Annotated in this window: 49 protein-coding genes, 1 tRNA gene and 1 riboswitch (2 of these 51 running past the window's edge); of the genes, 28 read left to right on the top strand and 22 right to left on the bottom strand. The window is 66.5% G+C overall.

The features are described from left to right. The 6 genes from ACTOWJ_RS10510 to ACTOWJ_RS10485 all read right to left on the bottom strand — a co-directional run. Positions 1–561: the start of a DUF885 domain-containing protein gene (locus ACTOWJ_RS10510; RefSeq protein WP_441334555.1), read on the bottom strand. The gene continues 1,329 nt to the left of window position 1, outside the view; 561 of the gene's 1,890 nt are visible here — the first part of the coding sequence; it begins with the start codon at positions 559–561; the stop codon falls past the left edge of the window. 151 nt (positions 562–712) lie between these two features. Then, positions 713–1,939, bottom strand: a complete 1,227-nt coding sequence (locus tag ACTOWJ_RS10505; RefSeq protein WP_441334554.1) for an ABC transporter permease — start codon at positions 1,937–1,939, stop codon at positions 713–715. A 7-nt stretch (positions 1,940–1,946) separates the two neighbouring features. Beyond that, a complete protein-coding gene (locus ACTOWJ_RS10500) occupies positions 1,947–3,278 on the bottom strand; it encodes an ABC transporter permease (protein WP_441334553.1) in 1,332 nt (443 codons plus the stop codon). A 10-nt stretch (positions 3,279–3,288) separates the two neighbouring features. After that, the gene (locus ACTOWJ_RS10495) at positions 3,289–4,026 is read right to left on the bottom strand and encodes an ABC transporter ATP-binding protein (RefSeq protein ID WP_441334552.1); all 738 of its coding nucleotides are present in this window, start codon (positions 4,024–4,026) and stop codon (positions 3,289–3,291) included. 193 nt (positions 4,027–4,219) lie between these two features. Beyond that, positions 4,220–4,435 carry a hypothetical protein gene (locus ACTOWJ_RS10490; RefSeq protein ID WP_441334551.1) on the bottom strand — a complete coding sequence of 72 codons (216 nt, stop codon included), beginning with the start codon at positions 4,433–4,435 and terminating at the stop codon, positions 4,220–4,222. A gap of 1 nt (position 4,436) precedes the next feature. Further along, the gene (locus ACTOWJ_RS10485) at positions 4,437–5,720 is read right to left on the bottom strand and encodes an efflux RND transporter periplasmic adaptor subunit (protein ID WP_441334550.1); all 1,284 of its coding nucleotides are present in this window, start codon (positions 5,718–5,720) and stop codon (positions 4,437–4,439) included. A 188-nt stretch (positions 5,721–5,908) separates the two neighbouring features. Between ACTOWJ_RS10485 and glmS the strand changes: the two genes are divergently transcribed. Next, complete coding sequence (gene glmS / locus ACTOWJ_RS10480) at positions 5,909–7,741, top strand: glutamine--fructose-6-phosphate transaminase (isomerizing) (RefSeq protein ID WP_441334549.1); 1,833 nt, start codon at positions 5,909–5,911, stop codon at positions 7,739–7,741. A 253-nt stretch (positions 7,742–7,994) separates the two neighbouring features. After that, positions 7,995–8,867 carry an MBL fold metallo-hydrolase gene (locus ACTOWJ_RS10475; RefSeq protein ID WP_441334548.1) on the top strand — a complete coding sequence of 291 codons (873 nt, stop codon included), beginning with the start codon at positions 7,995–7,997 and terminating at the stop codon, positions 8,865–8,867. A gap of 323 nt (positions 8,868–9,190) precedes the next feature. On the opposite strand, the gene ACTOWJ_RS10470 is transcribed toward ACTOWJ_RS10475, so the two are convergent. The 9 genes from ACTOWJ_RS10470 to ACTOWJ_RS10430 all read right to left on the bottom strand — a co-directional run bounded on the left by ACTOWJ_RS10470 (position 9,191) and on the right by ACTOWJ_RS10430 (position 16,835). Then, complete coding sequence (locus ACTOWJ_RS10470; RefSeq protein WP_441334547.1) at positions 9,191–9,790, bottom strand: OmpA family protein; 600 nt, start codon at positions 9,788–9,790, stop codon at positions 9,191–9,193. A 23-nt stretch (positions 9,791–9,813) separates the two neighbouring features. Further along, positions 9,814–10,353, bottom strand: a complete 540-nt coding sequence (locus ACTOWJ_RS10465; protein WP_441334546.1) for a hypothetical protein — start codon at positions 10,351–10,353, stop codon at positions 9,814–9,816. A gap of 119 nt (positions 10,354–10,472) precedes the next feature. After that, positions 10,473–11,459 carry a class I SAM-dependent methyltransferase gene (locus ACTOWJ_RS10460; RefSeq protein ID WP_441334545.1) on the bottom strand — a complete coding sequence of 329 codons (987 nt, stop codon included), beginning with the start codon at positions 11,457–11,459 and terminating at the stop codon, positions 10,473–10,475. Between the two features lie 55 nt (positions 11,460–11,514). Further along, positions 11,515–11,985, bottom strand: a complete 471-nt coding sequence (locus ACTOWJ_RS10455) for a GNAT family N-acetyltransferase (protein WP_441334544.1) — start codon at positions 11,983–11,985, stop codon at positions 11,515–11,517. An 86-nt stretch (positions 11,986–12,071) separates the two neighbouring features. Next, positions 12,072–13,271 (bottom strand): hypothetical protein, encoded by a 1,200-nt coding sequence (locus ACTOWJ_RS10450; RefSeq protein WP_441334543.1) that lies wholly within the window; start codon positions 13,269–13,271, stop codon positions 12,072–12,074. Then, complete coding sequence (locus tag ACTOWJ_RS10445) at positions 13,250–13,981, bottom strand: hypothetical protein (protein WP_441334542.1); 732 nt, start codon at positions 13,979–13,981, stop codon at positions 13,250–13,252. The genes ACTOWJ_RS10450 and ACTOWJ_RS10445 overlap by 22 nt, the downstream gene beginning before the upstream one ends. A gap of 108 nt (positions 13,982–14,089) precedes the next feature. After that, complete coding sequence (locus tag ACTOWJ_RS10440; RefSeq protein WP_441334541.1) at positions 14,090–14,293, bottom strand: hypothetical protein; 204 nt, start codon at positions 14,291–14,293, stop codon at positions 14,090–14,092. 359 nt (positions 14,294–14,652) lie between these two features. Then, positions 14,653–15,507, bottom strand: a complete 855-nt coding sequence (locus ACTOWJ_RS10435) for a TauD/TfdA dioxygenase family protein (RefSeq protein WP_441334540.1) — start codon at positions 15,505–15,507, stop codon at positions 14,653–14,655. A 116-nt stretch (positions 15,508–15,623) separates the two neighbouring features. Then, the gene (locus ACTOWJ_RS10430) at positions 15,624–16,835 is read right to left on the bottom strand and encodes an MFS transporter (RefSeq protein ID WP_441334539.1); all 1,212 of its coding nucleotides are present in this window, start codon (positions 16,833–16,835) and stop codon (positions 15,624–15,626) included. A 365-nt stretch (positions 16,836–17,200) separates the two neighbouring features. On the opposite strand from ACTOWJ_RS10430, the gene ACTOWJ_RS10425 reads away from it, so the two are divergent. The 13 genes from ACTOWJ_RS10425 (at position 17,201) to ACTOWJ_RS10365 (ending at position 40,553) form a co-directional block, all read left to right on the top strand. Continuing rightward, on the top strand, positions 17,201–19,702 hold the full coding sequence (locus ACTOWJ_RS10425; RefSeq protein WP_441334538.1) for a penicillin acylase family protein: 2,502 nt from the start codon (positions 17,201–17,203) through the stop codon (positions 19,700–19,702). 110 nt (positions 19,703–19,812) lie between these two features. Then, positions 19,813–21,990 (top strand): TonB-dependent siderophore receptor, encoded by a 2,178-nt coding sequence (locus tag ACTOWJ_RS10420; RefSeq protein WP_441334537.1) that lies wholly within the window; start codon positions 19,813–19,815, stop codon positions 21,988–21,990. Between the two features lie 16 nt (positions 21,991–22,006). Next, positions 22,007–23,161 carry a PepSY-associated TM helix domain-containing protein gene (locus tag ACTOWJ_RS10415; RefSeq protein WP_441334536.1) on the top strand — a complete coding sequence of 385 codons (1,155 nt, stop codon included), beginning with the start codon at positions 22,007–22,009 and terminating at the stop codon, positions 23,159–23,161. Positions 23,162–23,333: 172 nt separating this feature from the next. Next, positions 23,334–24,734: a S41 family peptidase gene (locus ACTOWJ_RS10410; protein WP_441334535.1), complete on the top strand. Its 1,401-nt coding sequence runs from the start codon at positions 23,334–23,336 to the stop codon at positions 24,732–24,734. A 514-nt stretch (positions 24,735–25,248) separates the two neighbouring features. Beyond that, the gene (locus ACTOWJ_RS10405; RefSeq protein WP_441334534.1) at positions 25,249–27,657 is read left to right on the top strand and encodes a hypothetical protein; all 2,409 of its coding nucleotides are present in this window, start codon (positions 25,249–25,251) and stop codon (positions 27,655–27,657) included. A gap of 3 nt (positions 27,658–27,660) precedes the next feature. Further along, complete coding sequence (locus tag ACTOWJ_RS10400) at positions 27,661–29,493, top strand: hypothetical protein (RefSeq protein ID WP_441334533.1); 1,833 nt, start codon at positions 27,661–27,663, stop codon at positions 29,491–29,493. Further along, positions 29,490–30,188, top strand: coding sequence for a hypothetical protein (locus ACTOWJ_RS10395; protein ID WP_441334532.1), 699 nt, complete (start codon positions 29,490–29,492; stop codon positions 30,186–30,188). Before ACTOWJ_RS10400 ends, ACTOWJ_RS10395 begins: the two co-directional genes overlap by 4 nt. Positions 30,189–30,374: 186 nt before the next feature. Then, the gene (locus ACTOWJ_RS10390) at positions 30,375–30,575 is read left to right on the top strand and encodes a hypothetical protein (RefSeq protein WP_441334531.1); all 201 of its coding nucleotides are present in this window, start codon (positions 30,375–30,377) and stop codon (positions 30,573–30,575) included. A gap of 77 nt (positions 30,576–30,652) precedes the next feature. Further along, on the top strand, positions 30,653–32,809 hold the full coding sequence (locus tag ACTOWJ_RS10385; protein WP_441334530.1) for a hypothetical protein: 2,157 nt from the start codon (positions 30,653–30,655) through the stop codon (positions 32,807–32,809). 100 nt (positions 32,810–32,909) lie between these two features. Then, positions 32,910–35,189, top strand: coding sequence for a hypothetical protein (locus tag ACTOWJ_RS10380; RefSeq protein WP_441334529.1), 2,280 nt, complete (start codon positions 32,910–32,912; stop codon positions 35,187–35,189). 225 nt (positions 35,190–35,414) lie between these two features. Then, on the top strand, positions 35,415–38,579 hold the full coding sequence (locus ACTOWJ_RS10375; protein ID WP_441334528.1) for a hypothetical protein: 3,165 nt from the start codon (positions 35,415–35,417) through the stop codon (positions 38,577–38,579). 67 nt (positions 38,580–38,646) lie between these two features. Continuing rightward, positions 38,647–39,573, top strand: coding sequence for a hypothetical protein (locus ACTOWJ_RS10370; RefSeq protein WP_441334527.1), 927 nt, complete (start codon positions 38,647–38,649; stop codon positions 39,571–39,573). A 53-nt stretch (positions 39,574–39,626) separates the two neighbouring features. Next, complete coding sequence (locus ACTOWJ_RS10365) at positions 39,627–40,553, top strand: hypothetical protein (protein WP_441334526.1); 927 nt, start codon at positions 39,627–39,629, stop codon at positions 40,551–40,553. A gap of 211 nt (positions 40,554–40,764) precedes the next feature. Here the strand turns inward: ACTOWJ_RS10365 and btuB are convergent, their stop codons facing one another. From btuB to ACTOWJ_RS10350, 3 genes are all read right to left on the bottom strand, one after another. Beyond that, positions 40,765–42,645: a TonB-dependent vitamin B12 receptor gene (gene btuB / locus ACTOWJ_RS10360; protein WP_441334525.1), complete on the bottom strand. Its 1,881-nt coding sequence runs from the start codon at positions 42,643–42,645 to the stop codon at positions 40,765–40,767. 134 nt (positions 42,646–42,779) lie between these two features. Continuing rightward, positions 42,780–43,029: riboswitch (cobalamin riboswitch) on the bottom strand. 165 nt (positions 43,030–43,194) lie between these two features. After that, positions 43,195–43,635: a TfoX/Sxy family protein gene (locus tag ACTOWJ_RS10355; RefSeq protein ID WP_441334524.1), complete on the bottom strand. Its 441-nt coding sequence runs from the start codon at positions 43,633–43,635 to the stop codon at positions 43,195–43,197. Next, complete coding sequence (locus ACTOWJ_RS10350) at positions 43,632–44,114, bottom strand: GAF domain-containing protein (RefSeq protein WP_441334523.1); 483 nt, start codon at positions 44,112–44,114, stop codon at positions 43,632–43,634. Before ACTOWJ_RS10350 ends, ACTOWJ_RS10355 begins: the two co-directional genes overlap by 4 nt. Before the next feature lie 130 nt (positions 44,115–44,244). Here ACTOWJ_RS10350 and bioD point away from each other — a divergent pair, with 130 nt between their 5' ends. Then, positions 44,245–44,934: a dethiobiotin synthase gene (gene bioD, locus ACTOWJ_RS10345; RefSeq protein WP_441334522.1), complete on the top strand. Its 690-nt coding sequence runs from the start codon at positions 44,245–44,247 to the stop codon at positions 44,932–44,934. Positions 44,935–45,233: 299 nt separating this feature from the next. Here bioD and ACTOWJ_RS10340 read toward each other — a convergent pair whose 3' ends face one another. From ACTOWJ_RS10340 to ACTOWJ_RS10330, 3 genes are all read right to left on the bottom strand, one after another. Next, positions 45,234–45,644 carry a phasin family protein gene (locus ACTOWJ_RS10340; RefSeq protein ID WP_441334521.1) on the bottom strand — a complete coding sequence of 137 codons (411 nt, stop codon included), beginning with the start codon at positions 45,642–45,644 and terminating at the stop codon, positions 45,234–45,236. 346 nt (positions 45,645–45,990) lie between these two features. Further along, complete coding sequence (queD, locus tag ACTOWJ_RS10335) at positions 45,991–46,353, bottom strand: 6-carboxytetrahydropterin synthase QueD (RefSeq protein WP_441334520.1); 363 nt, start codon at positions 46,351–46,353, stop codon at positions 45,991–45,993. Between the two features lie 168 nt (positions 46,354–46,521). Then, positions 46,522–46,598: transfer RNA gene (locus tag ACTOWJ_RS10330), tRNA-Met, on the bottom strand. 124 nt (positions 46,599–46,722) lie between these two features. Between ACTOWJ_RS10330 and ACTOWJ_RS10325 the strand changes: the two genes are divergently transcribed. From ACTOWJ_RS10325 to bfr, 3 genes are all read left to right on the top strand, one after another. Then, positions 46,723–47,343, top strand: a complete 621-nt coding sequence (locus ACTOWJ_RS10325; RefSeq protein ID WP_441334519.1) for an RNA pyrophosphohydrolase — start codon at positions 46,723–46,725, stop codon at positions 47,341–47,343. A 123-nt stretch (positions 47,344–47,466) separates the two neighbouring features. Next, positions 47,467–47,670, top strand: coding sequence for a (2Fe-2S)-binding protein (locus ACTOWJ_RS10320; protein ID WP_441334741.1), 204 nt, complete (start codon positions 47,467–47,469; stop codon positions 47,668–47,670). A 227-nt stretch (positions 47,671–47,897) separates the two neighbouring features. Beyond that, complete coding sequence (bfr, locus tag ACTOWJ_RS10315) at positions 47,898–48,368, top strand: bacterioferritin (protein WP_441334518.1); 471 nt, start codon at positions 47,898–47,900, stop codon at positions 48,366–48,368. 388 nt (positions 48,369–48,756) lie between these two features. Here bfr and ACTOWJ_RS10310 read toward each other — a convergent pair whose 3' ends face one another. Next, positions 48,757–49,347: a DUF4126 domain-containing protein gene (locus tag ACTOWJ_RS10310; RefSeq protein WP_441334517.1), complete on the bottom strand. Its 591-nt coding sequence runs from the start codon at positions 49,345–49,347 to the stop codon at positions 48,757–48,759. A 69-nt stretch (positions 49,348–49,416) separates the two neighbouring features. Between ACTOWJ_RS10310 and ACTOWJ_RS10305 the strand changes: the two genes are divergently transcribed. The 9 genes from ACTOWJ_RS10305 to ACTOWJ_RS10265 form a co-directional block, all read left to right on the top strand. Further along, positions 49,417–50,151, top strand: coding sequence for a DUF6776 family protein (locus ACTOWJ_RS10305; protein WP_441334516.1), 735 nt, complete (start codon positions 49,417–49,419; stop codon positions 50,149–50,151). A 3-nt stretch (positions 50,152–50,154) separates the two neighbouring features. Further along, complete coding sequence (locus ACTOWJ_RS10300) at positions 50,155–50,583, top strand: bactofilin family protein (protein ID WP_441334515.1); 429 nt, start codon at positions 50,155–50,157, stop codon at positions 50,581–50,583. A 31-nt stretch (positions 50,584–50,614) separates the two neighbouring features. Further along, entirely contained in the window at positions 50,615–51,442 is an 828-nt protein-coding gene (locus tag ACTOWJ_RS10295; RefSeq protein WP_441334514.1) for a DUF6776 family protein, read from the top strand. Between the two features lie 223 nt (positions 51,443–51,665). Next, complete coding sequence (erpA, locus tag ACTOWJ_RS10290) at positions 51,666–52,040, top strand: iron-sulfur cluster insertion protein ErpA (protein WP_441334740.1); 375 nt, start codon at positions 51,666–51,668, stop codon at positions 52,038–52,040. A 74-nt stretch (positions 52,041–52,114) separates the two neighbouring features. Continuing rightward, positions 52,115–53,002 (top strand): NAD(+) diphosphatase, encoded by an 888-nt coding sequence (gene nudC / locus ACTOWJ_RS10285; RefSeq protein ID WP_441334739.1) that lies wholly within the window; start codon positions 52,115–52,117, stop codon positions 53,000–53,002. Between the two features lie 372 nt (positions 53,003–53,374). Beyond that, positions 53,375–54,301: a regulatory signaling modulator protein AmpE gene (gene ampE, locus ACTOWJ_RS10280; RefSeq protein ID WP_441334513.1), complete on the top strand. Its 927-nt coding sequence runs from the start codon at positions 53,375–53,377 to the stop codon at positions 54,299–54,301. Positions 54,302–54,695: 394 nt separating this feature from the next. Next, positions 54,696–55,472 carry an RNA polymerase sigma factor gene (locus ACTOWJ_RS10275; RefSeq protein WP_441334512.1) on the top strand — a complete coding sequence of 259 codons (777 nt, stop codon included), beginning with the start codon at positions 54,696–54,698 and terminating at the stop codon, positions 55,470–55,472. A 71-nt stretch (positions 55,473–55,543) separates the two neighbouring features. Then, positions 55,544–56,479, top strand: a complete 936-nt coding sequence (locus tag ACTOWJ_RS10270) for a FecR family protein (RefSeq protein WP_441334511.1) — start codon at positions 55,544–55,546, stop codon at positions 56,477–56,479. A 95-nt stretch (positions 56,480–56,574) separates the two neighbouring features. Continuing rightward, a protein-coding gene (locus tag ACTOWJ_RS10265; protein WP_441334510.1) for a TonB-dependent receptor domain-containing protein crosses the window boundary here: on the top strand, positions 56,575–57,671 show its start. 1,750 nt of this gene lie beyond the right edge of the window; 1,097 of the gene's 2,847 nt are visible here — the first part of the coding sequence; the start codon lies at positions 56,575–56,577; the stop codon falls past the right edge of the window.

The raw sequence follows: 57,671 nt of genomic DNA, 5'->3' as shown, positions 1-57,671 counted from the left end.
CTTGAGGTAGTCCTCGTACTGCCGGGTGTCGTTGAACGGAAACGCCTTGACCAGGATGGTCAGGATCAGGTGGGTGCCGTTGAACTGATCCAGCGGCATCTCGTGGGTCTTGAGCGCGTAAGCCTGCAGATCGTTTTCGAGCCAGCGGATCATCAGTCGGTGGTTGAGCAGGTCGGCTTCGGGAAAGCCGCGCGTGTCCACCGCCTTGAACCGCGCCAGCATCGCGCGCGTGGTCTGGTCGTGACGCTTGGCCCCGGCCAGCGAGAAATCGCTCCAGGCGTCGTTGTAGCGGTAGTCGCCGAAGAAGCTGGCCTGTTCGGGCAGCTCGCGCATCAGGCCTTCCCACTGTTCGTCGATCAGGGCGTTGAAGGCTTTCAAGCGCTCGGCCACGTCGGCCGGCACCGCCGGCTTGGCCGCGACCGGCGCCATCGCGGCCTGTTCGACGGCTTGCTGTTCGAGGGCATGGGCCGGCGGCAATAACGCGGCGCCGGACAGCGCGGCGGCGAGCGCGGCGACGCGCAATGCGGAACGGTTGGGGCGATGCGGGGACGCAAGAGTCATGCTGGGCTCCGGTAGGCGGATGGCGATAAGACGGGGCGCGCAGGCCCTGGTCCCGTCCGGTTCGCGGACGGGACTTGAGTCGATAGATACGGCAAGCGGCGCATCGGTGGCGGTCTTTGCGCGTTCGATTCCGAGCGCCGCCAGCGCACGATCAGGCCGAACGCGTGGCCAACGCCGGCGGCACCATCGCCGCGCGCCGGGCCGGGCCGTACACCGCGAACTGGCCGAGCAGCCACAGGCACAGCGCGCCCAGCGGCAGGTACAGGGCCGGCAATCGCGGCAGTTCGTAGTACTTCATCAGCGCCAGATTGATCGCGAACGCCAGCGCCATGCCCAGCACGATCCCGATGCCGGTCAGCAGGAAGTTCTCGGTCTGGAAGTAGCGCAGGATCTGCGTGCGGGTCGCGCCGAGCGCGCGGCGCACGCCGATCTGCTTGGTCCGCTGCTGCACCCAGAAGCTGGCCAGGCCGACGATGCCCAGCGCGGTGACGATCAGCAAAGCCAAGCACACCGCCCCGAGCAGCCACACCATCGAGCGGTCGGTACGGTGGAACTGGTCGGCCATGTCGGACAGCAGCGCGTTCTTCTCGCTGAGGATGCGCGTAGGCCCGTTCGCCGACAGCGCCTTGGCGGCGGCTTCCAGCGTCTGACGGCGTTGTCCCGGATCGGTGCGCAGCAGATAGACGCCGTTGTCGTAGTTCATGATCAGCGGCATGATCAACGAGAAATCGGCGGCGGCCGGGCCGGTGAACTCGTTGGGCCGCAGCAGGTGTTCGACCACGCCGACGACGCGCACGGGCGCATCGCCCCAGACGTAGATCGCCTTGCCGAGCGGATCCTGGCCGGGGAACAGCTTCTGCGCGAGTGCGCGGGTGACGATGGCCGAGGGTACCGAATAACTCACGCCGGGCTGGCGTACCTTGGTGTAATCGGCCATTTCGTCTTCGTTGAAATTGCGGCCGGCGATCAGTTTCACCCCCAGGGTCTGGAGGAAGTGGGTATCGCCGAGGTAGACGGTGGCATTGGTGGTGGGAATGCTCTGGTTGGGAATCAAGCCGATGCCGTTGTTCCAGGACGAATCGTCGTAGCGCACTTGATTGCTGATGGTGGCCGCCTTCACCCCCGGCAGCGCACGCAGTTTGGCAAGGTCGCTGCGAGTCAGCGCATCGACGTCGCCCTCCTCGTTGATGCCGCGGATCGCCACGCGCAGCAGTTCGTTTTCGACCATGCCGCTGTCGCGCTCCAGGCGCTCGATGCGGTTCTGGATCAGGAACAGCGCATTGCAGATGATCGCGCAGGTCAGCGCGACCTCGAACACGATCAGCGCCGCCGCGGTCTTGTGCCGGCGCAGAGTGGTCAGAATCGGTCGGATGTCCATGCGGGCCTCACTGACTCTTGAGCTGGATGGCGGGCGTGACCTGGCAGGCGCGCCAGGCCGGCAGCAGCCCGGCGAGCACGCTGGCGACGATGGCCAGGGCGAAGGTGGTCAACAACATGGTCGAATCCAGGCGCGCGAGCGCGGCATAACTTACCTGCTGCTGATGCACCGCCCACAATCCGAGCTGGGCCAGCAACAGGCCCAGCGCGCCGCCGGCCAGGCCGATCGTGCCGGCTTCGACCAGGCATTGAGCGAAGATCGCGCGGCGGGTGGCGCCGAGCGCGCGTCGCACACCGATCTCGCCCGAGCGCCGCAGGAACTTGGCCAGCAGCAAGCCCACCGTATTGAGCAGGCACACCGCCAGGAAGCCGAACGCCAGCCACATTTGCAGACGCACGTCGGAGGGCACCACGCGCTTGTAGTCCAGCCACTGCATCACGTTCTCCAGCTTGGGCGGCGAGGGCCGGGCGTAGCGGCCGGAGGCGCGCTGCTGGGAAACATAGTTTTCCAGGTACCGCCGGTAGTCGGCGGCCTTCTGCGGTGTGTCCAGTTCGACCCAGTACTGCAGCCAGGCGCACGATGCGTTGATGCTGTGATTGCCTTCCTTCTCGTCGCTGGTGCTGTTGCCCCAGCAATCGATGCTGCCCTGCGGGCTGATGTCGACGTCGCGCGAGGTAAGGAAGGGCACGAACAGTTGTTCCGCTACGCCGAAGCCGTGTTGCATGGTCAGGTCGTAGAAGTTCGGCTGGGGATTCCAGTGGTCGATCACGCCGATCACGCGGAACTCCGCGCCGTCCAGCCACAGCGACTTGCCCACGCTGTTTCCGCCGCCGAACAGGCGATCGTTGAGATCGGTGCCGATCACCGCCACGCGTGCGCGGCGCTCGTCGTCCTCGCGCGTCCACGGCGTGCCGTATTTGAACGGCACCTTGAACATCGCAAAGAAATCGGCGCTGGTCAGGCGCGAGTCCTGGCTGAAGGGCGCCATGTTGCCCCGGCGCGGCTCCACCGCGACGTTGCCGTTGCTCATCATCGCCTGGCGGTCGCCGCGCGCTTCGCGCAACAGCGTTTCCGCGTCGTAGCGGGTCATGTCGTCGTACGGTTCGGCGCCGGGGACATAGCCACTCATCGACCGCGGATCCATGCGTGGATGGAAGATGTTCTGGCTGTGGCCCGGCAGCGGATCGCCGGAGAGTACGTAGAACACGGTCAGGGTGGTCATCGCCGCGCCGATGCCGAGCGCGATGGCCAGCACCATCAGCGCGGTCAGTACCTTGTTGCGCTTGAAGCTGCGCACGGCGAGCTGGAAGTAGTAGGCGAACTGGCTGTTGCCGGACATGGCGGCGGCCTCAGGCGAGGGTGACGTCGGCGCCGGCGCCGGCATCGGCGGCCAGCGGCGCGCGGATCAGGCTCGGCTCGGCTCGCAGATCGGTGGCCATGCCGTCGACGATGTGCACGTTGCGCTGCGCGCGCGCGGCCAGTTCCGGATCGTGGGTGACCATGATGATGGTGGTGCCCTGCGAGTTGATCTCTTCGAGCAGTTCCATCACCCCGCGCGCCATCTGCGAGTCCAGGTTGCCGGTCGGTTCGTCGGCCAGCAGCAGACGGGGCGAGCCGGCCAGCGCGCGCGCGATCGCCGCGCGTTGCTGCTGGCCGCCGGACAGCTCGGTGGGGTAATGGCGCATGCGCGAACCCAGGCCGACCTGGGTCAGCGCCTGTTCGATGCGCTGCTTGCGCTCGGCGGCGGGCATGCGGCGGTAGCGCAGCGGCACGTCGCAGTTGTCGAACAGGTTCAGATCGGGAATCAGGTTGAAGCTTTGGAAGATGAAACCGATCTTCTGGTTGCGCAGGCGCGAGCGGGCATCGTCGGACAGGCCGCGCACGTCCTCGCCGTCGAGCTTGTACTCGCCGCCGGTGAAGGTTTCCAGCAGGCCGGCGATGTTGAGGAAGGTGGTCTTGCCCGAACCCGACGGCCCGGTCACCGCGACGAACTCGCCGTCGCGGACGTGCAGGTCCAGCGAACGCAGGGCGTGGGTTTCGACGAGTTCGGTGCGGTAGACCTTGGTGACCTGGCGCATGTCGAGCATGGGGAGTTCCTTGCTTGGTTCGGTATTGGATTCGAAATCGAGAGGGTTCGAACCGCCGCTGTGCTTTTGCCGTCATCCCCGCGAAGGCGGGGATCCAGAGACTTCAGAATAATGCCTGGGTGAATCGCTGGATCCCCGCCTTCGCGAGGATGACGAGCAACGGCGAGTGTGGGCCGGCGAACATGCGGCCCACTCAGCGAACCGCGAACATCGGCAGCGCGCAGGCGGTCAGGTAACGGCCCGAGCGGGAATGGCGGCGGGTCGCTTCGGTGTTGGCGCTGCGCGCGTCGCCGGCATCGCGGACCTGATCGAAATCGATCAGCTGATGCAGGCGCAGCGGCACCGCGTCGGTCAGTTGCTGGGCGTTCCAATGCGGGGCGAAGTCGTGGTTGTGGTTGGCGGCGTTCATATCATTCTCCGGAGATGCGGATGGTTTCGGCGTTGGCGAACTGGTCGGCGCCGGAGACGACGATGCGTTCTCCCGGTTGCAGACCTTCGAGGATTTCCACTTGGCCCAGGCTGCTGGCGCCGGTGCGGATGACGCGGCGCGTGGCGATGCCGCCGACGACCACGTAGGCGCGGTGGCCGCCGTCCTGTTCCAGGAACGGGCCGCGTTCGACCATGAGCGTGTTGCGGCGGGTGTCGAGCAGGATGCGCGCGCTCAGACGCTGGCTTTGGCGCAGACCCGGCGGTTGCTTGTCCTTGAAGCGCAGGCGGCTGACCACTTCGCCGCCCACCACTTCCGGCGACACCGCCGAGATCTGCGCGGCATAGCCGGTGCCGTCGTTGCCGGCCACCTGCGCCGGCATGCCGATGGCCAAGTCGCGGGCGAAGCTTTCCGGCACCTTGATCTCCAGCTCGAACACGCCCAGGTCGACCACGCTGAGCACTGGATCGTTGATCGCGACGTTGGCGCGCTGCGCGACCTGGACCTGACCGACCTGGCCGTCGAACGGCGCGCGCAAGGTCAACGCTTCGACCTGGCGCTGCGCTTCGTTGGCGATCGCGCGCTGACGATCGGCCAACAGGCGCTTGTTGCGCGCGTCCAGATTCGCGCTGCGGCCTTGGCGACCGATGTCTTCGCGCGCGTGACTCAGGCCGATGTCGGCTTTCTTCAGATCGTCCTGTGCCTTGGTCACGTCGACCTTGGCCACCGCGCCGCCTTCGAAGGCGCGCTGGTAACGCTCCAGATCGCGCTGCGCGGCAACGCGGTCGATCCGCGCCTGATCGAGTTCCTTCTGCGCGGTCGAGCGCGCCAACTCGCCGTCGAGTTCGGCTCGGCTGGCCTCGGCTTCCAGACTGGCCAGGGTGGCCTGTTCCTGGGCCAGCTTGCTGCGCAGCTCCGGGCTGTCGATTTCGGCCAGTACCTGGCCCTTGCGCACCACGTCGCCGGCGACGACCTTCAGGTCGACCGAACCGCCGGCGATGGCGTACAGAACCGGACTGTTGGCGGCGATCACGCGGCCGTCGGCGGCGACGTCGCGGACCAGATCGCCGCGTTTGACCTGTGCGATGCGCAAACGCTCGGCCGATACCGAGCTCGCGCTCGACGCCCAGCTCGACAGCAACCAGGCGCCGGCGCCCAGGGCGAGCGCGCCGGCGCTGGCGCCGATCAGCCACTGGCGGCGACGGCGGCTGCGCACGCCGGATTCGGCGACGCGATGGTCTTGGGCGGAGGTGTCGCGGATGCTCATCGGCGCAAGCTCGGTCGTAAGGTCTCTGCCCTATACCCAAGCACAACCCGTGCCAACTTTAACTTATTGAATTTAAAGGGCGAACGCCGCCGTCCGGGTGTCCGTCCGGACGGACACCGCGTCCGACCGGACATCGCCTTCATAGCGCGCGGATACAATGGCGCCACTTATCGAGGAGCTTCCTCAGCATGTGTGGAATCGTTGGTGCGATCGCCGATCGCGATGTGGTACCGGTCCTCATCGATGGACTCAAACGCCTGGAATACCGCGGCTACGACTCGGCGGGCATCGCCGTGTTCGACGGCGCCGACCTGCGCCGTGTGCGCCGCACCGGCCGGGTCAGCGAAATGGAGAACGCGGCCCAGGCCGAGAATTTCCATGCGCAGATCGGCATCGGCCACACCCGTTGGGCGACCCACGGCGGCGTCACCGAAGCCAATGCCCACCCGCACATCAGCTTCGGCGAGTTGGCGGTGGTGCATAACGGCATCATCGAAAATCACGAACAGCAACGCGAGCGCCTGCGCGCGGCCGGTTATGCGTTCGAATCGCAGACCGACACCGAGGTGATTGCGCACTTGGTGCATTACCACCAGAAGCAGGGTCTGGATCTGCTGGCGGCGGTGCAGGCGGCGGTGCGCGAACTGACCGGCGCCTACGCGATCGCGGTGGTGAGCAAGCACGAACCCGGCCGTCTGATCGCCGCGCGCATGGGCTGCCCGCTGCTGATCGGCCTGGGCGAAGGCGAGAATTTCGTCGCCAGCGACGTCTCGGCGATTCTGCAGGCCACGCGCCGGGTGATCTTTCTGGAAGAAGGCGATACCGCGCAGATCACCCGCGAGAACGTACGAGTGTTCGACGCGAATGGACATTTGCTTGAGCGCGAAGTGCACGTGTCCGACGTGTCGCTGGCCTCGCTGGAACTGGGCCCGTATCGCCACTTCATGCAGAAGGAAATCCATGAGCAGCCGCGCGCGATCGCCGACACCATCGAGGCGGTGATCGACAGCGGCGGTTTTTCGGCCGAGCTGTTCGGCGCCGGCGCAGCCGAGGTGTTCGCCGACCTGGAAGGCGTGCAGATCCTGGCCTGCGGCACCAGTTACTACGCCGGCCTGACCGCGCGTTATTGGATCGAAGCCATCGCCGGCCTGCCGTGTCAGGTCGAGATCGCCAGCGAATATCGCTATCGCGCGGCGGTGGCGAACCCGAAGCAGTTGATCGTGACGATTTCGCAATCCGGCGAAACCCTCGACACGATGGAGGCGCTGAAGTACGCCAAGTTGCTGGGCCACGACAAGACCTTGTCGATCTGCAACGTGCCCGAGAGTGCGATTCCGCGCGCGAGCAAGCTGGTGTACTACACCCGCGCCGGCGCCGAGATCGGCGTGGCGTCGACCAAGGCCTTCACCACCCAACTGGTGGCGTTGTTCACCTTGACCGCGACCTTGGCCAAGCTGCGCGGAAATCTGTCGGCCGAACAGGAAGCCGAGTACATCGACGCGCTGCGGCATCTGCCGGGCAGCGTGCAGCACGCGCTGAACCTGGAGCCGCAGGTCAGCGCCTGGGCCGAGCGGTTCGCGCCCAAGCAGCACGCGCTGTTCCTCGGCCGCGGCGTGCATTATCCGATCGCGCTGGAAGGCGCGCTCAAGCTCAAGGAAATCTCCTACATCCACGCCGAGGCGTATCCGGCGGGCGAGCTAAAGCACGGTCCGCTGGCCCTGGTCGATGCCGATATGCCGGTGGTGGTGATCGCGCCGAACGACAAGCTGCTGGAGAAAGTGAAGTCGAACATCCAGGAAGTGCGCGCGCGTGGCGGCGAGATGTTCGTGTTCGCCGACCTGGACAGCCACTTCGGCGAATCCGAGGCGGTGCACGTGATCCGCACGCCGCGCCACGTCGGCGTGCTGTCGCCGGTGGTGCATGCGATTCCGGTGCAGTTGCTGGCGTATCACGCCGCATTGGCGCGCGGTACCGATGTCGATAAGCCGCGTAATCTGGCCAAGGCCGTGACGGTGGAATAAGACCGTCGATCCGGCGCCGCGGGCCGATCGGTTCGCGGCGCTACCGCAGCAACAGCAAAGGGGTTTCGGCGAAAAACCGGAGCCATTTTTTGTTTCGCTTCGCGCACAGGCTAAGTGGCATCCGCGAATTCATCTTAATGGCCCTGTCGCGAGCGTTCGCCTCTGCCTATGTTCGACGCACTCGGTCGCGCGGCGTCTTGGAACGCGACGCGCGTGGTGATTGCTTGGGGTGAGCCTTATGAGGTCGAGAACAATGCTGCGCAGTCTTCGGTTTGCCAAGCTGCTGGCCGCGGCGGCGTTCGGCCTGTGCCTGGCGGTGGCCGGCCCTGTCGCGAAGGCGCGTCCCGTGTACCGCACGACGATGATTGCGCCGGGACTTTACAGCTTCGGCGCGGGTATGGCGTTCAACGCCTTCATGATCACGGACGACGGTGTGATCGTGATGGACAGCTTCGACAAGGCGTTCGCCGAGGCGTCGCTGCAAGCCGTGCGCAGTTTGACCGACAAACCCATCAAGTACGTCGTCTATTCGCACAATCATTACGATCACATCGGTGGTGCGCAGGTATTCAAGGCCGAAGGCGCGACGATCCTGAGCCATGAGGCAACCGCCGACTGGCTGAAACGCCATCCCAGCCCGGAGGTGGTCATGCCCGACCGAACGTGGTCGGGACCGAAGTCGGAGCTGCGGCTTGGCAAGAGCCGGATAAACCTTCTCTATTTCGGCCCCAATCACGGCGAGGGCATGACCGTGTTCGAGTTTCCGAACGAGCGCGTCATCTACACCGTCGATCTGGTCGTTCCGGATCGGGTGGGTTTCGCCTACATGCCCGATTTCTCGCCGCGAGAGTGGGAGAGAACGCTGGCCGAGTTGGACACGCTCGATTTCGAGCGAGTGATGTATGCGCACAATGCGCCGGTCGGACCCAGGTCGAGCGTCGCGAATCAGCTGAGATACCTGAAAGACCTGCGCGCGGCGGTCGTCGCCGAGCTCGCGAAAGGAACGCCGTTCATGCGCATTCCCTACACCATCAAGCTTCCCCAGTACGAAAAATGGGATGGGTATGAAGAATGGTTGCCGATGAATGCTTGGCGGGTTCTGCTGGAGATCGCGATGGGCGTGTAGCACCAAGCGTATCGGGACGGGACCGAGTCAAGTCCGCTGGCGTTGATGGGCGCGCGGATGCCGGCGCAGACGCGGCGGCGATGGGGAACTGGGGAGCCGCGCCTGACGAACACCGCCCGCGGCCTACTTGGTGGCTTCCATGAACCGCGAGTGATGCCGGTCGTAACGATAGCGCGCCCGCGCGTTGTAGCTGATCCGAGGCGGTGCAAGTGATTCGCACGCCGCGCCACGTCGGCGTGCTGTGACCAATACGCTGTCCAACGACAACATCCCGCTGGCGGCATCAACGACACGGCCGGCCTCGAACACAGATGCGCCGGCAGCTATCCCTGCGGAAGGATGGCTTCCACACGCCGGTTCCTGGCGCGGCCCTGCGGATCGTCGCTACCGTCGGGCCGTTGGTTGGGAGCGACAGGATCGGCTTCGCCGTAACCGACGGCGTGCAGACGTTCGGCCGGTACGCCGGCCGCGATCATCCATACCTTCACCGCGTCCGCGCGCCGTTTGGACAAGTCCAGGTTGTAGGCATCGTCGCCTTTCGCGTCCGTGTAGCCTTTCAGCGCCACGGCGCCGTGGGTTTTGCCGATCAGCTCGGCCAGCGTGCGCAGATTGCCTTGCGCGGTCGGCAGGAGGTCGGCCTTGTCGAATTCGAACAACGTGTCGGCGGGTAAGGCGACATAGATTTCGTGGCCGCGGATTTCTCCGCCGAGCGCGTTGATCAGGCCCTGCAGTTCCGAAACCTGGCCGGTGAGGCCGCTGACTTCGCCGCGCAATGCCGATCCTCCCGATGGCGTCGGAGCCTCGGGCGCTGTGGCGGCAACGGGCGGCACGGTTGCCGAGGCCGGCGCCTGCATGGCCGATTCCTGCATGGCAGCGTCCTGCGCCGCGGGTTGCTCGCGCGCGCAGCCCAGCGCGAGCAGCACGCCGGCCAGGCCGACGATCCGCTTCATCGCTGCACGGCCACGCCATCGAACGGGCCGACCTCGGGAATGTTGATCGAGACGGTGGCGGAACCGGCCGGGGGCGCGGGGAACTTCAACCACACCACCGCCTGCGATCCGCGAGAGATTTCCAGACGCAACACCCTGCCGGTCGATGCGACGGGAGACGCCATGGGCTTGCCCGTGTCGTCCTTGAGCACGCTGTAGCGCTGCGATGTCGTGTCGTCGACGACGCTGACGTCTTCGACCTTCTGATTGGCGAAGAACAGGGTTTGGTCCGCGGCCGGTTTCACGAGGAACTGGACAGTGAGCAGGTTGCCGGTGACCGCGGCCTTGGTCAGATCCCATTGAGAGCCCTGGGGGCCGGGCTGGCTGGCGATCGGTGCCGATGCGGGCGCCGGGGTCGGTTGCGCCACCGGATTCGTCGCATCCGCTGCGGGCGGGGCGGTCGCCGGCGTATTGGCCGGACCGGTCGGCGGAGCGGGCTGCGAGCAAGCTGCCAGCAGAACAGCGGCGATAAACGGTGCAGTACGGGCAATCTTCATCGGTCCGTATCCGGCTTGGGGAGTCCGATCCTAGGCGCCGACAGCAGGCCAGGGCAACCTCTGGCGTGACCTAGGTTGACCCGTGGAAGCGATCGATATGCCCGATTTTCCGCGTCGCTTTACTTGGTGGCTTCCATGAACAGCGAGTAATGCCGGTCGTGACGATCGCGTGCACGCGCGTTGTAGCTGAAATCGTCGACCCGCAATTCGGCGTGTTCGCTGGCCTGGAAATCCGATTCGACTACCTTGCTGAAACCCGCGTCCGACAGCAGCCGGCGCAAGGTGTCGGCGTCGTAGCCGAACTTGTGGTTGTAACTGAGCACCTGCTGGTTGGCGCCGCAGAACAGCAGGATGTAGTCCAGATTCGCTACGCCCTGGCTCATGAAACCGTCCTTGAGCCGATAGAACTGCTGCCGCGACTCGAAGAAATCGCGGTCGGCCGCGGCGTAGGCGGCCAGCAGTTTCTTGACGTCGGGAACCACCAGGCGCACGGTGCCGCCGGGGGCCAGCACGCGATGGATCTCGCGCACGAACACCGTCGCCTGATCGTGGTGACGCAGGTGTTCGAGCAGATGCGCGGAATAAGCGAAATCGGCGCAGCCGTCGGGCAGCGGCAGGCCCCAGTTGACGTTGAGCATCAGATCGCCGCCGCCGGCGTCGATGTTGAGCCAGTCCTGGACCAGGTGGTGGGACGAACCGAAATGGATCTTGAGCCCGCGAGTGGAGGCGTCGATGCCGAGCGCGCGGGTTTGCCGTTCCACGAACGACTCGCGCGCGTCCTTGAGGATCCGATAGGCCTCCCATAACTCGCGCTCGGCGCGGACCAGCTTGTCCCTGGCCTCGGTCACGTCGAGTTTCTTGTCCGGATCGGCCTGGGCGCCGCGGCTGGTGGTTTCGGAGAACTGTTCGAACACCGACAGGTGATCGAACACGCCGTCGGTCAGCCGCACGATGTTCTGCAGCAGGGCTTCGTTGGACGCATCCGGGCGGATCGCCGGTTCGTTGCGCACGAAGCGCGCGCTGTCGCCCGGGTCGAACATGTTCCAAGGGCGCGGCGCGGTCTCGTCGGTCGCGGTTGGGCTGGAGCTTGCGGTGGGTTCGGTCATCGGCGTGAGTTCCTTGGGCGTGGGCGGCGTGTACGGCCTGGCGTCGGCGCGGCGCTCAGCGCAGTTCCTTGCGGAAGTTCAGGCGCGCCACCTCATAGCCCATCTGTTCGTTGAGCTGGATCATATTGCGGTTGTCGACGCGCACGTTGCTGTCCATGAACTCCGAGCCCATTTCCCGCGCCCAGTCCTCGCCGAGTTCCTTGAGCCTGCGGGCGATGCCGCGGCCGCGATGGTCCGGATGCACCCACAGGCCCTGCACATGGCAGGCAGGGCGCTTGTCGATGAGCATCCGATCCAGGCAGATCGCGCCGGCCATCGCGCCGTCGTCGAACGCGGCCAGATAGTGGTACTTGCGATCGGCTCGGGTCAGGTTGGCGATCAGCGCGTCGGTCTTTTTCTTGCGTTCGTCTTCCGAATCGGCGACGTAGGCGGTGGACGAATCGCGCCACGAGTATTCCCAGAAGAGGTTGAAGGTATAGGCCTCCTGGTAATTCTCGGGATCGATGGTGCGGTAAACGATGGCCATGCCGTCTCATGTCCGTGCGGGTCGGCGGCCGCCGCGGCCGCCGACAGTGGAGGTTTCTCGTCGCGCCCGCACCAGCGGGCGCCTGCCTAGGTCGTCAGCCGGGCTCCGAACAACTTGCGCAGTTTCAAGCGCACATCCAGCGGAATCGGCGCCGCGGTCGGCGTGTCGAACTCCTCGTCGTAAGCCAGTTCCTGGAAGTGTTCCTTCGACAGCTTGCTCGCGCCGCGCAGCATGTCCTGGCCCGCGCCCGGATAGGCGTCGACCATCATCTGGGCCAGGTAATAGAAGTACGCGCGGCCGTACATCCGGCTCGGATAGCGGGCCTCGTAGTTCTCGCGCGAATACTTGGGATAGCAGCCGTCGATGACCGCCTTGGGCGTGAGCCACAGCGGATAGAGGATGTCGACCTTGCCCATCGGCCCGCACGGCTTGGGGAAGGGCACCTTGCCCGCGCACAGGTAATACAAGACGTCCGACAGGCAGTCTTCCAGATTGCTGCCGATGACGATCCGCTTGGCCCGGCTTTCCAAGGCCACCGATTCGAGCACGCGGCGCACGCCGTAGACCCCGAGCACTTCCAGATCGTCGCCGGGGAAGGCTTGTTCGAACGCGGTCACCCAATCGCGCTTGGGATCGGTGAAGCCCAGGATCCGCGCGGTTTCCTCGTCCTGGACGAAGCGCAGGGACAAGCCCTGTTCTTCGCAGATCGCGGTGGCGCGATCTGCGCCCTTATCCCAATCGGGAATGCCGAGCATCATCACCGGCAGGATGTTCTGGCGCGAGACCAGACCGGATTTGACGATCGCGCCGAGCAGGGCGTTGCTGTCGCCGCCGCCGCTGACGCCGATCACCAGCGGTTCGTCGCGCACGCCCGACAGCTCCAGGGCTTCCTTGACTTGCGCGGCGACCAGTTCCTGCGCCTGCGCCGGGTTCAGCATCTCGGTGACGAAGCCTTCCGCGCTGCCGGGGCCGTTTTCGCGCAGCCGGATCCAGGTCGAGGCGCCGGGCCGCTCGCGCACCACGTCCTTGCCGCCCAGCAGGGCGTGATAGTCGATGTTGCGGTTGGGAAACACCACCACTTCGGCATCGCCGACGAACTCGCCCAGCGGCTGGTAGGGCTTCACGAACAGGTTGAGCTCGCCCTGCGGACTGTTGAGATAGGTCGAGACCTGAGTGGTGGGGATGCCGTATTTGCGGCACACGTCCACGATCGAGTCGGCCTCGCCGGCCACCAAATATCGATCGCCGTGCGCGCTACGAAAGATTAATTTGATTTGCTTTTGCAAGGTCTGACGAGCCTCCTTGGCCGGTGTTTGATGATCGAGGGAAGAACGGAGAAAACGTTCCTGATGTAGGAGTTGATGTTCTGCACGCGCCGCGCCATGGCGATCACGTCTTCGGTTTCTTCCGCTTCGATCAGCGTGATCTTGGCGTCCAGATCCTTGGGCACGAACATGACGTTCAAGATCGGCTGGCCGCGCTTGATGATCAGGTCGGTCGCCGGATGCCACCACTCGAATACGAAATTGACCGGCCGGATCCAGTTCTTGATGTTCCAGCGTCCCTGCAGCACCAGGCCGGGCAGCGCGGGTTGGAAGAAAGTGGTGGTCAGCGGCGAGAGGTACTGCACGTCGACGTCGTCGTCGGACAGGAAGTAATAGTTGAGCATGAGCTGCAGCAGCGGCTTGTCGGCCTCGCGCCACTCGCTCTTGGGGTGGACCTTGATGAGGGCGGCCAACTGTTCGGGCCGGATCGAGGAGTCCTCGCCGACCGACAGTTCGCAGCCGTCCTGCGACAGTTCGCACTTCAGGTGCAGGTCGAACGGGCTGCGCACCACGAACAGATTACGCGCGAACTTCTGATAAGCCGGGCATTGCAGGAACATGCCCGAGTGCTTTTGTTCCTCGGGTTGCCACGAATAGCGCACCGGATCGAACCAGATCGCGCGCGCTTCCAGCGATCGCGGTAAGAACCAGCCTACGACGTTGTCTTGCATGTACCGCTCCTAGACCAATCGACGCTCCTGACCCGCACGCAAATACAGCCGGCACAGACGCAAGGCCGGGCCGGACCGATTCGGTTCGGCCCGGCCGTGCGGAGGGCTTTAGCCGTGGCAGGTCGGGCTGCAGGCGTTCAGATATTGCTCGAGACGGTGCTCGGACACCTTCACGCCGTCGGCGCGCAGGCCGGTGAGGGCCGTGGTCTTCAGGGTCGCGCTGCCGACCACCGAGGATTGGACTTCCGAGCGGAACGGACCCACTTCGGTATGTTCAGCGGGCTTTTGCTGAGCGTTGTTCAACAGCTTCATATCATTCTCCTTAATGCAATCTACTGTTGTGATTGGATGAAACGATCGCGAGCCGACGAATTGAGGCCTGGGTGGCGTTGTCGACCCACTGATTGACTAGCATCCGTGTTCGGACTTGGCAAGAAACTTTGACCGGATGTGAGGAAATTTTCACTTTCGTCAGGTTGATCGCCGCCCGATCGACCGCGGCGTGCCGGAGCGGGACGCGACGGCGCAATCGGGCTGTCATGAAGCGCCGACGCCACCGATCCGGACGCGCGATCCCTGGGCCGCGAAGGGCCCGGCCTGCGCCGTCCAGTGTCGATGAACAGGCGCCGCGCCGCGTCGGTGCCCGTTGGTGTGGCCGGCGCCGACCCGCCTCAGTCCTCGGCGGCCTCGCACTCGATCGCGGCGAAGGTTCCCGAGGTGGCCGCGCGGTGCATCGCCCGCAGGCCTTGGCTGGCGTAGTCGACCACGTCGTCGCGGTTGTGCAGCAGGGCGCAGTTCTCCCACAGCACCACGTCGAGTTCGCGCCACTGGTGGCGATAAACCAGTTCTTCGCGCACCTGATATTCGTGCACGACCTTCAGCAGGCCTTCGCTTTCCTGGCGCGACAGGCCGCGGATCTGGCGGGCGCTCGGCGAACAGAACACGAACTCGCGCCCGGTCACCGGATGCGCGCGCACCATCGGTTGGGCCAGCCCTTTTCCCGGCGGCACTTCGGAGAACGGGATCGGCGGCAGATACCAGTACAGGTCGCGCACGAGCTTGCGGAAACCCGCGGACATCGCCTGATAGGCCAGGTACTGATTGGCGAACAAAGTGGCGCCGACGCCCGGCGGACAGGCGATGCAATGCAGCATGGTGATGCCGTGCGGAACCCGCGCATACGCCAGCCCGTCGGAGTGCCAGGCCACGCCGTAGTCCATGGTCGGCGAACCGGGTCGGTTGCTCAGGTACAGAATGTTCGGGTGGCCGGCGACCTGATGGCCTTCGGGCCGACGCGCGATGCCCGGTTCGGACTCGCCGAAGCAGCGCGCGAAACGGGTCTGATCGGCGGGCGGCAGGCTTTGGCCGCGGATCACCAGGATCTGGTGTTCGGCCAGCGCGCGCCGCAGTTGCGCCATCGTGGATTCATCGAGCGCCTCGCGCAGATCGATGCCGGACACTTCCGCGCCGAACCGGCCCAGGGGGGCGAGGTCGAAGCCAACCTTCGGAGAATCGACTCGGCTCATGGTCCGTTGAGTGAGTAATCGGCGCGATGGACTTACTAATACTGCAAAGGTATGGCGCAGACAACCGCGGCGCGGCGGTCGCGGCGCGCGCGTGTTCGATTGCGAGCCATCGTCGGCTAGGGCCGCGCGACCGCGGCGCGCGCGCTGTCGGCGGCCTTGCGCGTCAACGCCGGCGCCAGCAAGGCGAGCAGGGCGATGGGGATCAGCGGCGAAACCGGAAGCGCGAGCAGGGCCAGACCAGGTACGCCCAGGCTGATCAGGAACGAGCCCACTCGGGTCAAGGTATCGCCGGCCACGATCACCGGCGCCATGCTCCGGCCCGGCGTGACCGCCGCGCCGATGACGATCCCGCACAGGCGGAAGAAATACAGGCCCACGCCGAGCAGCAGACTGGCCAGCAACAGGCCGCGCGCATCGCCGGCGACGACCGCGACGACGACCGCGACCACGCCCAGTAGCGAGGATATCCACGGGAAGTGGGCGACCCAGTGCGGCCGCCGCTTGAGCGCCGCGCCGCCGAGCAGGCTGGCCGCGATCATGCTCGCGGTGCTCGCCATCAGCGCCTGTCCGAGCAGATCCGTCGGCAGCTGGCCGCTGCCGGCCACCGCCGCGGCGACCCACAGCGGCAGCGCCACGTTGAAGGTGGTGTAGGCCAGATGGTTGAAGAAACGGAACAGGGTCAGGCCGCGAATCTGCGGATGGGTGAGCACCAGCCGGTAGCCTTCGAAGAATTCGGTTTTTCCGCTCGGCCGCGGCTCGGCTTCGGCTTCGGCGGCGCCGTGCCGTACCGCCATCCATGAGGCCGCGGCCAACAGGTAGGTCGCCGCGTCGATCAGAAAACACCAGCGGTAGCCCAACTGCTGGATCAACAACACCCCGGCCAGTTGCGCGAGCAGCAAGCCGATCTGTTGCGCGCTCTGGGCGAAAGAAAAGAACCGGGTGCGCTGTTCATGCGCCAGGCGCGAATGCAGAAAGCGCATCAGATTGGGATGCGCCAGCCCGGCGACGAAGGCCTGCACGAACGCAACGCTCAGGCATTCCAGGCTGCTGGGCTGGCCTCGGGCGAACAGGTACAGCGACAACAGCGCGGCGACGATCGGCGCGGCGACGCCGGCGCGCAAGGCAGTGATCTTCTGCAGCGCCCAGCCGGCCAGCAGGCCGAACACCGCCACGCCGAGCAGGTTCAAGGTCACCAGGCTCGCGCTCAATCGTCCCGAAGGATCGAGTTCGAACAGTCGCGCGGCGATCGCCAGGTGACTGATCTGGGTGCCGATCAGCGACAGCGTCGCGCCGGCCGAGAGCAGGTACAGGCGGTCGCCGCTTCTCATGCGGCCCGCCCTGGCGGCGCGGGTCGGAAGGCGCGGCCGGACCCGGCAGGGTTCACGGATCGTGGCATGAATGCGGGCGTCCGCCGCCGTTCGCCTTCCATAGCCGTTCGCCCTCCGTGCCGTGTTGACGGGATTCGATAGGTTGCGCCGCGCGGCGGTCTGCGTTGCGGCGGGCCCGCGCGATCGCCGGCCCGCGTCGGAGCAACCCGCGCTGGAGCAACCCGCACTGGAGCTAGGATATCGGTCCGGCCGGCGGCGGTACAGGTTGCCGGCATCGCCAAGCGGCGCGGGGTTGCGGGCACGGCGCGGTCGCGCGCGTGCCGGCGCGCCGCGTCGGGCACGCCACTGCAGAGGTTCGGAACGCCATGCGCATTGCCGCCGTCGTGATCGCCGTATTCGCCCTGACTCTGTCGCTCGCGCCGGACGCGTCGGCGCAACGCGCGCAGGACCAGGCCTCGCCAGGACAGTCTTCGCCAGGCCAGCCTTCGCAAGACCGGCCCGCGCAACAGCGCACGCAGTTGCGCGTGTCCGGGCTGGCCGAACCGGTGGAAATCCTGCGCGATCGTTGGGGCATCGCCCACATCTATGCCAAGAACGAGGACGACCTGTTCTTCGCCCAGGGCTACAACGCCGCGCGCGACCGATTGTTCCAGTTCGAGCTGTGGCGGCGGCAGGCCACCGGCACCACCGCCGAGGTGTTCGGCCGCAAGGAGCTCAAGCGCGACATCGGCGCGCGTTTGCACCAGTTCCGCGGCGACATGAAGCGCGAACTGGCGCTCTACCATCCGCGCGGCGAGCGCATCGTCGGGGCCTTCGTGCGCGGCGTCAACGCCTACGTCGGCCAGACCGAACGCGATCCTTCGCTGCTGCCGCTGGAGTTCGGCTTGCTGGGAATCAAGCCCGGTCGCTGGACCGCCGAAGTGGTGGTCTCGCGCCATCAGGGCCTGTTGGCGAACCTGGCGCAGGAAATCGAACTGGCGCGCGCGGTAGCCGCATTGGGCGCGCAGCGGGTGCGCACGCTGGGATTCTTTCAGGGCGGCGAACCGGTGTTGCAGCCGGATCCGGCGATCGATCTGGCCGCGATTCCCGACGACGTACTCGAGCTCTACAAGGCCTTCCGCGATCCGATGAGCTTCGCGCCCGAACAGATCGCCGACGGCCATCGCGCGCCGTCGGGCGCGACCGCGCCGACGCAGGCCGCGCTGGCTCAGGCCGCGGCGGAAATCCCCAATCCGCTGGATGTCGGCAGCAACAACTGGGTGATCCACGGCTCGCGCACGCAGGGCACGTTCCCGATTATGGCCAACGATCCGCACCGGGCGCAAAGCGCACCGTCGCTGCGTTACTGGGTGCACCTGGTCGCGCCGGGCTGGAACGTGATCGGCGCGGGCGAACCGGTGCTGCCGGGCGTGTCGATCGGCCATAACGAGTACGGCGCGTGGGGGCTGACCATCTTCGGCAACGACAGCGAGGATTTGTACGTCTATCAGACCCATCCCGACGATCCCGATCAGTACCGCTATCGCGGCCGCTGGGAGACGATGCGGACCGTCAAGGACAGCATCGCGGTCAAGGGCGAGGCGCCGGTGGCGGTGGAATACAAGTACACCCGGCATGGCCCGGTGTTGTTCCAGGACAAGGCGCGGCATACCGCCTATGCGCTGCGCGCGGCGTGGATGGAACCGGGCAGCGCGCCGTATCTGGCCAGTCTGCGCATGGATCAGGCGCGCACCTGGGAGGAGTTTCGCCAAGCCTGCGCGTTCAACCGCATTCCCGCCGAGAACATGGTGTGGGCCGATCGCAAGGGGAATATCGGTTACCAGGCCGCCGGCATCCAGCCGCGCCGGCGCAATTGGAGCGGCTTGCTGCCGGTGCCGGGCGACGGCCGCTACGAATGGGACGGCTATCACCCGACCCTCGACCTGCCCAACGCGCACAACCCGGCCTCGGGCTACCTGGTCACCGCCAATCACTATCTGATGCCCAACGATTATGCGTGGCCCGAGGCGATGCACTACACCTGGGCCGATCCGTATCGCGCCGCGCGCATCACCGAATTGCTCGGTTCCGGCCGCCTGTACAGCGTGGCCGAAGTGGCGCGCCTGCAGAACGACGATGTGTCGATTCCGGCACGCAGCCTGGTGCCGCTGCTGCGCGGCGTGGCGCTGTCGGGCGCGCGCGCCGAGCAGGCGCGCGACCAGTTGCTGGCCTGGGACTACGCGCTCGACAAGGACTCGGTGACGGCCGGCATCTATGCGATGTGGCAACGACGGCTGATCGCCAACGTGCGCGCGACGATGCTGCCGGAGAAGGTGACTCTGTTCATCTCGATGAAACGCATCATCGATTGGCTGCTCGCGCCCGGCGGCGAGTTCGGCGACGATCCGACCCAGGCGCGCGACGCGTTGCTCGCGCGCAGCTTGCACGAAGCGGTCGCCGAGTTGAGTACCAAGCTCGGTCCCGACATGAAGGCGTGGCGTTACGGCCAGGAAAAATACCACCACGCCCTGATTCGCCATCCGCTGGCCAACGCGGTGGACGCGGCCACGCGGGCCAGGCTCAATGTCGGGCCCGTGCCGCGCGGCGGCGACAGCTATACGGTGAGCGCGACCGGCGGCGACGACAATCAACTGTCGGGCGGTTCGTTCAAGATCGTCACCGACACCGAAGACTGGGACAACTCGATCGGTCAGAACACGCCCGGACAATCCGGCGATCCGGACAGCCGCCACTATCGCGATCTGTTCGCGATGTGGTCGCAGGGCAAGTATTTCCCGGTGGCGTATTCGCGCGAGAAGGTGGAGGGCGTGACGGCCGAAGCGGTCATGCTGCTGCCGGCGGACAGCGCGCAGCCGGCTACCGAATGATGAGAGATCTTCGTGGGAGGGGCTTGAGCCCCGACGCTTTGCGGGCTTTCGTTGCAAACGAGAATGATTCTCACATATAGTGCGTGACCCGCATCCCATGCCGTATCGCCATGTCCGTTCGATCCTGCCTCGCCCTCACCCTGGCGGCGGCGCTCGCGCCCGTTCAGGCGCAAACCTCCACGCAGGAGGCCAAGGATCGGCCTGACCACGCCGCCGTCGCGGCCGCGCCGTCCGCCGAGGGCCGGGCCGTCACCGATCTGGATTCGGTCCAGGTCATCGGCCGCGCGCAACGCCTATACAAGGCCGACGAGGCTGCGGTCGGCACCCGCACCGACACGCCGATCGAACGGGTGCCGCAATCGGTGCAAGTGTTGCCGCGCGAACTCATCGACGATCAGGCCGCGCGCCAGGTCACCGACCTGTACCGCAGCATCAGCGGCATCAGCTACTTCAGCTACGCCGGCGTGACCCTGCGCGGCTTCCGCCAGGAGAACGTGCTTTACGACGGCCTGCGCGGCGATCCGTATTCGGGTTTCTCGGTGCCGCAATTGTTCAACATCGAGCGCATCGAAGTGCTCAAGGGCCCGGGCGGCGCGCTGTACGGCGGCGGCGATCCGGGCGGGGTGATCAACTACGTCACCAAGAAACCCAAGCGACAGCGCGAGGGCAGCGTCGAAGTGCAGGCCGGCAACTACGGTTTCCGCGCCGCCTCGATGGAACTGACCGGACCGCTGGCCGGCAACGAACGCCTGCGCTACCGCGTCGGCGCGTATGCCGACGACGAATCGCCGTTCCGCCGCAACACCGATTCGCAGAGCCTGATCGGCGATGTCGCGGTGGCGATGGATATCGGCGAAACCGGCGAGCTGACCCTGCAGTACACCGAGGTGACCCAGAACCTGGGCGGCAACCGCCTGCGCGGCGTGCCGGTGGACGACAACGGCCGTTTCCTGACGTCGATCGACTGGAACCATAACGAACCCACCGATTACCTGGACATGCGCGCCAAGGTCGCTTCGGCGCAGTTCACTGCATCGCCGAGCGACAGTCTCGATATCGATGTGTCCGCGCGCTGGTTCGAAAATCACGAAGCGCAGCGCTATCACGAACCCATGGGCCTGATCGACCGCGATCGCGACGGCGTGGCCGAATGGATGACCCGCCAGTTCCGCGATCAGCTGCGCGACAACCGGGCGGTGGCGGTCAACGCCAATCTGGTCAAGCGGTTCGCCTTCGCCGGCTTGAATCATCAGCTGTTGTTCGGCGCCGACGGGTATCGCGTCGACAACGATTTCACCAGCCGCACCGCGAACGCCGACAACGCGCGCGGGCCGGTGCCCGGCATCGATCTGTTTCATCCGGTGTACGGGTTGACCTCGGCGGCGAGCTACCGGCTCGATCGATTGCCGTGGAGCGGCACCAGCACGCGTGGCCTGCGTTACGGCGCCTACCTGCAGGACGAGATCGCCCTGTCCGAGCGCTGGTACGTGCTCGCCGGCCTGCGTTGGGACGGCTTCAAGGACGAGAACCGGCTCAACGGCAGCGATGTCGACGGCGACGATCTGAGCTGGCGTCTGGGCGCGACCTATACCGCGCGCCCCGGAGTGAATGTCTACGCCAGCATGGCCAGCGGCTTCCTGCCGCAGAGTACCGGCAACCAGAGCGACAGCGTCGGCGGCCCGTTCGATCCCGAGCGCAGCAAACAGTGGGAAGTCGGAGCCAAGTCGAGCTTGTTCGACGGCCGCATGACCTTGAACGCCGCGGTCTACCGCATCGACCGCCGCAACATCCTGCAGGCCGACGGCCGCACGCTGAACGGCGTCAACCAACTGGCGCCGCTGGGCCTGGTGCGCAGCGAGGGCATGGAGCTGGACTTGCTGGCGGACCTGACCGATCGCTGGGTGCTCAACATCGCTTACGCCTACAACGATGCGCGCGTGCTGCAGGCCGGACGCAACGGCATCACCAACTCCACCGGCGGGCGTTTCGCCAATGCGCCGCGCAACAAGCTCGGGGTGTGGACGCGCTACGACATTCCCAAGCTGCGTTCGGCCTTGGGCTTCGGCCTGGACTTCGTGGATGATCGCTGGAGCCTGGACGGACAGCGGGTCAAGCCCTACACCGTGTTCGACATGAGTTGGCAGACCCATTGGCGCGACTGGAAATTCCAGGCCAACGTCAAGAACCTGTTCGACAGGGTCTACGCGGCCAGCGGCTTCATCGAGCGCAACGGCCATTTTCCGGGCGAACCGCGGCGCTTCTACGTGCAGGCGCAGTACAACTTCTGACCGGCCCCGACCTTTCGTGAACGCACCCGCGCCAGCCGCATCGGCCAGCTCCAAGGGATCGGCCCGCAAAGAGGTCGGCGGCAAGAGCGCGGGACGGCGGGTGTGGTTCGACCTGCACAGTTGGGTCGGACTCAAGCTGAGTTTGTTCATGAGCTTCGTGTTGTTGACCGGAACCCTGGCGGTGTTGGCGCACGAGATCGATTGGCTGCTCAATCCGCAGATGCGCGTGCAGCCGATCGCCCAACGCGCGAGTTGGGGCGAGATGGTCGATGCGGTGCGCGACGCCTATCCGGACTGGACCTTCGAATCGATCGACCGCCCGGAAGCCGAACGCTTCGCTGCGCAGGCGTCGATGCGCACGCCGCAAGGACGGCTGCGCTTCGTCTGGGTCGATCCTTATCGCGGTACCGTCACCGGCGATACCGCGTGGTTCAACGCGCACCGTTTGCTGCGCAACACGCATCGGCATCTGATGATGCCGACCTGGCTGGGCGTGCCGATCGTTGCGGCCTTGTCGGTGCCGCTGCTGATCTCCCTGATCAGCAGTCTGTATATCTACCGGCATTGGTGGCGCGGCTTTCTGACCTGGCCGCGGCGCGAGCGCCCGCGCCGGTTCTGGGGCGATCTGCATCGTCTGCTGGGCGTATGGAGCCTGGCCTTCATCGCGCTGATCGGCCTCACCGGCGTGTGGTATCTGATCGAATCCCTGGGCGGCGACGCGCCGGTGGTCAAGCCGCCGAGCGCATCGCACGCGGTGGCGGTGCGCGCCGACGGCGCCGCGGTCGATCGCGCGGTGGCGCAGGCGCGGCAGCGTTGGCCCGGCTTCGTGATCGAAGGCGTGGTGCCCGGCGGCAAGGACGGCACCGTGCTGCTCACCGGCCAGGCCGCCGCGGTGCTGGTACGGCCGCGCGCCAACCTCGTCGCGTTCGATGCCGTCGACGGACGCTGGTTGGGCGCGCGCGACGCGCGCGCGCTGAGCGTCCACCAACGCATCTCGGAGATGGCCGATCCCTTGCATTTCGGCAACTTCGCCGGATTCTGGATCAAGCTGCTGTGGTTCGCCTTCGGCATGATGCTGACCGCGCTGAGCCTGTCGGGCGTATACCTGTACGGTCTACGCATCGCCGAGAGCTGGCGCTCGGCGCAACGCAAGCGGGAGCGGTCGGCATGAGTCCGTGGCGGGCGGTGTGGATCGGCATGGGCCGCTGGCGCTGGCTGTGGCTGGCGCTGCTGGTGGTGTGGATCGTGTTGATGCCGGCGGAGATCGCGCGCTGAGGCTGTAAGCGCGGCGGCCGCGCGTAGTACGATCCGTTTCCACGGAAGGAATCTGATCGAGAGGAAGCATGCGCTGGCATTTCGTCATGGGATTGATGTTGTGCGGATGGTATGGGTCGGTCGCTGCGGTGGAGGCGCCCGGTGCATCGGTATCGCAGGCGGCGTGGAATGTTCATAGCGCCAGCGGCGCCTATCGAGGCACGGGCGACGGCGATCCGACCGGCCGGACCGGGGCGAACGTACGTTTGAGCGCGCCGCCCGGCGTGGCGGCAAAGCAGTTCGGTACCGCTTCGTTCGCGTTGGACGCGGGCGCTTTGCGGGGCCGTCGCTTGCGCGTGACGGCGCAACTGGCCGTCGCCGATGCGCCCAACGGCGCGCTGTTGTGGATCCGCGCGGACGGCCCGGACAAGAAGATGCTGGGCTTGGCCAACACCCAGCAGGACCCGGTCGCGGGCGAGCGCAGAACGGCCCAGCGCGAGTTGCTGTTCGACGTGCCGCGCGGCGCGCAACGGCTGGTGTTCGGCGTGTTGCTGTCCGGCAGTGGCGAGCTCACGGCGAGCGGTGTGCGCTTGATCGACGAAGGCGCGAGCGCGTCCGCGCGCGCGGTGCTCGACGCCGCGATGGATGCGATGAAGACCCAGGCCTTGCATCGCGACCGCATCGACTGGCCGAACATCGAAGCGGACTTGCGCGCGCGACTGGCGCCCGACAGCACTTCGGCCGACGCCTATCCGCTGTTGCGCGAACTGATCGCCAAGCTCGGCGACGGCCACAGTTTCCTGATGCCGCCGCAAGCCGCGCAGACGACCCGCGAGCAAGGCCGGGTGAGATACGAACCGAAAGTCGAGTTGGTCGGTGCCGATATCGGCTACGTGCGCATGCCCGGGTACGTCGGTGGCGGCCGCGAGCAACATCGTGACTTTGCGCGATCCATCGGCGAACGCATCGCCGCGATCGCGCCACGCGCCGGCGGCGGTTGGATCGTCGATCTGCGCGACAACAGCGGCGGCAGTATGTGGCCGATGCTGGCCGGTCTATACCCCTTGCTCGGTCCCGCGGTGCTGGGCGGCGACGTTGCCCCGGGTGCGGCGTTACGCCCGTGGAACTTGGCCGGCGCAATGGGTCAGAGCCTGTCGCCGCCGTTGCCGGACTTGAGCCGCGTACCGGTCGCCGTGTTGATCGGGCCGCACACCAGCAGTTCCGGCGAGGCGGTGGCGATCGCTTTCAGCGGCCGCGCGGACACGCGCTCGTTCGGTCAGCCTTCCGACGGCCGTTCTACTTCCAATCGCAGCATCGAACTGCCCGATGGAGGGATGTTGCTGTTGACCGTGGCGCGTTTCGCCGATCGAAACGGCAAGGTGTTCGGCGACAAGATCGTGCCGGATGTGGCGGTCGGCGATGAGAACTCCGCCGCGGCGCTCGATGCGGCCCGGGACTGGCTCAAGCAGCGCGAGGCCGCGGCGCATTGACTATCGGGCGGTTCATCGCCTGCCGGGATTCGCAGATCGGGCTACGTTCTCTTCACATCGCCATCGATGCCCTGGTCGGGCGCGATTGAGCGCCGATGGGGGTGCAGGTGATGCATGCATTCGTCGGCTGGGCTTAAACGCGGTTAGACGCCGCGCTCGCATCGGGATTGGGCCGCGAGTCCGGCCGTTCCACGGCGTCGGATGCGGCGGTGTCGACAAGGCAGAGCGCGGGCTGCCGTGAGTCGCTGACCGAAAAGCGTCGGGGCTGAAGCCCCTCCCACAACAGTCCCGTCATAGCCGCCCTCCGACGACAACATCGCCCGGCGCGGCGTATGTCTGCCGCGACACCAGCGGAAAACGTTTCATTCGTGAAATGTCCTGGCCGGCGAGGCGCGGTCGTTTACTCGGGGGTGATCGGCGCCACACGGCGCATACGATCCGCCGACACGAATGGATGGCGGCGCCTCGGCGTCGCGTCCGACAGCGCGCCGCGCTGACGACTAAGGAGAGACGTATGCCGCCAGGACGCCTGCTCAACATCAATCAACTCGTCGCCGGAATCCGTCCGGTGCCGACCGTGGCTGCGATCAAAGTTCCCGGCGTGGTCGCGGTGCCGCCCGCGCCGATTGCCGCTCCGGCGACGGTGGTGGCGGCGCCCGTCGGCATGCGGGTGGCGCCGGCGGTGATGACCGGCGCGGCGGTGCGGATGAATCCGGCGATCCTGCGCGCGCAACCGGCGATCGTGGCGCAACTGGAAGGACGGACCTTGCGTCCGCGCTTGAACGACCTGCGTCCGGACCTGTTTCCGATCAAGACCGGCGGCGGTTTCACCCGCGCCGAATCGCCGCATCCGATCAGTCCGAACCAGGCGCCGGACGATCGCTGCCTGTTCGAGGATCCACGCAATCCGCAGCAGCGCTACTGGCTGCCGCGCTATCGCCTGCGCAACGCCAATGGCCAGTACGAGATCAAGGTCGCCTTGGGTCAGGACGGCCTGTGGGCGGTGAGCCTGGCCCTGGAAACCCTGCCCGCACCGGAAATCGCCGATGCCGCGCGTACCGCGCAGATGCTCGGGGTGAATCACAGCGCAGTGCTGAGCTATCGCGTGCCCGGCACCGCGATCGAGCAACGTCTGCCGGCCGGCGAAATCGTCGAGGACCCGCGCGGCGGCTGCGTGGTGATGCTGCACCTGAGCCTGGCCGAGCGCGATGGCCTGTTGCGCGCCTTCATGTCCGCCGATGCGCAGTGCAAGTTGATCGTTTCGCGCGGCTACGCCGTGGCGGTGCCGCTGCCGGCGACCGCATCGCCGGACGCGCCCAAGCGTCAGCTGATGATGATCAAGGGCCAGATGCAGCTGGTGCGCGCGCCGATGGCCGAGATGGCGATGGCGTCGGCGGCGCCGAGAGGCGAGACGTTGATCGCGCGCGCGGCGATCGCCAAGCCCGGTATGGCGGCAGGCCTGCGCGCGGCGCCGGCCGCGCTGCGTCCCGGCGGTGCGTCGATCGTCGAGGGCGATGAAGTCTGGCCGCGCAAGCCGTTTCCGAGGCCGCGGCCGATGCCGTTCCCGCAACCCGAACCCGAACCGCAGCCCGCGCCGGAACAACGCTACGAAGTCTCCAATCAATTGCAGGATTGGGCGGTCGCGCTGTTTTTCGAACCGCAACTGCATCCGTACATTTATCCGGCCGGCAGCGGCGGTTCGGCCTCGCCGGCGCGCTGGGTGGTGCACTCGTTGCGCTATCCGGCCGGCACCGGCCGCGGCCACGCCTACTTCCAGGACCTCAGCGATCCCAGCCGCATCTATTACCTGCCCGACGCGTTCAAGCTTGCGCGCCGCGGCGAAGCGCCGCACGCGCCGTCGCTGGTGTTTCAAGTCGATCAGGGCGAGAACGCCGAACAGGTGATGGTGGACCTGACCTGCGAAGTGCGCCCGGTCACCGACGGCGAGCGTCTGCTGGCTGCGCGGCGCGAACTCGCCGACAAAGTGCCGGTCAGCGCCGACAACCCGCATCGCGAGTTCGAACTGCGCCTGCTGCGCGCCAGCTCGACCCTGAAGATGGCGCTGCTGCGTAACGGCGCGGTGCGTTCGGAAACCGTGCCGGCGACGATCGACTGGGACAACGGTTTCACCGTCAACGAGCGCTTCGAATTCAAGGATTTCCAGGACGTGTTCGGCGTGCTGATGGCGACCAGCAACTCCAATCTGCTGCAAGGCAGCGTGGTGGTGGCCAGCGGCGTCAACGAAAACGTGATGGTGCCGGTCAAACTCAATTTCGCCGACATGGAAGGCGAGTTGTTCCAGTCGATCGAAACCCCGGATCCGCAAACCGGCGCGGTCGCGGTCAAGCTGCTCAACGCCACCGAGAGCAAATTGCGCATCACCCGCTTGCCGACCTGGATCACCCGCGGCGAAGGTCTGGTGGAAGGCCGCATCGAAGGCCTGGACCTGAGTCAGCCGATCGAAGTGGCGCCCGAACAAAGTCTGGCCTTCACCGTCCAACCCACCGCGCCGCTGAGCGGAACCGCGCCGGCCGACGCGATCTTCAACACCGCTTCGGTGCGCAGCATTCCCGACGGCGAGGCGATCCTCAAATACACGCTGGACGATTCGATCGACCAGGAAACCGTGCGCCCGGTGACGGTGATGACCGCGGCCGAAGTACTGGCCAACGCCGGCAACCCGGGCGGCGAGATTCTCAACATCGTGGTCGAGTTCCGCGGCAACCGCCGGGTGGTGCTGGGCGCGGCCAATCTCAGCCAGGACCTCGATGTGCCGGTGCCGTTGATGGACATCCTGCTGCGCAAGGACAGCGAAGGATTCTACGAGTACCGTCAGACTGTGATCTATAAATCTGGACAGAAATCGCCGCCGCCGCAATGGCGTCGCGACGATTCCGGTGTGCTGTTCGTGACGGCGGTCTGAGCCATGTCGTTCGCATCCCGCCCCGACTGGCGCCAGCCGATGTCGATCGGCGAACGCGTGGCTTACGCCGCCTACGATCAGCCAGGCCGTTTCCGGCTGCCGCCGGCGCAGCTGGCGGCGCAAACCTCCGACGGGCAATCGCCACTGCGCCTGGACATCGTCCAGCAGGATCGCGGCGGCGCCGGTCTGGCGCGCTATTCGATACTGTCGTTGGCGTTCGCCGCCGATTTCCGACTCGAACACACGCGGCAGACCGCGTTCGATGGCGGTCAGCGCGTGGACCTGTCGCCGCTGCCGGTCGAAGGCGGCTGGCTGCGCTTGAACGCGGTGCAGGCCTTGAACCTGCCGGCGTCGCTGGGCGAGTTGTTGGCCTTGGATGCGGCGAGTCTGGGCGCGCTGAATCTGGCCGTGCGCCTGGACAGCGCAGCCACCGATTTGTTCGTGGCCGCCTTGCAGCGCGGTCTGCTCGCGGTCGGCGCGCAAGCCTGGCTGCGCGTGCGCGGCGTCGCCGATCGCTTGCCGCTGAGTCTAAGCTTCGACCCGGCGGCGTTGTTGGCCGCGGTGCGCGGCCTCAGCGGCGGCTCGGCGGCGATCGACCACGCACTGCTGCGCCAGCGCCTGATCGAGGCGCCGCAGACCTTGGGCCTGGGCCTGCCGGCGAGTTCCGGCGATGTGCTCAAGGAGCCACTGGCCGATGCTGTGATCGATCGCATCGCCGCGCGCTTCGCCGAGCCGCGTCCGTCCGCGCCCGACGCGCCGACCGGCGTGCGCCTGGTCTTCGACGAGGCGGCGATGAGGCCCGGACGCGTGCAATGGAATCTCGCCGAACCGCAACTGGCGCCGCGCTTGATCGCGATCGAAGCCGATCCGCTCGGCCCCTTGCGCACGATGGCCGCCGGCGAGCTGCACAACGCGGTGGTGCGCCGCCACGATGTGCGCGCTCTGGCCAGCGGCTGGCGTAGCGTCAGCGTGCGGGCGAATCTGCCGGCGCGCCGCATCGGCGTGGTCTCGGCGCAAGTCGAACTGCAACTGCCGGCCAAGCCGCCGGCGCGCATGTTCACGATCAAGGCCAGCGCGCCGCTGGCCGCGACCGATCGTCCGATCGCGGTCGATCTGCGGCTTTCGCCGAGCGAGGCGCTGTCGTATCAGTGGCAGACCTCGGCGATCGTGTTCAGCGACGGCCGCGTCGAATCGATCAAGGGACCGGCGCGCCAATCCGATCGCGAGCATCTGCTGATCGGCCCGGAAGATTTCGGCCTGCGCCTGATTCCGATCGAAGCCGAACCGACGTTTCTCGATCAGGCCGATATCGAGGTCGAATGCCTGGGCATCCGCAAGGGCAAGCCCTGGTCGGCGCGTGGCGTGCTGGACCGCGCATCGCCGGATCTGGCCTTCGCCATTCCCTTCGACGTCGATGGCGCCAGGATCCGCGCCACCGCTCAGGCCAAGGCCGACGGCCTCCGCCGGGCGATGGCCGCGGTCGATGCGCAGGACGACGGCTTGCGCCTGGATGCCTTCAGCTTCGAGGGCAGCGGCTCGCGCGAATTGGAGCTGGTATGCGAATTCGACGACGACGCCATCGTGCGCACGATCGAAATCGCGCCGGAGGACGCCATCGACGATGCCTCCAGGCGTAAGCAAGTGAAATTCACCCGACACAAGCCGCAGACCCAGTGGACCTGGCTGTCGCTGTCGCCGTTCCGCTCCGGCTATCGCTGGCGCTGGTACTTGAACGCAGCGAAGCAGTCGCCCTGGTCGCCGGTGTTGCAACCCGACGCGCCGCTGCGCTTGCGCAGCAGTCACAGCGCCATCGCCACCGCCGGAGCAGGAGCATGAACGCAGACAAGGATCGCGGCGCCGGCGAACAGGCGGCGTTCGAGGACATCCAGGGGGTGTGGGTCGCACCGGGCGACGGTCCGCTGAGTTGGACCTACCGCGCGCGCGCGCCGGGCCTGGCGCCCGGCACCGACGGCCGCGCGCAATTCACCCTGATAGGAGCCGGCACGGTGACGATGCTGGCGTTGACTGCGATGTGGGGCGTGCCGGCGGCGCAGTTGGACGCGGTGCGCGCCGAACTGGCCGCGCGCGCGCAGGCGCCGGTGTCGCAGATTCAGTTGTCGCCGGCGCCGGTGGAGGTCGGCGAGGTGCGACTGATGATCGGCGATGGTCTGGGCGAATACGTGGAACTGGCCAAGGTGCGCTGTTCGGGCGTGCCGCCGTACCACGCCGCGTTCAATCTGATGCTCGATCAGGTCCAGTCCGAGAAAGTACGCAAGGCCCTGAACGGCGAACACGGCTGGCTGGAACTTCGCTACGCCGCGACCGATGCCGCCGCCGCGCGCAGCAGCCGTTCGCTGGACGACAGCGCATCGATCGATGTGGAAGTGTCCCTGAGCGATTCGCAGGGTCGCGCGGACGCCAGCGCAAGCGTGCGCAGTCGGGTCGGGGTGGAGTCCGAATCCGGTTACGGTGCCGCGCAGACGCGCTCGTACTCGGCCGATGCCGCGGACTGGGGATTGCCGAAGCCCTGACCCCGGCGGCATGAAAGCGCGTTCGCCGGCCGCGGTTCGGGTTCGGCGGACGGATTGATCGTTTCGCCACCGCGCGCGAGCTGAGTAGACGCCGTGCGCGGCCGCGATCCGGTCGCAACGGCGTGAATCTGCGCCAGCGGCGCTTGCCGCAAGACCGGCGACGAGCCTAACGCGACCTGCGTCGCGATGGCGCCGCTCGTCCAGTCGATCGCGATTCGCGCCTCAACCGCGCGCGTCGGCGGGCGATGGCGGGCGATGGCGGGCGAAAAAAATCAGGACAAAAAAGCCGAGAAAAATGATGCGTTTTTGATTGACCGGCGACCCATGCGGCAAGCGTTACAGAGATTCGAACCGAACGGTTTACATCGCGGCCACCCCATCGCGTGACACAAGCGGCAATGCGCGGGCAAGGAAAGCACGCAACGGATTGAACGACTCAGGACATCAGGATAAGGAGCAAGTCCATGCTTAAGATCGATAACGTCGACACCCTTCACGACCATGTGGTGTACGGCGACGACGCCAATGATTTCACCTACTACATCATGCCCAACTCGCCGAACTTCGCGAAGATGGCCAGCGGAGGCCTGGCGCTGCGCTTCGTCGAGTACGGCCAGATCCGCGAGGACGGCGGCAAGAAGTTCGGCGGCTTCATCGCCTTCGACACCGAGCTTTCGGTGTCGGCGGACGTGCAGAAGAAGATCGCCGCCGACCTGCAGAAGAAGGTGGCCGAGAAGTACAAGGGCAAGACCGCACCCAAGGTCGCCATCGCCCCGGTCACCTGGACCGACGGCACCGTCGAACTGCTGCTGACCGAGGGCGGCGCGCTGGTGGAGAAGATCCGCGGCGCCGGCAAGCCGTCGATCTACGGCAAGAACGTGGCCTCGTTCATGGTCGAGCTGACCGAGCTGGGCACGGCGATCTTCAAGGAGACCTTGAGCACCGGCTCGGCCTCGGCGGTGCAGGTCGTTTACAAGATGAACTGCTACATGCGCCTGCCGGAAATGAAGGCCTGGGGCACCTGGAACGCGTCGGAGTTCTACAGCTTCTTCCAGGACATCAACACCGAGGACAACTTCTGGTGCGAGGACAGCTACACCGAAGTCGTCAGCTCCAGCCGCTACAAGAACGATGTCACCAAGACCCACTTCGACTTCGTCCAGGCGCCTAATCTAAGCGCCGAGGACAACGCCAAGCTGGAATCGGACATCCGCGCGATCATCAACAAGCAGTTGGAAGCCGCGGTCCAGCGCAACATGCTCAAGGAGATCGCCGACGTCGATCCCAACACCAAGGAGCTGCGCGAAGGCGAGGACATCGAGGACATCCGCCGCACCATCAACAAGTCGCAGATCGCCAACGTGCGGGTGGAGTGGAGCGAGGCCAAGGCGGTCATCGTCAACCGCAATCCGCAGGGCATGCTGCCGACCATCACCTCGTTGATGGACGACAAGAAGAAGCCGCTGAAGTGGGAGGATTACTACTCCAAGATCAACCTGGACGAGTTCCTCAAGACCGTGCAGGTGGTGATGCGGGTCAACGCCGATTTCGCCAACCTGCCGATCCACAGCGTCGAGGTGAAGATCCGTTATCCGTACGGGCCGAACAAGAAGGTCCAGGAGTTCGTGTTCACCAAGCCCGACGACGTGGCCAAGTTCGAGGCCTTCGTCCACGAGGGCAAGCGCGACTTCACCTACCAGGTCACGGTCAACTACAAGGGCGCGACGTTCAAGCAGGTGTCGGAGGAGATCAAGACCGACGACACCAACCTGACCATCAACGTCGACGACCTGGGCATCCTGGCGCTCGACATCGGCCCGGGCGACATCGACTTCGCCCAGGTGCCGCGCACCCAGATCACGGTGCGCTACAAGCACGGCAAGCAGCCGGTCGAAGCCAAGTTCAACATGACCAAGGACACGCCGAACTTCCAGCTGCGCAAGATCGTCGGCAAGCCGCGCACGGAAGACATCGACCTGGAGTTCCTCTACACCCTGGCCGACGGCCGTCAGGTCAAGAAAACCGCGCAGCAGCAGGCCAAGGAGCTTTATGTCGACGACCCGTTCTCGGCCAGCAAGACCGTCAGCTTCCGCGCGGCCGGCGACCTGTCGGCGGAAATCGCCTCGATCACCGTCGATGCGAGCTACACCGACACCGCCAACAAGTACAGCCAGAAGACCATCGTCACGCTGTCGAGCGACATGACCTCCTTCGACTGGACCTTCCCGGTCGTCGACGAGACCTTGGGCGACATCAAGTATTCGGTCACCACGCTGTTCGCCGACGGCACGAGCAAGGAAGAGGCGGAGAAGGTCGCCGCCCGCTCCACGATCCTGGTCGGCAAGAAGCTCGATCAGCTGGAAGTGGCGGTGGTGCCGGACCTGCTCAATTGGGACGAGCTCAAGCTGGTCAGCGTGGCCTTGTCGCACGGGACCAAGCGCATCGACTTGCGCTTCAAGCCCGGCGATGAGGAAAAGAACTGGAAGCTGCCGCTGACCGACGGCGAAGCGCCGGAGTACAAGGCCACCGTCACCTACTTCCTCACCGACGGCACCCGCAAGGTGGTGGGGCCGGAGACGAAGACCGACATGACGATCTTCCTGGAAGTTCCGACCGCCTGAGTCCGGCCGCGGCTCGCATCACCGCGACGGATCCGCACGCATGCCGTGTGCGGATCCGTCGACACCCATCGCTCACGCTTGACTCGGAAGGAGTCCGATCATGCTTCTCCTCGACAGCCGCACTCGCGAGATCAACGGCATCTCGGTCTTCCCGGACCACGCCGATCCCGAGCAGTGGTACTACATGCCGCTCAATCCGCACCTGACCACGGTGCGCGACAAGACCCTCGGCGTGGACGTTCCCCAGTTCCTGCTGATCGGTTTTCGCGGCGACGCGGGCACCGGCGGCTTCCTCAACTTCGATTGCAATCTGGGCGCGAGCCAGAGCCAGATCGACGATCTGGCGCGCGAGATCGCCAACGCCGAAAACCTGCGCAACAAGCCGCGTATCGCGCCGGTGCCGCTGGAAGACGGCGGCGTGCGTCTGATGATGCTCGGCAAGGCCACCGGCGATGTCGCGCCCACGCCCGGCGCCGGACCGCAGTTCGTGCTCAAGATCGACCAATCGGCCAAGCCGGCCTTGTACGGCGCCAACCAGGCCGCGTTCTCGGTGCGGCTGGACCAGGACGGCTACACCGTCATGGAGCAGTGCCTGGAAGGCGAGATCCTACCGGTGGCGGTGATTTATTCGCTGGACTTCCTCGGCCTGCGCCCGGCCTACAACATCACGCTGAAGATCGATTGGGACCGCGTGCAGAAGCACATGGACGAGAGCTTCTCCGGCGGCAACATGTTCTTTTCCACCGAGATCGGCAACGCGGTCGACGAACTGGTGGAAACCCGCGCGATCGTGCTGGAGGCCGACACCTTCGTCGCCGAGAGCGAGGACACCAAGGGCATCATCGACCGCCGCGATGCGGCGTTGGCCCAGGTGCGCAACATGATCACCGACGCCTTCTTCACCGCCAGCCTGCCGCCGTGGTCGCCGGAGAAGAAGAACGACTTCGAGCGCGGGCTGGAGGCGATCGGCAAGTTCGCCACCGAATCCTCCGCGCGCGCCGCCGGCGGGCCGATCGGCGCGCTGATGCCGAGCTTCAGCTACAAGCGCATGGACTACAAGCGCATCGACAAAAAGAAGCTCAACGTGAACTTCTCCGAGCGCGTGGCGATCAAGCGCTCGATCTATCCGCAGGGACATCTGGCGGCGCTGTTCAAAACCATTCGCGAAGGCAGCGTGCCGCGCGAGCGCTTGGTCAAGCAGATCAGCCTGGATAACGACTTCTTCAAGAAGCGCCGGGTCAAAGTGATTTCGCGCGCCGACCTGGCCGCCGACGACATCGGCAGCGTCAACGTGCGGGTGCGCTACGGCGACAAGGCGCAGAACGCGCTGCTCGGCGCCAGCCAGGGCGAGGCGAGTTTCGAATGGCTGAGCCAGCTCGAACGCGGGCAGATGAAGCGCGAAGTGCAGGTCGAGTACGAGGTCAGCTTCAAGGGCGTGGACGCGGCCGAGCGGCCGACCCGGCTCAAGTCCAAGCCGCAGGTGTACGACGTGGAGAACGTGGAGATCATCCCGCGCGATCTGTACACGATCAACACCGTGCCGGTGTTCGCTGAGAACTTCCCGTGGGAGCGCTACAGCTCGGTCGATGTGTTCCTGCGCTACAAGGACGCGGCCAACAAGATCAACCAGAACGATCTGGTGCGCCTGACCAAGGACTCGCAATCGGGCAGCTGGAAGATGTTCATGCTCGATCCGGTCAAGACCGCCTATGAGGTGCGCATCGTCTTCCATGGCATCAGCGGTGGCGACACCGTGCGCGACTGGACCGCGTTCGATGAGCCGCAGGTCAGCGTGCGCAACCCGTTCCCGACCCGGCGGGTGGTGCAGGTGGTGCCGAACTTCAACTGGAACGACGTGCAGGAGGTCTTCGTCGATCTGCGCTATGTGGACAAGGCCAACAATCTGCAGGAAGAACAGCAGATGTCGTTCCAGGAAGGCGCGGCCGCCAAGACCTTCGCCGTGGACCTGCGCAACCCCGAGGTCAAGGGCGTGTTCTACAGCGTCAGCATCCTCTACAAGGACGGCCGCGACATCGAGGAAGTCCCCGAGTCGGTGACCAACAGCAATCGAATAATGTTAAAGGCCGGTATGAAAGGCCGAAGAATCGTAACCATAAAGCCGCCTTTAGATTTCGCCAAACGAAAAATGCGCAAGGTAAAAGTCTCGCTGCGCTTCGAAGACTTCGCCGGCGGCCTGTCCTTCGCCGAAGATTTCGAGTTCACCGACGCGCAGGCCACCGGCGAGTTCGAATACGACTATCTCGACGCCGCGCGCATGCGCTACGAGTACAAGGCCAGTTATCTGCTGGAGAACGGCACCAACAAGAGCGTTACCTGGGCGCCGAGCGATGCGACCGATCTGGTGTTGAAGATGCCCTGATGCAGACCCCCGCCGTGTCGCGGCCCACGCGCTCTTGCTCGTCATGCCCGCGAAGGCGGGAATCCAGAGACTTCAGGGTGCTGCCGCGATAGGGCCCTGGATTCCCGCCTTCGCGGGAATGACGGGGTGAAGTACGCGACGGCAGTCGTTGTCAGGTACGTAAGGAAACGTTTCCCTCGCGCGCGGTCACCGCGCGCATGGACTCACGATCTATTGGAGTTCGTCATGCTCAGTCTCGAAAAGCCGCTCACCATCGACGGCATCACCGTCTTCCGCGATCACTCGGATAAAAGCCAGTTCTGGTACCTGCCCGATCCGGTGTCGCTGGCCACGCGTCAGCCCGACGGGCGCAAGGAATTCAGTTTCCTCAAGTACCGGGTTGCCGACGCCACCGCGGCCGACAAGGGCGGCGGCTTCGTGATGTTCGTGACCACCTTGCAGTTGTCCTCGTCGATGGAGTCCAGGATCATCGGTCGGCTCAACGCCGAACCCGGAGTGAAACTGCCGGTGCGCTTGACCTGCGCGACCTTCGAGGAAGGCTCGGTGCAGTGCGTCGCGCTCAACGTGCAGGGCGGGGGCGGCACATCGGCGCAGCCCGCGCAACCGGGCACCTTCAACGCGGTCGAACACATCCTCGGCGCCACGGTGCCGTCGATGGACGCGGCCAACCGCGCCGCCTTCAGCCTGAGTCTGTCGTCGGAAGGCGCGACCATTCTGGAAGCCGCGCTCAGCGATGGCATGACCCCGATCGGGGTGATCTACAACTTCAAGTATCTGGCGATGCGGCCGGCCTTGAAGGTCACCATCACCGCCGATTTCGAACGCATCTACACCCATTTCAGCGCCAGCCTGGAAGGCCAGTACGCCTGGTTCAAGGCGGGCATCGACGCGGCGTTCGAATCGCTGGTGCAGAACGGCGTGATCGACATCCAGGTGGAAGCCTTCACCGATTCCGAGGACCGGCGCGATCAGGAGAAGTGGGCGCTGGATTTCTTCAAGGAAGATCTGCTGAGCAAGTGGTTCGAACCGACTCTGGTGCCGGGCAAGTTGGCCACCGATCCTGCGAATGCGGGCACCGGCACTCCTCCCGGTACCGGTACTCCTCCTGGGACCGGCACTCCTCCTGGCACCGGCACTCCTCCCGGCACCGGCACTCCTCCCGGCACCGGTACTCCTCCTGGGACTGGCACTCCTCCCGGCACTGGCACTCCCCCTGGGACTGGCACTCCTCCCGGCACTGGTACTCCCCCTGGAACTGGTACTCCTCCCGGCACCGGTATTCCTCCCGGTCCCGGTACCGGGACTCCTCCTGGCACGGGTACTCCTCCTGGCGCCGGCGCTCCTCCCGCTACAGGCACTCCTGGCGGCGGTTTCAGCAGCAGCACTGGCGCTGGCGGCACCGGCGGCACGCCGCCCGCACCGCAGATCCAACCCGCGGTGCTCAGCGTGGATTCCACCCAGCCCGCGCCTCTGCCGGCGGGCCTGTCGGTCACTCACACGCCGGCCGCGAGCGGTCTGGCCGAAACCATCACCGTGACCGGCGCGGGCGCGGTGGTGAAGGTCGACGATCAAATCGTCGCCGCCGACGCGCAGGGCCGCGTCAACCTCACCGTCAATCCCGATTCGGCCAAGCGCATCGACGTGGAATGGCCGGCGGCGACGCAGGAGCAGACCTTCGGCCTGTTCTTCGATTTCGACAAACCCGCCGAGGCCGGTTGGAGCACCAATCCGCCGTCGACGCAGTACCGCGCGTACGTGGACAACACCACCAACGACCCGCGTTATCGCGATGCCTCCGGCACGCTGCGCATCGAAGGCGACGGCAACTGGAGCGGCAGCGAGCGCGGCGCCGGGCGTCTGATGGCGTGGATCCGCGGCTTGCCGACGCCACGCAATCTCAATCTGCAAGCCTACGCGAGCCATGAGCACGTCAGCGGCGCGAACGACACCGAGCGCGAACGCTACAACCGGCGCTTGTCGCAGCGGCGGCTCGACGTCGCGCTCGCGGTGGCGCGCCGCGCCGGCGTGCCGGTGACCATCACCACTCAGGCCGCCAACGGCGACGTCCCCGCGAGCAGCCGTCCCGGCACGCATTCGCCGATGGGCGGCGATCCGGACAACCGCGTCGTGCACGTGACCGGCCGCGTGGCCGGCACCACGCCGAACCGTTGGCACGGACGCTTGCGTCGCCCGGCTTCGGTGACGCCGCCGGTCGCGCCGCCCGTCATTCCTCCGGTGACGCCGCCCGTCACACCGCCCGTCACGCCGCCGGTCACGCCGCCGGTCACGCCACCCGTCACGCCACCGACGCTGCCCACCGCGGCCAGCCTGTCGCTCAAGCTCAAGTTCGTGCGCCAGGAAGAACGCAAGAAGCTGACCTTGCGCTACAACCGCGCCGAGGCCACGCGCCGCACCTTCGCGCCGCAGGGTTTCTTCGGCCTGATGCTCGGCGATCTGCGCGACAAGTCGAAGTACTTCAAGGAAATCGATCTGGACGATCCGTTCTTCCGTCAGTTCGCGGTCGAGGCGAGCATGCCGATCGCGTTCGAGCCGATCGATCTGAAATCGGCGCAGGTGGCCCTGGATTACGGCGACAAGAGCAAGCCGCGCGACCACAAGCACGCCGATTTCGTGTTCACGCCGGGCGAGGTCGGGGTCAAGCGCTTCGAAGTGTTCATGAACGCGACTCGCGACATCGACTACGCCGCCTCGTATCAGTACCACTTCGACCCGCAGTCCGACTGGGCCGCGGACAAGACCTCCTACACCGTCCCGGCGGCCAAGACCGAGGACCGCACGCTGTTCGTCAATCCTTACGAACACGTCGAGTTCCGCCAGATCACCGCCACGCCGGGCGATATCGATTGGGACGTGGTCGAGGCCATCGAGGTCAAACTGCAGGCGCGCGGCTACGCCACGCCCGAGCCCAAGACCACGCTGACCTTGACTGCCAACTCCGGGCCCAGGACCTGGCGTCTGCGCGGCGCCAAGCCGGCGCCGGCCAATCGCGGCGTGACCTATCAGATCGTGCAGCGACGCAGGGGCGGGGGCGCGGCGGATCCGGCCACCGCGCCGGTCGAGATCGACGTGCCCGAACTGTTGATCCACGACAGCTTCCACGATGCGCTGCAACTGGAGTTCATCCCGGTGTTCGACCCGGCCATGGTCAAGCGCGTCTACATCGACGTGAAGTACGAAGACGGCGCCTACAAGCGCAGCGAGCGCATCGAGATGGCCGGCAGCCAGACCGATCCGGTCAAGCTGCGCATCGCCTTGAAGAACGCGGACAAGCGCAAGTACCGCCGCCGTTTCACCTTCGTCGGCATGCAGGGTCAGTTCGACCAGCGCGCGTGGGTGGACGAGACCGAAGAACTGGTGGCGGTGCAATAAGCCGATGAACGCCGCCGCCCCGCACCTCCCATCGCAAAGCCGCACCGGCCAGCACATGGAGCATGCAATGGCTGTCGACAACGCCGATGGGCGCGGCTCGGACGCGGCCGCGTTGACCGCGCCGATCGCCGCGACCCTGCAACGCCTGCGCGCGGTGCTGCCCGCGCAGGCCGACGCGGCGCAGGCGATGCTCGCCCGCGTGCTGGCGCCGATGCGCGACTCGTGCTGGCCCGAGGTGGCCTGGAGTTTCAGCAGCCTGACCAACACCGGCCTGCCGGTGGAGTTCGCCTGGACCTCGCGCGAAGCCGCGGTGCGCTGGACCGCCGAGGTCGCCGCGCCGGAAGTCGCCGAGCACGATCGTCTGGCGCACGCGACGCGGGTGTTGGACTGGCGAGGCGATCTGGCCGAGTGGTTCGCGCACCAGCGCGGCAGCCGTCTGAAGTTCGGCGCCTGGGCATCGGCGCGTCATGGCGAGGCCCAGGCGAGCAAGCTCTACGTCGATCTGCCCGAAGGCCGTTTGCCGGAGGTCTGGAGCCGCCACCATCGCGTATTCGATTCGGCGTTGATGTTCTGGCGCATGTGCGGGGTCAATCCCGACGGCAGCGTGGAGTGCTACGCGCGCGCCGACGAACTGGATCTGGCCGGGTTGCGCGTGCTCGCGCGCGCGACCCTCGGCGCGGCCGAACCGCTGATGCAGCGCCTGGCGCAAGTGCTGCCGGCGGACGATCTGCCGCGGCCGTCGGGCGTCAGTCTGGCCTTGTCGGCCGACGGACAAGTGCGCGCGCTGACCTGGTTCACCTTCGCCAAGGCGATCTTCCGCGACGACGCGCAAGTAAGCGCGCGTTTGCGTGGACTCGGCGACGGAGCATCCGCGCAGGTCTACGACGCCTTGGCCTCGGGGCCGAACGACGGTCGCTGGCGCCACGGCATGGTCGGCGTCGGCGCGGACATCGCCGGCAATGCCTGGGTGCAATGCGGCGTGCGGCCGACATGAAGGCGGGGGCCGCGACCCTGGAAACGAGCGCGACGCACGATCGGCGGACTCGCATGATCGGTGGTCGCCGCGACCCGGGCTTGGCTGCGGACGGCGCGAACGATGCGCCGGCCGCCACGGCACAGGCTGACCATCGCGGATCGTCCGCTCACCTGATCGAAAGCCAGGTCAGCCAAGGCGGGCGGGTGCATCGCGACCGCAACGGCTTCGTCACCGCCTTGGCCGTGCGCACCTTGCGCCAGCGCGGGCTCGCGGTGCCCGGGGCGATGCTCGATGGCTTGCAGAGCTGTCGATCCTCGCAGGGCGGCTTTCGTTTCTGGCCCGAGGGAGCGCAACCCGATTGGGCGCCGGCGCTGCCCGACGACGTCGACGACACCGCGATCATGGCGCTGGAACTGCTGCGCGCCGGACGCATCGATTTGGCCGATGCACGCCGCACCGCTTGCCTGACCATCGCGCGACGGCGCATCGCGCGTTTGCCGATGCTGCATCCACCGTGGCTGCGGCTGGGGACCTTCGCGACCTGGAGCCGCGAAGGCGCGGTCTTCGATCTGGTCGATTGCACCGCCACCGCCAACGTTCTTGGATTCCTCACGGCGATCGATTTGTCGCACCTGCCCGGCGTGGGCGAGGCCACCGCGGTGCTGGAGGCCGCCCTGCGTTGGGCCGGCGACGACGAACTGCGCGCGACCAGCCTGTCGCCGTTCTATCCCGATCCGGCCGAGTTCGTGCTTGCGTTGGAGCATGCCGCGCAATGCGGTGCGCGCGGTTTGTCCGAACTGCATGCGCTGGCGGCGGCGACCTCGTGGGGAACGCACGCGGCCCTGCGCAGCACCCATCCCGAGTACCGGTTGTGTTCGAGCCCCTACGGCGTAGCCGTGTGGCATTCACCGGAGCTGGCGCGGTTGCGTGCCTGGGCGTATGAAGCCGGCCGTTCCATGCAAGGCGACTTCGACGAACACATCGTCGCAATAGTCTGATCCCGTCGCAGCGACTGTAGGAGCGGCGCAAGCCGCGACCGCGAATCCGCAACTTGCGGCGGAAGGTTCGTCGTAGTCGCGGATTCGCGGTCGCGGCTTGCGCCGCTCCTACATGGAGCAAGCGACGGATTTACCCCTCGCCGCAAAAAACGAAGCCCGGCATCGCCGGGCTTCGTTCTCATCGATCGCTGCAAACCCCAGGCCGCAGCTCTCAGGGCTTGGGCGCATACCGCAGAGTCACGAACCACTCGCGCCCCGGCTGGTTGTAGTACGACACGGTTTCGTACTCGCGGTCGAACACGTTGGCCACCCGAGCCTGCAGGCTCAGCGCATCGCTGATCGCGTATTCGGCGCGCAGATCCATCGTGCCGTAGCCGCCGACGCGGGCGCTGTTGGCGACGTCGTCGTAACGCGAGCCGTAACCCACCGCGGTGACGCCGACGCGGAACTTGCCGAACGCGCGATCCAGGTCGATGCGCGCGCTGTGCTTGGCGCGGCGCGGCAGGTCGTTGCCGCGGAAGAAGCCGACGCGGTTCTCGGTGTCCAGCCAGCTCGCGCTCGCCGCCAGAGTCCACTGTGCGAACGTCGTGTCGATACCGATCTCGGCGCCGCGCATGCGCGCGCGTTCGATGTTGTTGGGCAGGTTGATCGCCGAGTCGAAGGTGATCAGCTCCTCGACGCGGGTGTCGAAACCGTCGATGCGCGCGTTGAAGTTGTCGCCGCGGTAGGCCAGGCCGACTTCCCAGGTCTTGGACTCTTCCGGCTTGAGATTGGCGTTGCCGAAGAACGGGAAGTACAGCTCGTTGAAGGTCGGTGCCTTGAACGCGGTGCCGTAACCCACGGTCACGCGCCAGTTATCGGCGAAGTTCAGGCCCCACGCGGCGCCGCCGGTGGTGTGGCCGCCGAACTGCTCGTTGTCGTCGCGACGCACGCTGGCTTCGAAGGACTGATTGCCGAAGCGGCCTTGGTACTGGACGAAGCCGGCCTTGTTGTCGCGTTCGATTTCATCGTAGGACGTGTCGCTGTTGACTCGGTCGCGCAGCCAATCGAAGCCCGCGCTCAACACGTGGCCGTCGAAGAGGTTGAAATCGGCCTGCAACGTCGCGCTGTCGCGATCGGTCCGGAAATAGCTGAGCGGACGATCGAAAATAGTGCCGGTGGGGAACGCACGGGGGAGGAGATCGTAGTTGTCGGAAGCATCCACGTTGCGACCCGCGCTCAACTGCACGTTGATCCTTTCCGACGGCTTCCAGATGAGCTTGCCGCCGATCACTTGCTGGATCGTTTCGGAATAATTGCCGAAGCTGCCGTCGTATTCGTTCTGACCTTCCACGCGCAGCGCCTGACCTTCGATGCTCCACTGCTCGTTGAACTCGATACCGCCGCGCAGCGACAGCGCGTGGCTCTCGTAGCCGTCGCGGTCGGGCTCGTCGGTGAAGCAGCCGGCGAACACCGGGAAGCCGGCGCCGCGGCAGGCGTTGATGCCCTGGGTCTTGCGGAAGCTGTAGTCGGCGCCGAACCAGCTGCCGCCGCTGCGGCCGCCGAAGCCGGTGCCGAATTCGACGGTGCCGTTGCTGCCGCCGCCGGCGTGCACACGCGGGGCGAAGCCCTGCCGTTCGCGGCGGGTGAACACCTGGATCACGCCGCCGATGGCGTCGGCGCCGTACAGGCTCGAGCGCGGGCCGCGCACGATTTCGATCCGGTCGATCAGTTCCAGCGGAAGATCCTGCAGCGCCGCCAGACCCGAGGTCGGCGAACCGATGCGGATGCCGTCGACCAACACCAGCACGTGATCGGATTCGCTGCCGCGCAGGAACAGCGTGGTCAGCTTGCCGGGACCGCCCTGGTTGGCCAGGGTGATGCCGGCGCGGCCGCGCAGCAGATCGTTGAGATCGCGCGCCTGGCTGCGTTCGATATCGGCGCGGTCGAGCACATCGACCGGGGTCAGCAGATCGTTGACGCTGACTGCGGTGCGGTTGGCGGTGACCACGACCTGATCGAGATCGGTGGCATCGCCGGCGGGCGCGGCGAGGGCGGTGGCCGGCAGCGCGAGCGCGCAGGCAATGGCGAAAGACAGGTTCAGGCAACGCATGTGGGGACTCCAGCGCACGCGCGATCCAGCGCGCGACGACAAACGGCTAATGGGCGGCGGCGTGGAAAGGGAGATATAGGCAGGCGAACCAGCGCGCGAAGACGCTGCCGCCGCCGCAATGCCCTCCGCATCGCAACCTGTGGCGCGTCGAGGCCGGTCTCCGGACTCGCAAGCAGAACCGATGGCGTCGGTTCCCGGACGCGGCGCCTTCCCGTGACTGTGCACAGTGGCGGTGGCCGCGACCTGACTTGCTTACCGTTGCGGGGGCAGTGCCGGAATGGGCGGGGCGGGTCGGACTCTCCGACCGGACCTGAGCGCTTCACCGGCTTCCCGTTTCAACCCCGGCGGCTGGGCCGTGGGGTCACCTCGAAGCGGGCGCAGTGTACGCGATGTGGGGACGCACCGCCCGGACAGCGGCCGAAGCCCACGGTAGAAGCGGTGCGAGCCGCGACCGCAGGGTGTCCGCCCGCGTCGTCAGTTACATCGTAGTTGCCTTGCCGCGGTCGCGGCTCGCGCCGCTCCTACACAGGAGCGGACCGCTTGGCGCCTTCAATCGCGGTGGTCGTCCTCGTCGCGCCCACCGGGCGCGTCCTCGTCGGCCGGCCCATCGAGCTCGCCATCGCCGTCACGCTGATAGCCGCCTCCGAATCCGGAAGGCTCTTCCTCGCGTTCCTGCGCATGCATTGTGGTGTGCACCGGCGCGGCGGCCGGTTTGTTGCGCGGCGCCGGCAGCAGCGCGGTGGCCGCTTCGGCGGCCAGGATCAGTTCCTGGCGGCGCTCGTCGCTGATCTCCTGCCAATGGCAGTCCAGCAGCGCGCCTTCGATCGCGTAGAGCAGGTTCAAGGTCGGCTTGAAGCCGGCGCGCTTGACCCGCATGAACGCCTCGACCGTGCCGACCGCGGCGATGTCCTCGTGCGTGCGCAGGCCGACCTGGCGCAACCAGGCCGCGCTCTTGGGCCCGATGTTGCGCATCTTCGGTGCAGTGCTCATGCCAGCGACTCCACATAGACCCGCGCCAACGTTTCCAGTCCGGCCTGATCGTCGGCGTCGAAACGCGCCGGCACCGGGCTGTCCAGATCGAACACGCCGATCAGCTGGCCGTCGCGCACCAGCGGCACCACCACCTCCGAACGCGAAGCCGCGTCGCAGGCGATGTGGCCGGGGAACTCGTGCACGTCGGCGACGCGCTGGGTCTGGCGGCTGCTCGCCGCCGCGCCGCACACGCCCTTGTCGAGCGGAATGCGCACGCAGGCCGGCAGCCCCTGGAACGGGCCGACCACCAGTTCGCGGCCGTCGTAGAAGTAGAAACCGACCCAGTTGAGCTCGGGCAGCGACTGGTTGACCAGCGCCGACAGATTGGCGGCATTGGCGATGCGATCGCGTTCGCCGTCGAGCAGCGCGCGCGCCTGTTCGACCAATTGGGCGTATTGCTCGGACTTACCGCCCGAAAGTGTGGAGGCTGTAAACATCTTCCGAGTGTAGCAGCGGCGCTCGCCGCGACTACCATGGCCGGTCGGCGGCGCCAAAAAAAGCGCGAGGTCAGTCACAGGCGCCCTCCGCGCCGCCGCCGTCCCCACGCATTCTCAGCGAATCCTGCGCATGTCCCAGTTCCAACGGCTTCCGTCCGGGCTTTTCGTCACCGGCACCGATACCGGCATCGGCAAATCCATCGTCAGCGCTTCGCTGCTGCACGCTCTGCGCGCGCGCGGCGCTCGCGCGGTGGGGATGAAGCCGGTCGCCAGCGGCTGCGAACCGGGCGAGGAGGGGTGGCGCAACGAGGATGCGCTGCTGCTGCAGGCCGCCAGCGCGCCCACGCCGCCTTATCGGGACGTCAATCCCTACGCCTTGCCGCAACCGCTGGCGCCGGAGATCGCGGCCGCCGAAGCCGGCGTCGAGATCGCCCTGGAGCCGATCGTGCAGGCGCATGCGCGGCTGGCGGCGCTGGCCGACACCGTGGTGGTCGAAGGCGTGGGCGGCTGGGCCGCGCCGATCAGCGCGAACCTGGACCAGATCGATCTGGTGCGCGCATTGAAGCTGCCGGTTGTGCTGGTGGTGGGATTGCGCCTGGGCGCTATCAACCATGCCCGGCTCAGCGTGCGCGCGATCCAGGCCGACGGCGCGCAGCTGATCGGCTGGATCGCCAACGGCATCGATCCGCACATGGCGCGCAGCGACGAGAACTTCGACATCCTGCGCCGGCGCCTGCCGGTGCCGTGCTGGGGCCGTCTGCCGTACGCGCCGCAACCCGATCCGGCCGTGCTGGCCGCTGAGCTCAAGCCCATTTTTTGAAATGGATGTTCGACTGTAGGAGCGGCGCAAGCCGCGACCAACCGCAGCGATGTACGCAAGCGAAAGCTCCCGAAGCAGCTGCCAATCGTCATATAACTAAAAGCCGCGCTTGAAGCGCACGGCTTCGGCAAAAGCGCTTTCGTACATCGCTGCGGTTGGTCGCGGCTTGCGCCGCTCCTACAATGGCTTCGGGCAGCCCGCGATTGCGTTCGCACAGACAAGAAAAAACCCGGCAGCTCGCGCTACCGGGTTCGTTCATCGCATCGACCGCCGGGAGAGAGTCGGCGGCGGCGAAAGTCTTACTTGGCAGCCGGAGCGGTCGCCTTGGTCGCGGCCTTGGCGGCCTTCTCGACGTTGGCTTGGGTGGCCTTGGCGGCGGTTTCGATCTGCGACTTGGCCAGTTCGGCGATGGCTTCGTTGGCCTTCAGCGTACGGCCGAACGCTTCCTGACCGGTGCTGACGACGCGCTCGAGGTTCTCGCGGGCGATCTGCACGCCCTTCGGCCACAGGGTCTTGAACGCATCGGCGTCGCGGGCTTCAGCGGCTTCGCCGAAGAAAGCGAAGGTCGCGTTGACGCGGTCTTCGATCGCGGCGATCTGCAGACCGAACACGGCCTCGGCGTTGTCGAGGGCCAGACGGTTGACCTGAGCGGCCGTGTCCGCGAACTGGCGCGTAGCGGCGGCGAACTGTTCGTTGAATTGCTGGTACATGGCTTAGCTCCTGGAGAGGTCCGGTCGGAGAATGACTGGATTGTGCGGCGCAGCATAGGCCTGCATTTGTTGCGATGCAACATTGCGCCGACAAGCGGTCGTGAACCGTTCAGAAAGCCTGCCTATTCAGCTAGTTGCGTCCGACACCACTGTTCAGGCAAAGCGCGTCTTTGACCCGCGACTGCGCGGCCCGGGCCCTTGGAGGGGTCGAGCCTGGCGCCGGGATGTGTCGGAACGGAGGCGCGCGAATGACCGCAGGTCGATTGCGGTCGGGTGTCGCGGTATCGCCGCGCCCGGGCGCTTGGAAATCGGGGCTGGGTAAAGCCGTCGGTGATTGAGGCGAACCTCAGCCGCGGTAGCGACAACCGGCGGTGCAGGTTTCGTGGACGACGATTTCGCTCAACAGCGGCAACGCCGGCTTCAGTTGGTCCCAGATCCACACCGCCAGCCGCTCGCTGGTCGGGTTATCCAGGCCTTCGATGTCGTTGAGGTAGTGATGGTCGAGCCGGTCGTAGATCGGCTGAAACGCCTTCTTGACGTCGGCGTAGTCCATCACCCAGCCGGTGTGCTCGCCCAACTCGCCGCGCAGATGCACCTCGATCCGGAACGAATGGCCGTGCAGACGCGCGCACTTATGGCCTTCGGGCACGTTGGGCAGGCGGTGCGCGGCTTCCAGGGTGAATATCTTGAAGATGTCGACAGAGGTCATGGCGGCGGCCGGTGGAGCGGTGCGGGGGCGCTGGCCGGCATCGGTCGGCGCGTGGAAACATTAAAGGCGTCGCGCGCGGGCGAAAGCGCGCCGATCAGTGTGCTACGAAGGCCGGATACGAAAAAGCCCGCTGCGCTGGCGGGCCCGGTGTTGCTGCGCTTCGGCGATTGGTGGCTATGGGTGGACTCGAACCACCGACCCCAGCATTATGAGTGCTGTGCTCTAACCGGCTGAGCTACATAGCCACGGGGAACCGCGAATTCTTCATGCCGCGGGCCGGCTTGTCAATCCTTCCGGCGCGCTTTGCCCGACTTGTCGTCTGCGCCACCCCGTGGCAGAGTCGGAGACAGTGAATTTGGAGTCCGCATCGTGATCGATCCGGACGGCTACAGGCCCAATGTCGGCATCGTCTTGATGCACCCGGATGGGCGCCTGTTCTGGGCGCGCCGAGTGCACCGCGACGGCTGGCAGTTCCCGCAAGGCGGGATGAACACCGACGAGACGCCGCTCGAGGCGATGTACCGCGAGCTGCGCGAGGAAACCGGCCTGCTTCCGCAGCATGTCGAAGTGTTGGGCGCGACCCCGGGCTGGCTGCGCTACCGCCTGCCGCACCGGGCGATCCGCCGCAACGACCGGTTGGTCTGCATCGGCCAGAAACAAGTGTGGTTCCTGCTGCGCCTGACCGGGCAGGAGTCCGACCTGCGCCTGGACCTGACCGACAAGCCCGAGTTCGACCACTGGCGTTGGGTCGATTTCTGGTACCCGGTCGAGCACGTGGTGATCTTCAAGCGTGGCGTCTATGCCAGCGCCCTGCGCCATCTGGCGCCGTTCGCCCGGCACGTGGCCGGTGCCCAGGCGGTGCCCGCGCCCAGTGCGGATGCGCGCCAGCGTGATCTCCAACTGGCCGCGCGCAATCATCAGCGTCCGCGCGCGCGGTCTTGCGGACCGGGCAATCCGGTACGCGGTGGCGGCTCGGAATCCGGCGGCTGAGGCCGTCAGGCCGGGTTCCCGGCAGTGCCGGCCGGGGGTTCGGCGGCCGTTAATTGACAATCATTCGCATCCGTGGCGGAATGGGTTCCGCAGCCAGCCGGCTGCATGCCCGAAGACCGCACCGTGTACGTCTGCATCTGCAACGGAGTCACCGACCGCGATATCCGCCAGGCCGCCGAGGCCGGTTGCCGCAGCGTGCCCGAGCTGACCATGCGCACCGGTGCCGGCGCCAATTGCGGCAGCTGCCTGGAGCTGGCCGGCTCGCTGCTGGAGCAGGCGCGCAACGTGCGCGAGCTGCCGTTGGCGGTGATGCAGCAGGCCGCCTGACCCCGCTGGCCGCGGCGCGATCGCCGCGATACTTCGTCCACGTCCGCAAACCGCCCGTCTCCGGGCGGTTTTCGCATGCGCGTTCGCGACCAGGCGAGCGGTCCGTCGGGCCGGGGCGAGACGGGCGACCGCAGTGATTCTCGAGTCCCGTTGCGCACGATTCGCGTTTCGTCATGGCTTTTTCGAAAGGGCTACAGTGCCGGCCATTGCAACGTCGGAGCCCGGCCATGAAAGGCGACCCCAAGGTCATCGAATTTCTCAACAAGGCGCTCTTCAATGAGCTGACCGCGATCAACCAGTACTTCCTGCACGCCAAGATGCTGAAGAACTGGGGCCTGAAGGAACTGGCCGAGCACGAGTACCATGAGTCGATCGACGAGATGAAGCACGCCGACAAGTTGTCGGATCGCATTTTGTTCCTCGACGGTCTGCCGAACTTCCAGGCTTTGGGCAAGTTGCGCATCGGCGAGAATCCGCGCGAGCTGCTGGCCTGCGATCTGGCGCTGGAGCTGGAAGCCATTCCGCTGCTGCGCGAGGCGATCAAGTACTGCGAAACCGTCAGCGACTATGTCAGCCGCAAGCTGTTCGCCGACATTCTAGATTCCGAAGAAGAGCACGTGGACTGGATCGAAACCCAGCTCGCGTTGATCGATCGCCTGGGCGAGCAGAACTATCTGCTGACCAAGATCGAGGAATGAGTTCGAACCAATGAGCGGTCGGCGAACGAGAGTTTCGCCGACCGCGCAAGGTTTCCCGGTTTAGCCAGCCAGCGACGTTGATACCGAAGCCAGCCAGCCAAGACCGTTATCGGCCGCATCGCGCGCGAGGCGCATGCGTTCGGAAGGATCGAAACGAAAAGCCGCCGGCTTAGCGCCGGCGGCTTTTTTCGTTCTTGTGTTTGCGATTGTTGTCGGGGGATGGCGGATCGTCGGCGGTTGAGCGAAAAGCGTCGGGGCTGAAGCCCCTCCCACAAAAGACCTCGCCGCAGCGAGGTCTTTTGCTGTGAGACCGAACCGCGAAGCTACGAGGTCTTTTGTGGGAGGGGCTTCAGCCCCGACGCTTTTCAGCCCGACAAGCAGCCGAGCCTCAGCCGGAAGCCGCGGTTTCGATCTTGGTCTTGCGCCGGAACAACTTGCGCCAGATCCACCACAGTGCCGCCGCGATCAGCACGCTGATCGCAATCACCACGCCCAAGGTGACCCAGGGATAGGCGAACACCAGCGCCAGGATGCCGACCACCGCGGTGTCCTCGACCACCGACGCGGTCCAATTGCTGACCGGTTCGGGCGAGGTGTTGAGCAGGGCGCGCGTGCCGGACTTGAGCACATGGCTGGTCAGCGCCACCCCTGCGCCCGCGGCGAGCGCGCCGGCGCCGAGCTGGCCGTCGGGCGACATGGTCGCGGCCGCAAGAAAGGCGCCGACCGGGACGCGAAGCAGGGTATGCAGCAGATCCCAGCCCGAATCCACGCCGGGAATCTTGTCGGCGAAGAACTCGCCCACCGTCAGCAGGCCGCACACGCCCAGGACCCACGGCGACTGGGTCGCCTGCAGCGCCTGAGGCAGGTCCAGCCAGCCCAGCGCGCCGGCCAGGCCGACCCCGAACACGGTCAGATAGACCCGTACCCCCGACAACCAGGCCAGAACTACGCCAACTGCGAACAGGTGCGCATCGGACATCGTGGCGTTCCCGTTAAGATTTAGGGTTGAGTATAGGTAAAGCCGGCGGTGTGAGCCGTCGTTGTCCGCATGATCAAGACCCCGCCGCCGCGTTTCGTCATCGTCCAGCAGCAGCCGGACAAGCGCCCTTATATCTGGTCGGCCGTGGCCGTGGCGTGGGCGGTGTCGCTGGTGGCGGCCTGGTTCTGGTCGCAGTCGCTGGCCGCGCCCCAGCTGCCGCGCCTCACCGCCGAGTTGGAAACCACCCAGCGCGAACTAGGCCTGCGCCAGCAGCAGCTCGACCGCCTGGCCCAGCGCGAGGCCACGCTGCAGCGTTCCGACCAGATCAGCCGCACCGCCAACAAGCAGGTCCAGGCCGCGCTGGCCCAGCGCGAGGAGGAAATCTCCGATCTGCGCGCCGACGTGGCTTTCTACGAACGCCTGGTCGGCGCCACCGCACCGGCCAAGGGCCTGAACGTGCACTCGGTGGAATTCAAGCCCGAGACCGGCGGCACCTGGCGTTATCAGATATACCTGACTCAGAATCTCAATCGCGGCGCGGTCAGCAGCGGGGGGCTGCAGTTCCAAGTCGAGGGGGTCCGCGGCGGCAAGCTCGCCGCGATCAGTTGGAACGAGTTGCACCAGAAGTCCCAGGCGCCCGCCCAGGACTATTCCTTCCGCTACTTCCAGGAACTCGTCGGCAGCGTGATGTTGCCGGCCGGTTTCACCCCGCAACGGATACGCGTGTCCTTGCGCGGGGCCAACGGCTCGATCGATCAGCAGTTCGCCTGGAAGAGCGGCGTCACCGTAACCGGGGAAACCTAAGAGATGTTCAAGACCAACAGCAAACCGACCCAGATCCGCGAAGGCCAGGTCGACACCATGATCGGCCCGCAGGTGGTGATCCGCGGCGACCTGCACTTCAGCGGCGGGCTGTATATCGAAGGCCGGGTGATCGGCAAGCTGGTGGCTCAGGACGGTCAGCCGGCCAGCCTGACCCTGGCCGAGAACGGCAGCATCGAGGGCGAGGTGCGCGCGCCGGTGGTGGTCATCAACGGCGAGCTCAACGGCGACGTCTACGCCAGCGAGCGCATCGAGCTGGCCGCCAGGGCGCGGGTTCAAGGTAATGTGCACTACAAGGTGGTCGAGATGACGGCCGGGTCCATGCTTACCGGACGTCTGATCCACGCCGAATCGCCGGCGGCGGCGCTGCCGGCGCCTGAAGCGCTGATTACCGCGGACGCCCGGCTGGATTGAGGGGCGCCGCCCCAGCCCATAGACGGAGCGGATGAGCGATAACCCCTCACAGCCTGCGACGTCTCCTCCCGGCACTCCGGCCGACCGTCCCGCGACGGATCGGCCGGCTGCGGGCCCGGAAGCCGCCGATTCGTCCGCGCCGACCGGCATCGCCACCCATCCGCATCGCTGGCGCTTGCCGGCCGCGCTAGCGCTGGCCGCGGCGCTGGGCTTCGGCGCCTGGGGACTGTGGCGTTCGGCGACCGAGCCCGATAACGCTGCGGCACCCGCGGCGGCCGGGGCCGGCGCGGCGACGCCGCGGCAGATGCAGGCTGAACTCGAACAACTGCGTCAGCGCGTGGCGACCCTGGGCCGCTCCGACGCGATCAGCCGCCAAGCCAACCGCGATCTGCAAAGCGCTCTGGCCGAACGCGATGAGGAAATCGCCGGCCTGCGCGCCGACGTCGCCTTCTACGAGCGCCTGGTCGGCGCCACCGGCCAGCGCCGCGGCCTGGCCGTGCACACCTTGAAGATGCAGCCGCAGGACGGCGCGCCTTCGGCCTGGCACTTCACCACCACCCTGACCCAGAACCTCAACCGCGGCGCGGTCAGCGCCGGCCGGCTGACCCTGGCGGTGGAAGGCACCCGGGCCGGCAAGCTGGAAAAGCTCGGCTGGACCGACCTGCGCCAACAACCCGATGCGCCAGGCACGGCGTACTCGTTCAAGTACTTCCAGCAGGTCGAAGGCGACGTCTTCCTGCCCGCCGGCATGACCCCGGTGCGGGTCACGGTGCGGCTGACCCCGCAGTCCGGCGCGGCGGTCGAGCAGTCCTTCAGCTGGGCCGAGGCCACCCGCGAGGGCGCCGCCACTGCGCCTTAGGCGGGGACTCAGGCCGGCGCGCCTTGATCAGGCAACTCCGGGCAACTCCGGCCGGCAAACCGGCCAGCGTCGGACCTGAAGGCCTCCCACAGGGGTTCCCGGGCCTTTCCGCATGAGATTCAGGGCCAGAATCCAGCCTTGCCGCCCGCGCGCGTCGCACCCGTCGATCGCTGTGTTCGTCTGGCGCGCTTGAATGCGCGCGCGCCGGCCTTATCCTTTCAACATGGAAATCACCACGCTTAATGCCGCGCCGGGCTACCAGTCGCTGGAACGGCCGTTGCAGTTCACCTCGTCGGCCGCCAGCAAAGTACGCGAGCTGATCGCCGAGGAAGGCAACGATGCGCTCAAACTGCGCGTCTATATCCAGGGCGGCGGTTGCTCGGGCTTCCAGTACGGTTTCGAATTCGACGAACAGCAGGGCGAGGACGATCTGGCCGTGCAGACCGACGGCGTGACCTTGCTGGTCGATCCGCTGAGCCTGCAGTACCTGATGGGCGCGGAAGTGGATTACACCGAGAGCCTGCACGGCTCGCAGTTCGTGATCCGCAATCCGAACGCGAAAAGCACCTGCGGCTGCGGCTCCTCGTTCGGCGTGTGACTTCCGCCGAAGCGGCCCTCTCGAACGCGCGACCGTTCGCCTTCGTCGAAGCCGATGCGGCTTGGCGGGCGGCGTTGGACCGCGCCGACCATCTGCGCGATCAATCCGAAGCCTTGTCCGAACTGTGGCCGCGGGCGCGGGTGATCGTGCTCGACAGTGCGGGCAACGCCCTGGCCGAGGACGACGGCAGCCTGCGCGCGCCGTTGGGCGTGCAGATCAGCGAAGGGCCGGGCGGCGTGGGCGCGGCGAGTTTTCTCGGCCTGGACGCCGATGGGCAGGCCTGGTTCGCGATCGACGCCGAACTGGTCGCCTTCGACGCGCCGCGCCGAGTCGATCTGCGCGCCGCCGCCGCGCATTGGCCGTTGCTGCAGGCCAGCGTGTTCGCCCAGGCGCGCGCGCTGCAGCATTGGCGCAGCCGCCATCGCTACTGCGGCGTATGCGGCGGACAGATGAGTTTCGCCCGCGCGGGCTGGACCGGTCGCTGCGGACAATGCGGCACCGAACACTATCCGCGTACCGATCCGGCGGTGATCGTCGCCGTCAGCGACGGCGAGCGCTTGCTGCTCGGCCGCCAGGCCGGCTGGCCGGCGCGGCGTTACTCGGTGATCGCCGGTTTCGTCGAGCCGGGCGAATCGCTGGAGCAAACCGTCGCGCGCGAGGTGCTGGAGGAAACCGGCGTGCGCGTGCGCAGTTGCCGGTATCTGGGTTCGCAGCCGTGGCCGTTCCCCAGCGCGCTGATGCTCGGTTTCGCCGCCCATGCCGAGCCCGACGAGCCCAAGACCAGCGATGAGCTCGAAGAGGCGCGCTGGTTCACCCTGGACGAGATTCGCGCCGCCGCCGCGCGCGGCGAACGCGGCGCCGCCGCAGACGACGACGGCCCGCTGCTGTCGCCGAGCATCTCGATCTCGCGCTGGCTGATCGAGGATTGGCGGGTGGCCGCCGAGGCGCGCGCGGAGCGTTGAATTGCGCAAGGGCGTGCTGCGCACGGCCGGGAAGATCGGGCTCGGCGATCGGGCGATCTGAGAGGTCCATTCTGTCGAGTATCGAGCCTGCTGAGTATCGGCGGCATCCCGCAGGTCCGCCGCCTGTGCGAGTCGCGGAATCTTTTGTGGGAGGGGCTTTAGCCCGACGCTTTTCGATCAGATCGCTTGAATCATTCGCATGCGCTGATCGAAAAGCGTCGGGCTGAAGCCCCTCCCACAACAGACATCGAAGTTTCGCGCCATGCTCGCCCGCGGCCGCAGCGCGCCCACCCGCGACCGCGCCTGCACACGGTCGCGTTAGAATCCGGCCAGCTCGTGTTTTTTCTTCGCCTCGCCAGGAGCGTCGCCCCGATGTCCGTCACGCTGATCGCCGCCGTCGTCGCACTCGTGCTCGGCCATCTCGCGCAATCCCTGGCCGCCTCGGTGCGTCACTACGGCTGGTACGGCGATTGGCTGCGCTGGATCGACAGCCGCTTCCCCGAAGGCAGCTTCTGGCGCGGGCGCTGGGGCCTGCTGATCGCGCTGGTGCCGCCGTTGCTGGCGATCGGCCTGTTCCAACTGGCGTTGGCCGAACCCTTGATCGGGCTCGGCGGGCTGGTGTTCGCGATCTTCATCCTGTTCTACGCCTGGGGCCCGCGCGATCTGGATCTGGACGTGGAAGCGCTGGCGTCCGCGGGCGACGCGGCCTCGCGCCGCGACGCCGCGGCCCGACTGTGGCCGGAAGGCGCCACCCCGCTGCTCGATGGCGGCTCGCTGGTCGAGGCGGTGTTCCGCAGCGCCTTGCGCCGCTGGTTCGGGGTGCTGTTCTGGTTCCTGGTGCTCGGCCCGATCGGCGCGCTGGGCTACCGCCTGGTGGCGCTGGCCGCCGAAGGCGAGGCGTCCAAGCAGTTGTCCGGCGAAACCCTGGCCGGCGCGCGCACCTTGTTGGCCTTGCTGGACTGGCCGGTGGCGCAGCTGCTGACCCTGGCGCTGGCCCTGGTCGGCAATTTCGACACCGTGCTCGGCGCTTGGCGCGAGGCCGGCGGCGCGCGTTTCAGCCTGGAAAACCGCTTCCTCGGTGCGGTCGCGCGCGCCAGCGTCAAGTGCGAACTGGCCGAAGAGGCCGCCGACTACGTCAACGAGTCCGGCGTCGCCGCTCCGGGTCTGCCCGGACAGAGCGTGGCCTTGTCCGGCGGCGAAGTGCCGGAGCTGCGCGATGCGATGAGTCTGGTCTGGCGCAGCCTGCTGGTATGGCTGGCGGTGCTGGCGCTGTTCGTGATCGCCGGCTTCGTGGCCTGACCCCTCCCGCCTGCCCCGGTAGAACGCACGCCGGCACATGGAGAATGTGCCGCGCATCGCGTGAATGAGACCGTCTGGGCGAAAACCCGACGCCGCCGCACGGTCGGGGTAGGGGGGCGCGGCGGGACTGCGTTTGAACGCATAGGGTTCCAGCGAAGCTGCGAGCCGCGCGGTCGTCCGTTCCTGGCCACCCTGGGAACGGCGACGGTCCTGTCGAAGGGGGCTGGACGATTCCGCGCGCCGCCGCATCCAGGGGCCCGATCCGCGCATTGGAACGCGCGGGGCGACAACAGCAGCCAGACGGTGGCGGCGACGATGCAACGCTTTACCCGCGCACGAGAGTCCGGCGCCCAAGATCGGGCCCCGTGCGCGGAGTAAACGTCGCCTCATCGCTGTGCGCCTCATCACGCCAGCGGAGGATTCGGATTTGGTGAATCGCTTCACGTCACAGCTTCTGGTCGGTCTGAGTCAGGCCGATCCGAGCCCCAAGGGTTTTGCGCCCGGCGTCGCCGCGCAGGGCGGCCTGGGCTTCGTTCACCCGCCCGTTGCGGCTGGGCTAGTATCGAAGCAGGTAACCGGGGCATGGGCGAAGGTGGACGTGGGCCAAGATTCCACAGCGGCGAATCAGCCCGCGACGACGCGGCAGGGCGACGATCATTTCGTCGGCTTCCTGCGCGAACATCGCGAGCCGTTGATCGCGTTTCTGCGCAAGTCCGCCGCCTCGCACGAGGACGCGCAGGACATCGCGCAGGAAACGATGATGCGCATGCTGCGTTATCGCGACCAGCCGGCCGATGCGTTGAAGATCCTGATGTACCGCATCGCGATCAACGCACTCAACGATCGCGGCCGGCGCCAGAAAACCCGCCACGCGCCTGAGCACGTGAGTCTGGACGAGGACTATCACGCGCTGCCGTCGCAAGAACCCAGCCACGATCAGCGCGTGGCGACCGAGCAGGAATTGGCGCTGGTGCGCGCGGCGATCATGCAATTGCCGATGCGCAGCCGGCAGATTTATCTGCTCAACCGCATCAACGGAATGAGTTACACGCAGATCGCACGTCACTGCGGTATTTCTGTAAAGGCGGTGGAGAAGAATATAGGCCGGGCGCTCGCGCTGTTGCGCGCGCGCATGAAGGAAAACGGCTACGAGAGCTTGCAAGAACCATGAAAACCACACAGCCCACATCGACGACAGCGACAGCGACAGCGGATTCCGGCGACGGCCGCGCGGAAGCGTGGGTGGCGCGTCTGAATTCGCCCGAGTGCACCGCGCCCGATCGCGCCGAGTTCGATCGTTGGCTCGATGCCGCGCCCGAGCACGTTATCGCCTACGTCGAAGCCGAGCGCGCGCATCAGGCCGCCGCGCAGTTGGCGGGCGATGAAATGCTGCAGGCCGCCGCGCGCATCGCCTGGCGGTCGACCGGACGCGAAAGCGCGCGCTCGCGCTGGTGGATTCCCGCCGCGACCGCGGCGTCGCTGCTGGTCGCCACCGTGGTCGGAGTCAACTGGCTGCGCGCGCCGGTGCCGACCAGCGCCGATCGTTACTTCACCGCGGTCGGCGAGCAGCGTTCGCTGCGTCTGGCCGACGGCACCCAGGTGATACTCGACACCGATTCGGTCATCGTCGCGCGCTTCAACGACGAGCGGCGCGAGGTCGAGGTCGATCGCGGCCGCGTCCAGTTCCAGGTCGCCGCCGACGCCAAGCGGCCGTTCTCGGTCAAGGCCGGCACCGGCCTGATCCGCGACATCGGCACCACCTTCCAGGTCATCAAGAACGACAACGCGGTCAACGTCAGCTTGTTGGAGGGCGAGGTGATCGTCTCCAACGGCGTCGCCCAGGCCGGCAGCACCCTCAAGCCGGGCCAGCAGATCAGCTACGACCACAGCGGCCGCATGAGCCCGCCCGAACCGCTGGACGTGAACGCCGCCCAGAGATGGCCGGATGGCGATCTGGTGTTCAAGAACCGCCGCCTGGACGCGTTGTTGATCGAGATGAACCGCTACTCGGCGACCAAGCTGCGCCTGGCCGATCCGGCGCTGGGCAAGATCACGGTCAGCGGCGTGTTCCACATCGGCGATCAGGCGGCGTTGCTCGAAGCCCTGGAACAGGGTTGGTCGCTGCAGGCCGAACGGCAGGCCGAGGGCGACATCGTTCTGCATCGCAAGTCCGGCTGAGTCCCCTGCGCGCTGCGGCGATGCTATGGTTGGGCTGCGCCTACAGACAGGGGGCGTACCGGTTTCAGCTGTAGTCCGATCGATGCGGTTGGTGGATGGCCAAGATTTCCTATGCGTTCATCGTTTCCGTCGCGCTGACGTTCTCGCCCGTTGCCGGAGCTTTACCGGCTCCCCAGGGCGACATTCCAGCCGATGGCTACAACATTCCTCCCGGCGCGTTGGACGACGCGCTGAACGCGTTCGCGACCCGTAATCGTTTGCAGCTGATCTATTCGCCGGCCTTGGTGGCGCGGCGACGCACCGCCGGCCTGAACGGCGAGACCGGCGTTCGCGAGGGATTGGCACAGTTGCTCAATGGCACCGGCCTCACCGCGGTAGCCGTAAAAGCCAATGTCTACTTGCTGCAGCCGGCGCCGCGGCCACGGCCCAAGGCCGTGGCGGCACCGATCGCGCCCAAGCCGAGCGCTCCCAAGGCACCGGCCACGACCGAGCTCGACACGATTCATGTGACCGGCACACGCATTGGACGTGCTGCGTTCGAAACCTCGTTGCCGCTGACCCTGATCACCCAGGAGCAGATCCGCGCCAGCGGCCACCAGACCCTGTTCGATCTGCTGCGGCTGATGCCGGGCATGACCGGCCACCATCCGCGCAACGTCGCCACCGAGGGCGGCGCCAGCCAGGTGCCTTCGGCGGCCGCGGCCTCGGCCAGCCTGTATTCGCTGGGTCCGCGCGCGACTTTGTTCCTGGTCGACGGCCGGCGCATGGCCAATTACGGCCTGGTCTCCACCGACATGGGTGCGTTGACCGATCTCAACGGCATTCCGTTGAGCATGGTCGATCACATCGAAATCGCTCACGGCGGCGCTTCGGCCATCTATGGCGCCGACGCGATGGCCGGCGTGGTCAACATCATTCTCAAGAAGGATTACCGCGGCGCCGAAGTTGGCGGCAGTTTCGGCGTGTCGCAGCGCGGCGATGCCGAGCAGCAACGCGAGTTCGCCAGCTTCGGCGAGCAGACGCCGGGCGGCGGCAGTGTCTTCGTCAGCATCGACCACTTCACCCGCAATCCGCTGATCGGCAGCCAACGTCGGTGGAGCACGCTGGACCAGCGCCGTTATGGCCTGCTCGACGGACGCGTGCTGTCGGGTTTCCAGGACGAGAACAACATCATCCGCGGCGTCAACGGCTG

It is taken from the genome of Lysobacter sp. CA199, assembly GCF_052078715.1.
Lineage (GTDB): Bacteria > Pseudomonadota > Gammaproteobacteria > Xanthomonadales > Xanthomonadaceae > Lysobacter.
Note: the sequence above shows the minus strand (reverse complement) of the source record. Positions and strands in the feature narration are given on the sequence as shown.

Excerpts from the sequence above, each read along its gene's own strand:
- ACTOWJ_RS10505 (WP_441334554.1), bottom strand. The coding sequence starts at position 1,939 with ATGGACATCCGACCGATTCTGACCACTCTGCGCCGGCACAAGACCGCG.
- ACTOWJ_RS10500 (WP_441334553.1), bottom strand. The coding sequence starts at position 3,278 with ATGTCCGGCAACAGCCAGTTCGCCTACTACTTCCAGCTCGCCGTGCGC.
- ACTOWJ_RS10495 (WP_441334552.1), bottom strand. The coding sequence starts at position 4,026 with ATGCTCGACATGCGCCAGGTCACCAAGGTCTACCGCACCGAACTCGTC.
- ACTOWJ_RS10490 (WP_441334551.1), bottom strand. The coding sequence starts at position 4,435 with ATGAACGCCGCCAACCACAACCACGACTTCGCCCCGCATTGGAACGCC.
- ACTOWJ_RS10485 (WP_441334550.1), bottom strand. The coding sequence starts at position 5,720 with ATGAGCATCCGCGACACCTCCGCCCAAGACCATCGCGTCGCCGAATCC.
- glmS (WP_441334549.1), top strand. The coding sequence starts at position 5,909 with ATGTGTGGAATCGTTGGTGCGATCGCCGATCGCGATGTGGTACCGGTC.
- ACTOWJ_RS10475 (WP_441334548.1), top strand. The coding sequence starts at position 7,995 with ATGCTGCGCAGTCTTCGGTTTGCCAAGCTGCTGGCCGCGGCGGCGTTC.
- ACTOWJ_RS10465 (WP_441334546.1), bottom strand. The coding sequence starts at position 10,353 with ATGAAGATTGCCCGTACTGCACCGTTTATCGCCGCTGTTCTGCTGGCA.
- ACTOWJ_RS10460 (WP_441334545.1), bottom strand. The coding sequence starts at position 11,459 with ATGACCGAACCCACCGCAAGCTCCAGCCCAACCGCGACCGACGAGACC.
- ACTOWJ_RS10455 (WP_441334544.1), bottom strand. The coding sequence starts at position 11,985 with ATGGCCATCGTTTACCGCACCATCGATCCCGAGAATTACCAGGAGGCC.
- ACTOWJ_RS10445 (WP_441334542.1), bottom strand. The coding sequence starts at position 13,981 with ATGCAAGACAACGTCGTAGGCTGGTTCTTACCGCGATCGCTGGAAGCG.
- ACTOWJ_RS10440 (WP_441334541.1), bottom strand. The coding sequence starts at position 14,293 with ATGAAGCTGTTGAACAACGCTCAGCAAAAGCCCGCTGAACATACCGAA.
- ACTOWJ_RS10435 (WP_441334540.1), bottom strand. The coding sequence starts at position 15,507 with ATGAGCCGAGTCGATTCTCCGAAGGTTGGCTTCGACCTCGCCCCCCTG.
- ACTOWJ_RS10430 (WP_441334539.1), bottom strand. The coding sequence starts at position 16,835 with ATGAGAAGCGGCGACCGCCTGTACCTGCTCTCGGCCGGCGCGACGCTG.
- ACTOWJ_RS10425 (WP_441334538.1), top strand. The coding sequence starts at position 17,201 with ATGCGCATTGCCGCCGTCGTGATCGCCGTATTCGCCCTGACTCTGTCG.
- ACTOWJ_RS10420 (WP_441334537.1), top strand. The coding sequence starts at position 19,813 with ATGTCCGTTCGATCCTGCCTCGCCCTCACCCTGGCGGCGGCGCTCGCG.
- ACTOWJ_RS10410 (WP_441334535.1), top strand. The coding sequence starts at position 23,334 with ATGCGCTGGCATTTCGTCATGGGATTGATGTTGTGCGGATGGTATGGG.
- ACTOWJ_RS10405 (WP_441334534.1), top strand. The coding sequence starts at position 25,249 with ATGCCGCCAGGACGCCTGCTCAACATCAATCAACTCGTCGCCGGAATC.
- ACTOWJ_RS10400 (WP_441334533.1), top strand. The coding sequence starts at position 27,661 with ATGTCGTTCGCATCCCGCCCCGACTGGCGCCAGCCGATGTCGATCGGC.
- ACTOWJ_RS10395 (WP_441334532.1), top strand. The coding sequence starts at position 29,490 with ATGAACGCAGACAAGGATCGCGGCGCCGGCGAACAGGCGGCGTTCGAG.
- ACTOWJ_RS10390 (WP_441334531.1), top strand. The coding sequence starts at position 30,375 with ATGGCGCCGCTCGTCCAGTCGATCGCGATTCGCGCCTCAACCGCGCGC.
- ACTOWJ_RS10385 (WP_441334530.1), top strand. The coding sequence starts at position 30,653 with ATGCTTAAGATCGATAACGTCGACACCCTTCACGACCATGTGGTGTAC.
- ACTOWJ_RS10380 (WP_441334529.1), top strand. The coding sequence starts at position 32,910 with ATGCTTCTCCTCGACAGCCGCACTCGCGAGATCAACGGCATCTCGGTC.
- ACTOWJ_RS10375 (WP_441334528.1), top strand. The coding sequence starts at position 35,415 with ATGCTCAGTCTCGAAAAGCCGCTCACCATCGACGGCATCACCGTCTTC.
- ACTOWJ_RS10370 (WP_441334527.1), top strand. The coding sequence starts at position 38,647 with ATGGCTGTCGACAACGCCGATGGGCGCGGCTCGGACGCGGCCGCGTTG.
- ACTOWJ_RS10365 (WP_441334526.1), top strand. The coding sequence starts at position 39,627 with ATGATCGGTGGTCGCCGCGACCCGGGCTTGGCTGCGGACGGCGCGAAC.
- btuB (WP_441334525.1), bottom strand. The coding sequence starts at position 42,645 with ATGCGTTGCCTGAACCTGTCTTTCGCCATTGCCTGCGCGCTCGCGCTG.
- ACTOWJ_RS10355 (WP_441334524.1), bottom strand. The coding sequence starts at position 43,635 with ATGAGCACTGCACCGAAGATGCGCAACATCGGGCCCAAGAGCGCGGCC.
- ACTOWJ_RS10350 (WP_441334523.1), bottom strand. The coding sequence starts at position 44,114 with ATGTTTACAGCCTCCACACTTTCGGGCGGTAAGTCCGAGCAATACGCC.
- bioD (WP_441334522.1), top strand. The coding sequence starts at position 44,245 with ATGTCCCAGTTCCAACGGCTTCCGTCCGGGCTTTTCGTCACCGGCACC.
- ACTOWJ_RS10340 (WP_441334521.1), bottom strand. The coding sequence starts at position 45,644 with ATGTACCAGCAATTCAACGAACAGTTCGCCGCCGCTACGCGCCAGTTC.
- queD (WP_441334520.1), bottom strand. The coding sequence starts at position 46,353 with ATGACCTCTGTCGACATCTTCAAGATATTCACCCTGGAAGCCGCGCAC.
- bfr (WP_441334518.1), top strand. The coding sequence starts at position 47,898 with ATGAAAGGCGACCCCAAGGTCATCGAATTTCTCAACAAGGCGCTCTTC.
- ACTOWJ_RS10310 (WP_441334517.1), bottom strand. The coding sequence starts at position 49,347 with ATGTCCGATGCGCACCTGTTCGCAGTTGGCGTAGTTCTGGCCTGGTTG.
- ACTOWJ_RS10305 (WP_441334516.1), top strand. The coding sequence starts at position 49,417 with ATGATCAAGACCCCGCCGCCGCGTTTCGTCATCGTCCAGCAGCAGCCG.
- ACTOWJ_RS10300 (WP_441334515.1), top strand. The coding sequence starts at position 50,155 with ATGTTCAAGACCAACAGCAAACCGACCCAGATCCGCGAAGGCCAGGTC.
- ACTOWJ_RS10295 (WP_441334514.1), top strand. The coding sequence starts at position 50,615 with ATGAGCGATAACCCCTCACAGCCTGCGACGTCTCCTCCCGGCACTCCG.
- erpA (WP_441334740.1), top strand. The coding sequence starts at position 51,666 with ATGGAAATCACCACGCTTAATGCCGCGCCGGGCTACCAGTCGCTGGAA.
- ampE (WP_441334513.1), top strand. The coding sequence starts at position 53,375 with ATGTCCGTCACGCTGATCGCCGCCGTCGTCGCACTCGTGCTCGGCCAT.